Raw genomic sequence first — 57,671 nt, forward strand, 5'->3', positions numbered from 1 at the left:
CACGCCCGCGCCGTCCGCGCGTCCTGCGGCTGCGGCTCCCGCCGCGTGCCCCGCGCCCACGGCCGCGCCGTCCACGCGTCCTGCGGCTGCTCCCGCCGCGTCCCTCGCGCCCACGCCCGCGCCGTCCGCGCGTCCTGCGGCTGCCGCTTCTGCGCCCGCTGTGCCGCCCCCACCGCCGCCCCCGCATGCCATATCGCTGCATACGGAACTCGCGCTGTACACGTTGATGGCGGTGACGAACGCGGAGCGAGGGATCAAGCAAGCTGAATGGCAGCACATGAACCTCGTGCTCGGCGCGAAATTCGCGAGGTGCCAGCGTGTGCTCATGGATCCCGGCGTGCTCGCAATTGCCGGATCCATCGTTGCGTACTCCCGCGCGAAGGGCTGCGCGAACGCCGCCACGTTTGCCCTATCTCCGACATCCGACGTGCCTGCTGAACTCGTGGCGGTGGTCGTCGGCGAAGTTCTGGCCGCGTGCCAGGACGCCGCCCCGATACCGCTCCGCGCGGAAGTCGTGGTCTACACGGCCCTCGCGGTGAAGAACGCGGATCGGGGGCTCCCTCCCTCGGAATGGGAGAACATCAACCGCGGGTTCGGCGGTCGGATCGAGAGGTGCCAGCGCGTGCTGTCTCATCCGAAGGTTCGAGCGGTGGCTGACGCCATCGTTGCGCGCGGCCGTGCCAAGCGCATCGACGTGAACACGTTCGCGTATTCGCCAGCAAACGAGGCGTTCGGCGAGCTTTTGGCGGCAACCGTCGGTGGCATGCTGATCGAGTCTCGACCCAAGCCCGCGGCACCGTTGCCGCCCGCGGCGATGGTCGCCGCGCCCGTCCCCTCGCCCGTGCTGACCGAGTCTCGACCCAAGCCCGCGGCACCGTCGCCGCCCGCGGCACCGTCGCCGCCCGTCCCCGCGGTAAGGGCGCCTCGGGCCCCCGAGCCGCCCGTCCATGCGCCCGCGGCAACGGCCCCGCCGGCACACGTTCCCGAGGCGCCCATCCCCGCGCCAGCGGCACAGGGGCGCGCCGACGTGCCCTCTCGCGACGAGCTGCCCACGCCCGCACGGGCCGAGGCGCCCGTCCCCGCGCCAGCGGCATCGGCCCGCGTTGAGCGCGCGTGCCCCAGGTGCGCGCGAAGGATGCCGTTGGCGGCGCGGCCGTGGCGGAGCACCGCGGCCAGGTCGGGCATCGGGCGGGACCCAACGCCGCCGGTTCCGCCGCCTCCCGCCTCTGCCGCGCCCGTGCCGCGTGAGCCGGTGTCGCCCGCGGCTTCCGCGCCTTTCGTGGCCCTTCCGGTCACCATGCCGACGTTGATCACCGTGGCGACCTCGGGCCCTGTCTCCGGCGCGCTGCCCGTTCCGGGGGTAATGACGACCTCGACGCGTGCCGCCGCAAGCGGCGTGTCGTACACGTCGCGCTCGACACACGAGCCTTTGCCCCGAGGCCGGTCGCCGCCGCGAGCATGCGCCGAAGTCAGTTCACCTTCTCGATTTCGTCCCGCGTCAAATTGGGAACCACCTTGAATCGGCCCGGTTCGTCGGTCTCGACCACGCGGGGAGCGACGTAAGCCTGCTGATGATGCATGAAACCGGTGGGCTCTCCTTCGGTGCTGACAACGAATCCGAGCATCGACCAGCGCTTCGCGTGCGGCTCGGATTCGTACGGGATCACGACCAGCTCGCAGCTTCCGCCGAACGAACGGCTTAACTGTCGAACGATCGCCAAATCGACGTTCCGCTCGCGATAGCGTTCTTCGATCTTGACGTCCGAGATATAGAGCAGGTCGCGTCCGCCACCCGCGACGAACTTGTCCTTGTACTCGCCATTTTCGTCGAAATATACCCAATAAAGGGCTTCCAGCTCCCCGCTGTCCGCGTCGAGCGCATCGACGAGGGACACGCCGTGATTATCCGCTTGACCTACGTGGATGATCGCGACCTCCGCGCCACCGATCTCCACTTCCTTTTCTCCCTCATCGTCATCGTCACTCTCGGTAACGTCGTAAATCATGCAGTAGAACCGCGTGATGATCCCGTCATCCTCATCCGGCTCGCCGACAACCCTCATGTCCCCCACCACTCGTATTCCGATCATGGCCGGAGTCTACCCTTCGAAGCTCCCCAACAGTCAACTCGGCCGCGGGACGCATCCAGTCCGGCAAAGAATTCCGCCCCTATTGCGTTAGGACATTATACGTCCGATGGCGGAGAATCGATCTTGCGCTCGCGTCGACGGTTGTTGCAGAACGGATCGTCAGGAAGAACGCGGGCACGCGCACACCGCCGTGGGGGTAGGTAGGCATGGCCTGCGACCGCCAACGGGGTCCGTCGTATGGCCTGGTTACCCTCGATCCGCCCTCCGGGCGGGATGCTCTCGCTCGCCCTTGATTCACAGATCGCGCTGGATGTCCGGCGTTTCTCGATCGCGGAGGGAATGTCAAGCCTTTTCTCCATCACCCTGGAGGCGTTCTCCACTGACGCGGCCCTGGCCTTCGACGAGCTGGTCGGGCAGCGGGCCCGTTTCACCATCCGGCGCGGCGCGGAGGAGCGCACATGGAGCGGCATCTGCCGCGGCGCGCGGCTGATCCGCGTCGAGGAAGACGGGCTCTCCACCTACGAGATCGCGCTCGTCCCGATGCTCTGGCTCCTGACGCAGCGTGTAAACCGACGCATCTTTCAGCACCTCTCCGAGCCCGAGATCGCGGCGCGTATTCTCGACGAGTGGCAGCTCCCCCATGTGCTCCGGTTGTCGGAGACGTACAAATCGCGTGAGTACCGGACCCAATACGACGAGTCGGATCACGCATTCCTGAGCAGGCTGCTCGAGCACGCCGGCATCTCCTATTTTTTCGAGGAGAAGGACGGCGAGACGGTCGTTATCCTCTCGGACACGCCACAGCGCGCGGAGCCGCGCCCGACGCGGCTCCCATTCAAGGCGGATGTGACGATGGTGACGGGCGAGTACGCGACGCGCGCGCAGGCCGGCCGGGAGCTGCGGGCCGGCCGTCTCGCCATGCGGGACCGTGACTACCGGCTCCCCGCGGCCTATCCCCTCCAGGCACGAGCCGACGCGCGGACGCTCGGCGCAGAAACGCGCCTCGAACGCTTCCACGCCGATCCCGGCGCCTTCCTCTATCAAGCCAACCAGGGCGGGGGCACGCCGGTGGCGGACGATCGGGGCACGTATCGGAGCGACGAACGGGCCGCGAAGAGACTCGCACAGAAGCACCTCGAAGCGGAGCGCGAGGGGGCCGTGATGTTTGGCTTCGATACGAACGCGCTCGATCTCGCGCCGGGCGTCGTGGTCCACGTGGACGGCCATCCGCGCGCGGAGTTCGCGCGGGGCCTGCTCGTCGTGGGCACGCGCCTCGACGGAACGCAGGACGGCGACTGGACGCACGTGTGCGAAGTACGCAGCGTGGAGCTGCCGTACGGCCCGCCGCGCGTGACGCCGACGCCGCGCGTGCAGAGCATCGAGACGGCAACCGTGGTCGGCCCCCACGGCGAGGAGATCCATTGCGACGAGTTCGGTCGCGTTCGCGTGCATTTTCATTGGGACCGGGAGAGCACGATGGACGAGCAGAGTTCGTGCTGGATCCCGGTGAGCCAGGCATGGAGCGGCGCGGGCTATGGCGCGATCAACCTCCCCCGCGTCGACCAGGAGGTGCTCGTGGCCTTCCTCGACGGGGCCCCGGACAGGCCGATCATTGTGGGCCGCGTCCATACAGCGCTGCAAAAGGTGCCGTATTCGCTGCCAGCGAATAAGACGCAGAGCGGGTGGAGGACGGCATCCTCGCCGGGCGGGAGCGGGTATAACGAGATCCTTTTCGAGGATAAGAAGGGCGGCGAATTCATTCGTGTACATGCCGAACGCGATATGCACACGACGGTACAGCGGGACATGGTGTCGACCGTGCAGCGCGACCAGACCGAAACCGTGCGACGGGACCGCAAGGCGATCGTGACGCGTGACGCCGAGACCATCGTGGGGCGCAACGCGGCGCAGCTCGTCCAGGACAACGCGCGACAAGTGGTCGGCTTATCGAGCACGCGCGTCGTTGGGGTCAACGATGTGCTCGACGTGGGCGGCGATCAGAACGTCAGCATCTCCGGGGATCACAATGTATCCGTGGGCGGATCGAGCGAGACGACGATCGCCGGCGCACATTCCGTGCAGGTGGGAGCTACACAGATCATTCAGGCCGGAGATACGATAACGATCACGACCGGCGCGGCAAGCATCACCTTGGAGCCGTCCGGAAAGGTGACGATCTCCGGGACCGAGATCGTGCTGCAATCGACGGGGCCCGTCACGGCGAGCGGAACGACGATCGGCGTGAGCGGCGCCGAGATAGGCGTGCTCGCATCGGGGGCCGCCGAGGTAGGCGGCGCATCGCTGCACCTCGTCGGCGATCCAATCAAGTCGAATTGAGGCGAGGCAATCACCATGAAGCTCGACAACCGTACGCCTCTCGCGGCGATGGCGTTTCCGATGGTGGACCTCGCGGGCGACCCATTCGTCACGGTCATCGCAAAGGGCGTATTCGGCGTGAAGAAGGGCGAGCCATTGCGCTTGCCCCCGTCCCCGTCATGCATTCGCACCGCCTCCGTTCCCTGGGAGGCGGAGAAGCCTTCCAGCCTGCGCTACGAGGACGACCTTGCGCCGTTCAAGACATGCACCGACATCATCGTCAATGGCACGGCATACGCGCCGGGCGGCCAACGCGCTCCCGCATGGCGCGCCGGTGTGCGTGTGGGAGCCGTGCGGAAATACATGACCGTCACCGGGCCGCGCGCATGGGTGCATGCGCCGCTTCTGGGTTGGTCCCTCACCCCGATCGTCCCGGTGCACCGCGTGCCCTTGCGGTATGAACTCGCGTTCGGGGGCGATGGGTTCGAGGCGAACCCCGTGGGGGTCGGCTACTGCGATCCGCGGACGGCTGACACGTCGCAGCTCGTCGCGGCGCCGCAGCTCCTCCCGGAGGACGGGCGCCCGCCGGTGTTCGGGGAGACGTATCCGGTGGAAGGACTCGGAGCCATCGCCAGGACATGGCAGCCTCGCCGCGCACGGGCGGGAACGTTCGGGGAGGCATGGGCGACGCAGGAAGGACGCCGTCTGCCCGAGGATTTCGAGGGCACCTATTGGAACGCAGCCCATCCCGAACTATGCGCTGACACCTTCCTTCGAGGTGACGAAGAGGTGACGCTCACCGCTCTGCATCCGGAGCACGCAGAGCTGGCTTTTCGGCTGCCTTCGTTGCTTGTGGCCGCGGGCGCTGTGCATGGGTCGGGGTTTCGTCATGCTTCCCCCGCGCGGCTGGACACCGTTGTCATCGACGCGGACGAGCTGCGGGTGGAGCTTTCGTGGCGCTTCGCGTTGCCGTTGTTCAAGGGTGGAGTGGAGAGCGTGCATATCGCGATGCGTGCCGGGGCGATTGGAGGTGGCGCATGAGTGGGGAATGGGCACGCAAGTGCGGCGAGGCGATGGTCGTGTCCATCGCTCCGGATGTTTGCCTCACGCCGGTCGGCAACGCAATGGTCCCGGTACCGTACCAGATCATCGGGCGGCTCGAAAACGCCGAGGGCACGGACCCGAAGCACCTCGTCTGCGGAAAACCCGCCTTCACGATGGGAAGCCGGATTCCGCATGTGGAGGGCAATGAGGCCGGGACGGGAGGCGGGCTTATCTCGGGCGTCAATCGAGGCTACTGCCGAGCCGTGGAGCATAGCTCGACGTTCATGTCGGGCGATCATTGGCTCGTCCGCGAGGGAGACCTTTTTGCGATGAATTGCGCCGGGCCGGATGGACCCGCGAATACGTACGGCCGGCTCGTGATCACGAATGAGGTAGCGTCCGCGCCGAGCGTGAGTTTGTCGAAGAGCACGAAAACGGTCGTGGATCCGGCGACGGGCGTGGTCACGAGCGAGACGAGCGAGACACGCAAGGACCCGGAGACGGGCGCGATCACGGAGGTGCGCGAGCGGACGGTGCTCGATCCGGCGACGCAGCGCATGGAAGCGCAACGGGTCGAGATCACGACGAACCCCGACGGGTCGAAGACGTACAAGGCGAGCGCGGGGGCATTCGATCCGGCGAGCAAGCAATACGAATGGCGAACGTCCACGGGGAGTTTGCCCGAGGCGGAGGTGGACCCGGACGAGGTGTCGATCGACGGGAACGGGCGGCTCTACCTCGCCGACGACGGGGAGGGGTTCGTCCGGTCCGATGAGCTGGACCGGGCCGACGAGATCGCCGATGATGACCCGGAGGTTCTGGCGGACCCCGAGGTCAAGGCCGCGCTGGAGGAGGAGGCGGCATGCAAAGCGGAACTGGCGAAGACCAACGAGGCGATTGCGTGGGAGGGTTTCAAGGCCGGCGTGGACTTGGCCGGGATCGTGGACCCCACGCCGGTCGCGGACCTCACGGGCGCGGGGCTGGCGCTGGCCGATGGGGACTGGCTCGGAGCGGGGATCTCGGTGGTCTCGGCGGCGGTGCCGTATGTCGGGGACCTCGCGGGGAAGGGAATCAAGGCGGCGCGGGCGGCGAAGGCGCTGGCGAAGCTGGATCGGTTGCTGTTGAAGTGGCAAGCGCACCTCGCGAATGCGGCGGCCGCGGCGAGGAAGGCGAAGGAGGCGGCAAAGAAGCGGATCACGAGGAAGAGGGCAGGAGGGGTCGGGGGGCTCCGGACCGCGCCGAGGAATCCGGGGGACGGGGGATTCGCGCCTCGAAAGCAGGGGGGCGGGAAAGATGGGGGCGGTGGGGGCAATGGCGGCCCGAAGAAGCCGCGGAAGCCGCATCAGCCGGACCGGGCGAAGTGGGAGCAGAACGGCGGGACAGTCCGTGACAACCCCGATGGGTCGACGACGTTCAGGCGGAAGGACGGGGTGGAGGTGACGTATGATAAAGATGGGTTCCCGGATTTCACGCGGTACAGGCATCCCGAGGTGAACGATGTGCAGATCGAGTTCACGGGTAAGTATTCGAAGGACGAGGCTCTCGCCGACAAGGCCGCAGGTATTAACAAGAAATTCAGAGACTCCCAAGACTACACATGGCATCACCATCAAGACGGGAAGACCATGCAGTTGATTGAGCGCGAAGTGCACAAGGATTTCTTTCACACCGGCGGTATGTCCGGCGCGCGATGAGGGAGGTATTGACGATGCGAATGGATACCGAGAATCCGTACGGTGCCACATCTCGTGAGGAGATCGCCATGTTTGAGGCACGAAAAAACGTGCGGCTTCCCGTCGAATACAAAGATTTTCTGCTAAAATCGAATGGTGGGATGCCGACGCCCGACGGTTTCGAGATCCCAGGATTCCATGGACAGGCGTCCACCGTGAATGCCTTCTATGGCATTCATGATGGTCCAAAGACCAAACGGCTCGATTGGGCGTGCGAAGTGCATCGGGAACGGATACCGGCGGACCTCATCCCAATAGCCTACGACGCTTTCGGGAATGAGGTCTGCATCGGCTGGAAAGGAAAACGCCGCGGCAAAATCTACTTCTGGGACCACGAGGACGAGCTCGACGAGCAAGGCTTGAGTCGGCAGGACTACGGAAACGTATACCTCGTCGCGAACAGCTTGGGTGAATTCTTGGATAGCCTCAAGGAATTCGAGGATTGACAATGCCCGACACCCTGAGCCCTACCTCCGCCGCCGACACCCCGACCCTCTACCCGGCGTCGCCGTGGCTTACGTGGGTCCCAGCGCCCGATTATTGGAACGTCGCACCCACGATGTTCCTCCCGCCCCCAAAGCCGGCGCCTCCTGTGCCGATCCCGGAGGGCGTCATCCTCATCCCGACGGACCTGCTACCGCCGCCCGTCCTCGAACATGCTCCCCGTGCGCCGGCCGTGATCCCGCCGCCGCAGCTCCTAGGCCCTGTCGCGGACGTTGCCGCCTCCGAGCCGCCCGCGTCCGTCCCTGCCCCTGCGCCCGCGGTTGCTCCCGCCGTGGTGCCCACGCCGCTCCCGCTCGACGCCTTCCCCCTCGAACGGTGTGCCCGGCTCGACGCGGCCCTTGCGCTCGACCCCGCGGCGGGGCCGAGCATCCTCGAACAGCATCACCTCGACCACGGGACATGGCGCGCGCTGCGCCAGCACTGGCAAGGCGCGCTTCGGGCCGCGCTCCGCGTCGGCGACCCCGCCCCGCTCCGCGCGTACGACGATGCCTATGTCGGGGAGCTGGAGCGCGTTCGCGGAGCCATCACGCCGGAGCAACACGCGAGCCTGACGCGCGCCAGCGAGCGGGGCGCGCGCGCCGAAGGGCTTGCCACGCTTGGCTTGCCTGTCGCCGCCGTCCTCCACATGGAGCGTGTCCTGCTGCGCCGCCGGGCGAACTGACAGCGAGTCGCTTGCATGCAAAACGGTCCTGTGAGAGAGTTTGGAACGGCCAGATCGTGGTCATCTATGAAAAATCGGGAGTCGCTCATGCGGACGTTGATAGCTCTGGTTTCATGCCTCAGCCTTAGCGCACTCGTCGCCTGTTCTTCAGAGCGCGTCTGCGCCCCTGGTTCGACGCAGGCGTGTCTTTGTGCAGAGGGGCCCCGGGGTGTGCAGTCCTGCGCATCTGACGGTGCACGTTGGGAGCCATGTGCCTGCTCGGCAGCGGGGACCGCTCCCGCAAATGCAGGCGCCAAGGTGGCAGATGCAGTTCCGCAGCCTCAGCAGCCGGCGGTGCCAAACCCCGGAGCGGTTGTGCAAGCACCGGCGAGAGCAGAAGAACCGGTAGGCCCGCAGCCGTACACCATCACGATTATCTCCGCGGATTTGGTTCCCTCCAAACCCGATGGACGTCCCTGGGATGCGGGCGACGGTCCACCGGATCCGGTTGTCGTTGTATCGGTCAAGGGAGCGGGGACCGGCGCTGTCAGGACAACCAAAAAGCAAGACAGCATAGCACCGACTTGGCGAGAATCGGGCCAAGTGACAATAAACCGGGGCGATCACCTCTCAATATCAATCATCGATAAGGATCTCGCAGACGACGACTTCATCGCGGGTTGGGATATGGAGTTTACCCGCCCTGGTAGGCAACGCTTGACCGATCCCACTCATTCAGTGAATGAGCTGATCTTCGATATTGCGTCTGCCGACGCCAAATAGACCGAGTGGCGGAGGAGCAGGCCGCCCGAACAGCCACCGAGACTCTGGCCCCACGGTCCCCCGCCCCGCATTCTGTGGAAAATTGAGCGCGTCCGGCTGCCCCCGGAACCGAGGCCCCCATGATCCCGTGCAGATTTATCTTTTCGTTCAAGAACGGCGGCGCGTCCGCTTCACTGAACTCAATCTTCCAGGTTCACACCGTCCCCCGCGTGGGCGAAACCATCTACCTTGGAAGTGCCGGACCCTCCATCGTGAAGGAAGTGGAACACGCCATCAATCCAGCAGACGGCACTCACGAGATCAGGGTCTACTATGAAGAGTCGCGCGCGGGCAGCAGGAACGCTCAACCGCGTACGCGCACGGCGCGCAAGAAGAGCCGTCGCTCCCCGACGCGCGAGGACGCTCCCTGAACCCCGCTGGCCGGCAAATGGCGCGCTGGTTGGTCCTAATTACTGCGCTCTCCGGCACGCGGCCCTGACGCGCGCCAGCGAGCGCGGCGCGCGGGCCGAAGCGCTCGCCGCGCTTGGCCTGCCAGCCGCCGCCGTCTTGCCGTTGGAGCGTGTGCTACTGCGCCGGAGTGCGTTCATTTGAATGCGTCAAAGACCCCTGCGGGGGAGGTTCTCTCGCATTCGCTTACCCAATCGGCAAGTTCGTTGATTGCATTCTGGACTTCTTCGTGAGATAGCCCGTTTTCTTTGGCGCAGTCCCAAAGCCAGCCGAAATAACCCGGGAGCGCTCTGGGATAATTGATGTTCTCGCCGTCAAGGAGCTCGAAAAGGTGCGGGCGCCCATCTTTGTCCGATTGCCCGCTGTTCATGAAGGCAACGTGCCAGCCCTGCGGATTGCGCGTCAGGCGGAACGTGTCCCTGTAGCCCCAACGCCTAGAGAAGACATTAAAATCAAACTCATGACCCATGGTGCTATCGATGGGGTCATCGTTCGCTGAGGTGTCATTGATGAACTTGAGCAGAGCTTCCGCCGGGTGGATGTGACGATAAAACTCCACGTCCGTCGGCGGCACTCCGCGATTCTGATACATGTATTTGTTGTGTCGCGGCTCCAATCCCCGCGACTTGAGAGACATGTGCAGGGCGTGACACTGCGCCGCAAGCACGTTGAGCAGCAGCCGAACGTCAATGCGTTTATTATGCTTCTCCCAGATGTCTTTGAGCTGCGCCTCAATCTGCGTCTGAAGGGCCTGCTCTTCGGCGGTGAGCGTAATGCTGGTCATAGTATTGTTCCTCGGTTGCGTGGATGGTCGGCGTTTTTGGAGTGGGTGTTCCTACGGCGCCGTGCAAGCTAAAGATTTCGGCGGCGCTTGATCTCAGCGAAGGCGACGTTCGCTCTCGCGGTCCGCTCGTGGGCCGCAGCGCGCGCTGCTTCATCGCCACCGGCGCCGGTCACCTTATCTGGATGGTTCTCCCGCACGATCTTCCAGTGAGCTTTTTTTATTTCCTCGAACGAGCATGCCGCCGAAACCCCAAGCACCGCAAATGGATCATCCAGCGGGTTTGCAGGCGTTGTAGGACGACCCCAGCTTTCCAATATGGCGAGGTTGATGTGCAATTTGAAGGCGCGGGCAATCAGGTTGGCCTGCTCGACCCGAATGCTGTCGAGAGCTGCATTGGTCAATGCGGGCGAGCCTGCCAGTAGCCCAATGGCCCCGAGCACCAAATCGAATCCCATCGTTCCGGAATTCGGCTGCAACTCAGCCGAACGCCAAAGGCGATGCCTGCCATCAATGAATAGGTGAAAACCGAAAGGAGGTGCAAACCCAATATGCGCCTTCCCAAAACGTGTTGCCCACCATTGGGGATCAGTCAGGAACCAGTCGACGGTAAGGGCTCCAAATGCGCACCGACCGCTGACGTGCGCGTCGACGACAGGCGCGACCGCACGAATCATCGCGTCGTCATCCGTGTTCCGCACCTCAACAACGGCGTACTTGCTAGAGTTTACCAGTTTATCGAACGTTTCCTGTGTGATACGAGTGGGTACTGTCATGTTGTCCTGTACGTCCGCGCTCCACGTACCACAGGTCTACGGCTTCGACAATCGGCCGGACGAGTGCGACGGCGCCCTGGGCACCCCGCTGCGGGCGAGCGGACTCGAAGGAACCGTTGCCCTGGCACACCCGACTTGTGTAGGATGCCCGGCCGATGTCTCGGCCGGTGGTCCCGATCGCCGCCCTCTTGGGCTCTCTCCTCGCCGTGGCGCAGTCGCGGGCCGACGAGGCCACGCCCGCGTCACGCCCCGCTGTCGGGCGTCCGACGGGCCCGGACACGACACCTCCCCCTGACCCGGCGGCCGTTGATGCCGCGGTGTCCGCTCTGGTCAAACTCGCGGACGCAGCACGCAAGCAGGGCCGGTGGACGGATGCAGAGCTTGGCTATCGCGAGGCATTGAAACTCCGAAACGATGCGACGGTCGTGGGGCGGCTGGGCCTCACCCTCGTCGCCGCGGGGCAACCGGCGCGCGGAGCGCGCAACCTCATGGAAGCCATCGAGCGTGGCGGGGGGGTGGGGCCGGAGAAAGAGGAGTTTTTCAAAGTATTCAAGCGAATCCGGCCTACCGTTTGTTTGCTTTACGTGAAGGGAAACGTCAACGACGCCGTGGTATCTATCGACGGCGGGCCGTTTCACGTGGAGAACGGGACACAATTTAAGTTGTTCGTGGCCCCCGGCAAACATGTGCTCGAAGGCAAATCCGAGGAGCGCGGCGTCGCGCGAGCCGAGCGTACCTGCCCCGAAGGCGGGGAGGCGACGACGGTGCTGTTATGGCATTGGCCTGCGGGGCTGCCCCAGAAGCCGGAGCGGCTTTTCCGGCGTCGAAAGAAGGACGAGGTGATACCGGGGATCGACGATGACAGGCCCGCGGACATTCCTCGCGAGGAGGACGAGCCGCCGCCGCGGAAGCCGATCTTCGGGGGGGTGGGCGGCGAGGACCGGCCAGCGCAGAAACGCGGCTCCGTGGGCGGAGGCGTTGCGGTTGTGTCGGGCGTCGCGACGTGGGCGCCCGCGGTTGGTGTTGCGCTGCATGGCAGTATACGGCCGGTCGAAGTAGTTTCGATTGGTCTCGATGCGCGCGCTGCTTGGTTGACCTCGGGCATTGGGGGAGAACCGATCGATGGCATGACCGTCGGAGCACTGGTGAGCGTTTGCGGACATTGGCGGTGGCTCTTCGGATGTGGGGCGGGACATCTAGGCATTATCTCAGTCACGTTTGACAAGACTGCCTTCGAGGGGCGTGGTTTCACATTCTTTCGGCCAGGGCTAGGGGCACGTATTGGTGCGGCGATTCCGTTCAGCCAAGTATTGGGCTTGCAAGTCTCTGCGGATGTTATTGGGCTAAACGCGGGGGTTCGCGTGTTGGCGAATGGTAAGCAGGTTTCGGATCAGCCCCCGTTGATGATTGGCGGAAACCTTCTGGGTGTATGGGAGTTTTGATTATGAAACAACCGCTTTGGCTCGGGGCTGGGTGTTGCTCCGCGGCGGTCTTCGCTGCGTTCCTTGCGATTGAGGGGTGTACGGGCGAGCCTGGCGTTGCGGCTGACCGGTGCGCACCCGACCCGCTGTATCCGCGCGGGGTGTGCGCGGAGGACGAGGACACCGATGCCGATGCGGGCTCCGATGCCGATGCGGAGCCCCCACCAGATGCATCCGCTGAATGCCCCGGCCGATGCGTGCCGCTCCCGGAAGGAATTGACGCCCTCTTCTGGAGCCGATGGCCCGATCTCCTCATGTCCGCGTCGACAAGCGAGCCTGAGCAGGGCTGTCCCGATGAGCTGACGCTCCAATTCGTGGGCTATTCCGAACTCGTCGCGCCGCCGGCAGCGTGCGATATCTGCGAATGCGAGGAGTCCGAGGGAACGTGTACGGACCTCCCCACAGACATCCAGATCCGCGCCGGGACGTGCAATGACCCGAGCGCCGCCGCCTTGCCCTTCGGGGGGCCGCCAGGCTGGGACGGGAGCTGCACGAGCACGAACGGGATCCCGGCCGGCGCGACGTGCCCACAGGGAAGCTCGACGCTCTGCGCGCAGTCCGTGTCCGTGGGCGCGTTGCCAGGACCGACCGCCGAAGCTTGCGCGGTTACCACGCATCCGCTCCCCGCGTTCTGGAAGGATAATGGCTGGAAGCGGCGTTGGACCGCGTGCCGCGGGAACGTCGACGAGCTGCGCTGCGGAGACAGCGAAGCGTGCGCGCCGGATCGTCCGCTGCCCTTTCTACAGTGCGTATGGCGCGTTGGAAAGCACGTGCAATGCCCGACGAACTACCCGGACGGCCCGCACGTGCTGTATCCCGAGATGGCCGTCCATGATGGTCGGAAATGCACCGAGTGCGAATGCGGTCCACCGGTTGGGAGCGCATGCCTTGCCACGATACGGCTTTTCGACGACGGGGCGTGCGTCTCGCAATCATACGAGGACACGATTGCCTCTTACGGGGGGCAATGCAGTAACCTCTACCCCCCGGGGAAGGCCGTAGGCGCCAAGGCGATCACGGACCTCCACTACGTCGGGGGCTCGTGCCTCGCGAGCGGCGGCGAGCCGATCGGCGAGGCCACCCCCGACGACACGCAAGCCGTCACGTTCTGCTGCCTCCATCCCTTCGACTTCTGACCCGTCATGCTGCCTAGCGAGCCCTCCCCGAACCACTCGACGAAGAAAGTGGGGATCCATTCGCCCCCGGAGCCACTACTAGGTGGCATGAACGCATCCAGGATGACGTCGATGCTCGACGAACTCCCGAGGTTTCGCGGGAAGATCATGAAGTGGCTCGCCGGGTTCGGCGTTCCTGCCGCCGACGTAGAGGACCTCACCCAGGAGGTGCTCAGCGCAGCGGTCCGGTACGCCCACACCTACGACCCGACCAAACCGCTGACCCCGTGGCTGCGGATGATCGCGCGAAACATCGCGATCCAATACTTCAAGGCGAAGGGTGATTGGGCTTCCGTGGACGCTGTGGAGGAGCCCGCGGCGCACGGCGAGACGCCGGAACGGACCGCGTTCGACAGGGAGATGGCGCGCACGCTAGCCGAGGTCTTCGACGAGCTGACGTCCGCGGAGCGCGAGCTGCTGACACTTCGATTTCGTGACGACCGGTCGACCAGGGAGATCGCCGCCTTGCTCTCACTCCCAGAGCCCACCGTGAAATCCCGCCTCCAGCGGACGCTAGATCGCTGCTTCGACGGCTTCCGGGCTCGGGGCGTCGAGGATCGCCCCGGCTCCCTCCTCGTGCCGCTCTTCTTCGCCAGTCAGGAGGAGGAGAGGACCGGAGGAGGCGGCTCCGCGAGCGGCGCGGGCTTCATGGCATCCCCGCCTCCGGCGTCTCCTCCGGCTTCGACGCGCCCGCTGTGGCGGCGTCTGCTGACATCGCGCGCGGCTGCGTTCGTCGCGGGTGGCGTTGCCGTGTACCTCCTTCTACAGGCTCGGCAGCCGCCGGAACTCGCCGCTTGCACGATGTGGGTCCGCGCGTTCCCGGTGCCCATCCAGGGCGCCTGCACCGCGCCGGCCGGCGCCGACGAGCTGCGCGACGAGCTGCCGGTGCGCGGGGCGGTGCGCGCAGGGAAGACGCCCCCGAAGGTCGGCACCGTGGCCACCCAAGTGGCGGCGCAGGTAGGGGCATCGGAACCGTTCACGGACTTCGCGGACGTTGAAGGGGTCGATACGGGGGACATCGTTCCGGACGACCGGCACGACCCCGAACCCATGATCGACTTCGGCTCCGAGAGGTAGGACAAACTCCTACCGAAATTGGCCGGATCTTTCATCCGGTTGGTCCCGGTCCCACTAACAGAAAGCGAGACTCTGACGAACACGGCGCGGCAACGAGCGGCGCCGCGCTCGGATTTGTCCGATCGTCGCTCGAAGACGGGGCGCCTTTCGCTGGCGCGCGCCCGACTGCGTCATGTGCCGAATGGCCAGGTTCCGAAAAGGGAGCGGTGGGTTGCCTCGAAAGGCGCCCCGTCTTCGAGCGACGAGCATTTCAATTAGAAACGACCTCCAGGAGGGGGCGATGGGGAGTGGTTCTCTGGGCGAGCATCCTCCTTATCGCCCCCCTCCTGGGGGTCGTCTTCAATTCGCTTGGAGGCTCATGGATCCCGTGCGTGATATCGACGACGAGGCGGCAACGACGGTCATCGACCGTCCAGCGCTTCCGCCACCGGAGAGCGGAACCCGCGTTAGCGTGGCGTATTCAGAGCCGCCGCGAGACATCGCGGACCTGCCCTCCCTGTGGAGCCGCGCCCGTGCTTTGGCGAGCGCGGCGTGGCGCGAATTACGCGAGCGCTTCCGCAAACCGCGCCTTTCCGATCGCCTCCCGCCGCCTCCACCGCCGCGATCGGCAACGGCAACGCGAGTCTCCGCGGGCGCCGTGGGTCACGACGAGCGCGGGGAGATGGTCCTTCTCGAAATTATGCGTGCAGCCCCGGCGTACCAGCACGCCGCCGTCTACGTCGCGAATTACGCCATCGCGCTCCGCAGTCGCGGGAGCGAGGCGTACGCCGAAGGCGTCGTCCATTACGCGTTGTCGCGGATGCTGCCGGACGCCGATGGATACGTCTCCTTCGGGCGGCTTCGGGACATTCTGTGCGACGTTTCGGTTTCCGGGGCCCTCGTGCCGGGACTTCTTCGCCTGGAGAAGGCTGGCGTCGTCTGTATCGAGCGAACCGAGGAATCGCCGTCGCTGCCCCAGCGAGTTCAGCTCCGGATCCCCCTCTAAAAAAGGAATCGACGTCATGGCAACCAAGCCGCCGACCATGGAAACCGAGCTTGTACTTGCGAGCGATGGTGCGATCTACGTTTCATTCGAGGAGGAGCCGCCCGCTGGCCGACGGGTGTTCACTGGATATGCGCTGACCGCCGACGAGCGCGCGCAGCACGGTACGCAGAGTCTGCTCCGCTGGGCCTGCCTCCAGCTCCTCGCGCTCGGGAGCGACGGGTGCGTGTACATCGAAGAGGGGGCGATCGAGCCCGAAGGGCGGAAGGAGTTTAGGGGTTACGCCCTGACCCCGCAGGAAGTCGAACGCGTGGCCCAAGAGATCCACCGGACGGCGTTCAACGTGACCATAGCGATGCGGGCCAAGTGAAGGCGACCCCCGACCCCGAAAAGGACGCGGCCGATGCGGCCGTGATCGGTATCGTCGGCATCGGTGCAATTCTCGCCGCGGTGTTCCTCGCGCTGTTCACCCATGCCGGTCCCCAGCCGTACGTCTGCATCCTGATCGCCCTTCTCTTCACGCCCGTCGCGCTGCGCATCATTGATCATGAATCCGAGTGAGCTGCGAGCAGCCGTGGCTGCCCATTTCGAGCGGCATCTGGGAAGGGGACAGCTCGTGCTGAGGGGTGCACCCGGAGGCTTGTTCATCCCGAGGCACCTGCCCATCTACGGCGCCCCGCCATGCGAGGGCCGTACGCACTGGGTTCTGCGCACCATTGGCGCGAGCCTCCGCGTCCTGGAAGGGCGCAAGGGGGAGGAGCGGCGCTTCGAATTCGTGATGTCGCTGCCCGACGACTGGATCCCCAGTGAAAAATGGCCCGCCTACATGTTCCAGCGTGCATCCGCCGCGATCTTGACCCGGGGCTTAGCGCCGGAGGAGGGCGGCGTCGTCTTCAACTCGGCGGAGACCGTTCATGGTTCGCCGCACGTGTTCGCGCTTCTCGTTGCTCCCTCTCGGCAGTTTGGGCAGCACGCGGCGTTTCGGACCCTGTCCGGCACGTTGGTCGAGGTGTATGCGATGTGGCCGCTCACGTTCGATGAGTGGCAGCTCCACCAGGGACGTTGCCTCAACACAGCCACGCTCCCAGAGGTCATCGAGCACTGGCGAGACATGCTTAGGTAGAGGGAGTGATGCTGTCCAACAACAGAATGACAGTTGAACTGCGGCCGTATGGGAAGATCTGGGACGTCTTTTATGAAGGCCAGCGCATCGGTCACGTCCGACCCCGCGCGAAGGACGGATTGCTCTTCGTCTTCTGCTTTGGGCGACGGATCGGCCACGTGCGGGCCACCGAGAAGGCCCCAGGACGTTTCCCCCGCCGAAAATTTGTTGACATGTCAGGCGGTTCAGTGGTAGGGCGAACGGTCGTATGGGCAAACGCTGGGGGCACGCCGTTCGGTTGGTGGCCGTTGTAGTTGTTTTGTTGGGCGCATGCAGCACCCGGTACGAGGAACGGTATGACCCGTCGGTGTGCATATCTCAGTGCGGCTTGAATCGAGCAACTTGCCAGACCATGTGCGACAAGATCGAGAGCTGCCTTTCTGGGTGCAACTCCAGCTACGACACTTGCGTGCGTGTATGTGGCGGTCCCGGTGATGGCGGGCGGTAGGCAAAACTTGCTCTAACCCAGGCGGGGAGCCCTGTGGCGAGAATTGGATTTGGCGAGCTGATGATCGTTTTCCTGCTCCTCGGAGCAGGTGGTCTGGTCATCTTCTTGTTTGGCTATTCGGTGGGAAAAAACGCGGGGTTCAGACAAGGATTACGCGAAGCGGAGCGGTTTCGCGGCGGCGGTGACAAGTGATGAAGCCATTTCCGCAGGGGAGGTCCGCGAATCGTGGCGTATGACCACCACGAGCCTGGCTGGTTCATCCCCCAGGTTAACGATGCTGCCTTTGCCAAGAGCGCCAAGGCTTCGGTGATTGAACATATCAGGAGGAACTTCGGAAACGATGCCCGTGAGACGGGGCTCTCCTCCATTCAATGGACACACGAGGGGCAAGTCTACGAGGCGAAACTCGGAGAGCACCTCAAGTTCAAGGGCGTCGACGTTGGCCAGACGTGGGCCGTCATGAGGGCTGGGAGCCTGTTTCTTCTCATTACGACCTGGCGCGGTGCGGTGCGTGAGGGGCCTATCCTAATCGGCCATCAGGACTTGGGTACAGCAAAAGCGTCTGCTGGACGGCGAGGACGGCGACGCCCATAGTTGACCGGGGCCCCCGCTGTGTAGAGAGGCAGGAGCTTTCCGACAACGCAGCAGCGTCGTGTTCAAACGTGGCGGAAGGCAGTTATCAGGCGGGGTGCTGGGAGCTACGTCGGGGGCTCGTGCGTCGTGCGCCCTTCGAGTTCCTTCCGAAGCTTCCGGCGCTCGCCCTTCGGCAGCTTGCGGGCCAGATCCGCGATCCGATCCAACTCGTCGTCTTCCGGGAAGGTGATGACGCAAAACGGGGACACGCCGAGCGCGGCTGCGATGCGTTCGACGGTCTCGATGGTGATCGCCGCGAGGCCCTGCTCGATGCTCGACAGGTGGCCTTTCGACAGGGCGCCAGCTTCGGCGAGATCCTGCAAGGACATGCCGCGCTCGGTTCGCAGTTCGTGGATGCGAGCGCCAACTTTCAGGCAGAGCGGCTTGGGTTCGGTTCGTCGGGGCACAGTTCCTCCTACTCGCGCGTGAGTGGGTCCAAAGTCCCTACCACGGAGCGAGCGCTAAGACAAACCCCACGGACAAACGCCCCCGAGCCCCCCCGGGTGCGAGTTGGGGGGGGCCCGCGGGCGGTGGATGATCACTGTCGCGTCATTGCCCGGAGAAGCTTGGCGACGGCGGCGTGAGCCGCCAGCGCGGCGGCTATGTCGCCACCGGCGTCGGCGGCCATGTCGTCACCGGCGTCCGGCATGATGGCGAGGAGCCTGCCGGCAGCCTCATGCGCGACCACCGCGGCGTCGAGGTCGCCTGCCGCTGCCGCCGTGACCTCGCCCTGGACGAGGACGGCGAGAAGGGTCCTGCGTGGGTCGGCTCCGGGGGAGCCCCAAAGGGCGGCCACGGGGTCCGAAGTGGCACCAACGCGTGTCAACGGGGTCGATCCGTCGCCAGCAGGACGCGGATCCAGCGGGTTGCGCCGGGTCAGGGGTGCTAGAACTGTCCTCGGGGGATGAATCGACCGGGCTTTGCCCGGGCGAGAGGGGGACGCGAGGCGTACCCCTCGGGACAAAACGACGAGGAGGGTGCTCAGCCCCGGCCCTCGCCGAAGTCCTCGGTCGTCCATTCCAGCGCGCCGCGCTCGTTTCGCGCGCGGCGCGCGGCTTCGAGCTTGCGCAGCTCGACGCGGCGGATCTTGCCCGAGATGGTCTTGGGCAGCTCGGTGAACTCGATCCGCCGCACGCGCTTGTACGGGGCGAGCCGCTCGCGCGCGAACTGCAAGATGGCCTGCGCGGTGCCCTGCGTGGGCGCGATGCCGGGCGCGAGCACCACGAAGGCCTTGGGCACGCTCGTGCGCACGGGGTCGGGGCTCGGCACCACCGCGGCTTCCGCCACGGCCGGGTGCTCGAGGAGCGCGCTCTCCAGCTCGAACGGGCTGATGCGGTAGTCGGAGCTCTTGAACACGTCGTCGCCGCGGCCGACGAAGGTGTAGAGCCCCGCCGCGTCCCGCACGGCTTCGTCACCCGTGCGGTAGTATCCGCCTGCGGTGACGTCTGCGGTGCGCGCCTCGTCGTCGAGATAACCCGCCATGAGCCCCATCGGCCGCGGGTCGAGCGCGAGCGCGATCTCGCCCTCGGCGCCGGCGCGGCCCTCGGCGTCGAGCAAGGCGACGGTATAACCGGGCAGCGGCCGGCCCATCGTTCCGGGCACGACGGTCATTCCGGGCGTATTGCCGATCTGCGCCGTCGTCTCCGTCTGCCCGTAGCCGTCGCGCACCGTGAGGTTCCACGCGCGCCGTACGGCGTCGATGATCTCGGGGTTGAGCGGCTCGCCGGCGCTCACGGCCTCGCGCAGCACCACGGCGTGCGCCGCGAGGTTTTCGAGGATGAGCATCCGCCACACGGTCGGCGGCGCGCATAACGTGTCCACCTTGCACCGCGCGAGCAGGTCGAGCGTGGCGGTGGGCACGAAGCGCTTGTACGCGTGGACGAGCACCGTGGCGCCGGCGTTCCACGGCGCGAATACGCTCGACCATGCGTGCTTGGCCCAGCCGGGCGAGCTGATGTTGAGGTGCGTGTCCCCCTCGCGCAGCCCCACCCAGTACATCGTGGACAGGTGCCCGACGGGATAACTCTGGTGGGTGTGCAGCACGAGCTTGGGTTTCGCCGTGGTGCCCGAGGTGAAATAAAGCAGCAGCGGGTCGGTCGCGCCCGTGGGCGTGGCGCTCGTCGGCAAGGTGGCGGGCGCGGCGTAGGCGTCGTCGTAACGCGTCCAGCCCTCGACGGGCTCGCCCACGGCGATGCGCACCACGCGCGGGTCGACGGCGCCGAAGCGATCCGCGACGGCCGACTCGGCGATCACGCAGCGCACGTCACCACGCGTGAGCCGGTCGGCCACGTCCTCCGCGGTGAGCTGTGTCGTGGCCGGGATGATCACCGCGCCGATCTTCGCGGCGCCGAGCAGCACCTCCCACAGCGGCAGCACGTTGGGGAGCATGACCAGGACACGCGCGCCGCGTTCGACGCCGAGCCCGTGGAGGAAATGCGCCACGCGCGTGGAGCGCTCGGACAGCTCGGCGAACGTGGCGGTCGTCTCGGCGCCCGACGCGTCGACGATCCAGAGCGCGCGGCGGGTGTTGCCGCGGGCGTACACGTCGAACCAGTCGATGGCCCAGTTGAAGTGCTCGAGCGCGGGCCAGGAGAAGCCCGCGCATGCGCGGTCGTGGTCGTCGCGTGTGGCGAGCAGGTGGTCGCGGGCGCGGAGGAAGAGGTCCGTGGCGGTCATGGGGGCGGCTGTGGAGTATACGACCCACATAACGCGCGCCCAAGGAGGAAGGGATGCCCCTGCGGCCTGCGCGCGCGGGGGTCGGACCACGCGGCTCGCCCGTGGCCATTGCGTGACGACCGGGGCATCCAGCGGACCCGCGCTAGCGAGTACAATCAACAGGGTCGCTCACGCCATACTTGGCGTAGTTTTTCCTAGCTTCCTCCAAACTCACGACGTTGGCACCACCTCCGCGGTCTGGCGATGACTCTTGACTTGGGTCGTCTTCCCAGTCGCAGTTGTCACAGATGTCGTAATGGCCTCGCTCCGGCAGCGTGCGCTTACCGCAACACGGACAGGCATGGAGAGAAGCGTCAACAGCCATCTTGTTTCACCTGTTTCAGAGATCAGCCCCATCGAAGTGCCTCAGATGCGCGGTAAGACTCCTCAGCGCGGAAGCGAAACAAACGGCAGGTGGCTCCCCATCGTGTCCGAAGACCTGCCAAACGATCGATTCTTCTCCCCGATCCCGAGTTCACCGAAGATCCCCGCTCCCCAGCATTTCACCCGCCCTGCATCGGCTCCTCCGAAGAGGGCGCACGTATGCGAGGCTCCCACGGCGATCTCCTCGACGGGGCTGTTCGTCCCGAGATCGACGAACGGGAGCGCATCGCCGAGGGATTCGCTCTTGCAACGATCGAGGTCGTCCCCCACGCCGAGCGCCCCCAGTTGATTGATCCCCCAGCACTTCACCCGCGGCGCGGCGCTCTCCCCCTCGACGATCGCGCAGAACCTGCTCCCGGAGGTCGCCATCGAGACGGCGCGGAGTCCTTTCCCCAGCGAAATCGGCGCGGATACGACGGGGCAATGGCGGTGGCCGATCGCGCCTCCGTCGAGGAAGTCCCAGCAGCGCAGAGAGCCGTCCTCACCCCGCGCGCACGAGCCGCCGGCGCCGCCGACGAGGGCCAGGGTGCGGCCGGGGAGCGGCACGAGCAGCTCCGTGCCGACGTGGGTGTTCGGTGCATCCAAGACGTCCTTTCCCACGACGCCGATCGAACGGACGTGCCCGTCCTCGAATGCGACGCTGAGCGAGAGGTTCCCCGCCGCCATCGCGAAGGGCCTCGCCTTCGTGCCGAAATCGACGGCTTGCACCGGGACGAAGCGCTCCTTGCCGCCCGGGATCTCCCCGAAACAACGCACCTCCCGCGCGGCCCCGTCCTCGACGAGCGCGCAGGTGTACTTGATCCCCGCCGCGAGGGAGAGGATGGTCCCTTCGCCCATATCGATTTTGGGCCAGGCATCCCCGAGCTCCCCCGGAGAATCGCCGCGGTTGTCGGCGAGCCCGAGGGCGTGCGCATACCCCCAGCAGGCGAGCCGCGCGTTTCGTTCGCCGGGAAGAGGGGCCAGCGCCGCGCAGGCGTGCCGCGCTCCCACGCCGAGGACCGTTGCCGTTTCACGTGCGCCCTTGCGACGACCGAAATCGATGGGCGCCGCGCGGGAGAGAGCCCCGGGCACGTCCCCCAGATCGAGCTTGTTGCCTTGCCCTGGAACGCCATCCTCTCCGCGCCCCCAGCAGAACACCTCGCCCTCGCGGAGCAAGCAGGTGATGTGATCCCCGGCGACGAGGCGGGATCGGGCGACGGCAAACCCAGGCCGCGGGGGGCTCGGCGTCGCAGAAGGCAAAGCGCTCGGCGACGAAAGGGCCGCGGCTGTTTGGGTGTTCGCGGGCGGAGCCGTCGGAGCGGGCGTGCCACAAGACGAGGCCACGAGAGACAGAAACAAGAAGACGACATCCCGGCGGCATGCCTGGCGTCCGGCGGAGAGAACGTTCTGGCGCACGCCCGTTGCTACCTCAGCGCCAAACCGTTCGTCAACGGGACGCCCTCTCTGCCCTCCGGGGGAGAGTCCACGTAGGGCGAGAGTCCATGTAGAGAGCGCCCTCCCTCGTGACGACCGGATCGTCCCACATGCCCGCGTGATCGAGTGGCCACCCCCGCGCCTCGCCCGCGGCTACGTCGACGCAAAAGGAGCGCAACCGCCTGCACGATCGTCCCTGCATCGACGCGAAGGCGCCCGGACACGGGCGCAGCGTGGGATGCATCGGCGCAACGGCGGCTGGGACGCCGTGATCCGCGCGCTTGCGTCGATGCAAATCCCGTCAGGCCCCCGTCACGGCGGCGCGTGCACGCGCACAAGTGCTCCTGTGCCGCCGGCTCGACGTCTCTTGCGCACGTGCAAGGCACGCCGCGCAGATCGTTTGGAGCGCGTTGCACGCGTGCACCCGCACCGAGCAACCGGCATCCGCCGATTTGCGTGCGTGCAAGGCACGCCGCGCACTTTCGCCGGAGGCTGCCGCCTCCGCCCTCACGCGGCTGCCCGGCGGGACGGTGGACGGTGACCCAACCATCCCGCGGGCATCCAGCCGCGTTCAGGCGAGAACCCGGAGCGCGCGGCGGTAATACACCGTCCGACGCGCGAGCCCACGGTAACCGCCGTTGATGCGGTACGTGATTTTCTTGAAGTTGCCCCGGTCCGCGAGGGCATTCAGCTTGCGGGTCTTCCAGAACCAGCCTGCCACGCGGAAGCCCACGTCGATACGAGCGGCGAGCTTCGGCCTCTTTTGCAAGTCGATCCCCAGGGCCTTGCCCGCGGCGCGGTAGTTGCTGCGCCCCGTGATCTGGATCGGGCCCCGGCCCTTGTAACGTCGACCGTCCCCGGGGTGGGTGTTGCCGAGATCCTTGCGTCCCTCGTAGGCAGCCCCGGACGCGAGCTCCTCGAAGTACACGAGCTCGCCGCTCTCGTGCGCGAGCTGCGCGAGGAACGCCGCCATTCGCTTCTTCGTATCGATGGCGAACTCCTTCCTGGCCTTGTTGAGGTGCGGCAAGCATTTCCGCGCGCGCGCCGCCGAGAGGTTCGGCATGATGGCGCGGAGCTCGGCCAGGGTGACGCCGCCCCGCGTCGGGCCCTTCTTCCCGGGCGCGGGCTTGGCCGGGCCCATCTTGGCGCCGAGCTTCACGAATGCGGCGCGCGTCTTCGGCCCATAGGTGCCCGTGCTCGGCACGCCGTGCTTGGCCTGGAACTTCTTCAGCGCCGCCTCCGTCTTCGGGCCGAACCTTCCCGCGCCCGTGTTCATTTCGGCCTGCGTCATGTGGCCGAGCTTCACGAGCGCGGCTTGCAGGGCCTTCACGGCCGCGCCTTTCGCGCCGCGTTTCAGGTTCGCCGCCGGCAACGTCCTTCCGGCGAGCGGGCCTCCAGGCCTCGCCACGCCCGCCTCGGTGGCGTTCGCCGGGATCTCGGCCTGCGGCGCGAGGACGAGCGTCACCGGGGACGCCGGCTCGTGCGTGATCCTCTTGATCGTCGTCGCATCGCCCAAGCGCGCCCTCAGGAAGTGAAGCCCGGGATGGGCCATGGGCAACGAGAAGGAGCCGTCCTGTGCGGAGGTCGTAGCAATCGCGAGCGCCCCACGGCGGGCGATCGTCACGGTGGCGCCGGCGAGCGGGCGGTTGTTCTCGTCGACCACTTTGCCCGTGATTTCCTTGCCAGGTATTGCCGGCGAGAAAGCACGCGCGCTCTCCACCAGGAGGTCCGCCGCCGGAGCCAAGAGACCACGACGTCGGGCGCGCCGTCCGAGCGTCGCCTCCTCGGCCCAGCGCCGCAGGCTCGCGAGCACGGCCGTCGTGATGCGCAGGCCCGAGTTCCACGGGATACCGGCGCGAGGGCCGCTCGTGTGAATCGCGACCACGGCGCGCTCGCCGTTCGGGCGTGTCAACCAAACCGGAGCCCCGCTCTGCCCGCCGAAGGTGTCGATGTCGTACTGGACGATGCGGCCCCCGACGTCCTTCAGCGCGCGCGCGTGATAATACAACCGGGTGGCGGCATCGGGCTCCTGCGGATATCCCGCGATGTTGACCAGGGCCCCCTCGAGCTCCGCGGGGGGCAGGGCCTCGGGCATGAAAAAGCCCTCGTTCATCTGGACCGGCTCGTCGAGCAGGATCGCGGCGTAATCGTATTCCGGCGACCGGTCTTCGAGCCACCCGGACACCAGGCGAAAGCGCTTCGCCACGACGGAGCCGAAGGGCTGCCGGGTGCCGTCGAGCGCCGGAATCACCTCGATCGAGGTCGCCCACCCGCCCATCGTCTGGCAATCGTAGACGCAATGCCCCGCCGTGACGACGGTACGGGCATTGATGAGCCATCCGGTGCCGACGTACCGCTCGCCATTGGCGCCCGTGATCCGGAGCGCGCAGATCGCTCGGTAAGGAGCGGCCTCGGTCCGCGGGACCCGGACCCGATCATCCGGGCCGAACACGACGAACGCGGCGCTCCTGGCCACACGCATGCGTGAAGCCTCCATCGCCTCCCGCGGAGCGTCGAGCGACCGCGTGAGCGGCGGCGCGCTCGCCTTGAGGTGTGAGGGCAGGAGAACCCTGTCGGATGGCTCCGGGGCCGCGGCGCCGGGGGCCCTCGGCCGCTCGTACCCCGGCACGTATTCGAGGAGGCTCGCGGGTCTCGTGATGGCGGCCGCCTCGGTCGTGCTCGCGCACGAGGCGGGCTCCTGCTCGCTCGCGTGGGATTCGTAGCCGCCGGTCACGCGGCCTGCCTCGTTCGACAATGCTCCCCTGTCGTTCATGACCCTCTCCCCTTCCTGCATCGCCATGCTCTCTTCGCCCCGGGCCGGCGCGGCGCAGGGACCCGAAAGGACGGGGGCTCCGCGCGAGCGCCGGACCAATGCCGCCTCCGTGGAGGCCGGCCTCCGCCGGCGCGCAGGCCCGCGCGGCGGGCTCGCGTCATTGATATGGCCGCAGGAGACGGCCACGGTCGGCTCGTCCCCGTCGAACGTGATGGTGCTGAGCCCATTGACGTCGGTCCGCGCCCACCTCCCGTGCTGCTCCGCGACCATGGTTTTCATGAGCTCGAGCGTCGCCGGGTGCGGGTGCCGCATGCTGGTCTCGCCGGCGCAGACGCCGAGCAGCCGCGGATGGCCCATGCTCTCGAGGAGCTCGGCGTTGATCCCGTTGTGGCTCCCGTGGTGCGAAAGCTTGACGAAATCGTAGGGAGCGTGCTCCCCGATGGCCTTCGTGAGCGCGCGCATCCCGGCGAGGACCGTCCGATCGTTCGTCTGTGGATCCGCGAGCTGCATGTCCCCCGTGAGAAGGAGCTTTTTCCCGCTGTATTCGAGGAGCAACACCGAGCTCTGGAGGTTCACGAAATTCGAGACCCGCGCCGTCCCGGCCGCCTCCGTCCCCTCGGGCGCCTCGCGCTCGGCCGCGAAGGCGGCGGCATACCTCCGATAGACGGAGAGCTCGCGCGCCTCCGCCGATTCCTCGCTCGCGCCCGGCACGGCGGCGGCTTCGAGCGCCCTTTGCATCTCGATGCGAAGCGCCTCGAGGTTTTTCGCCATGCCCTCGGCGCAGGCGGTCACGTGCCGCCGGGTCGGGCCGAGGATCTTCAAGGTGACGCCGCCCTCCGCGAGCGCCGCCACGAGCGGCCGCAGCGCAGGGTCGTCGCTCCCCTTGAAAGGGAGGACCCGCGTCCCGTTCCGGGAGAGCGTCTCCAGCATCTCGCGGTATTCGGCTTCGAGGCTCTGCGCGGACTCGATGAACGCGCTCTCCTCGGCCGCCGACTCGCCCTCCAGGGGCTCCTCGCGCAGCGCCTCCGCAATACGCCGCGCTGCCGGCGACGCCTCGGTCGTGGTCTCTCGGCCGGTCTTCCCCCAGGCGAGGTCCGGATCGGGCACGAGCGCCCATTCGGCGACGATGTGCCCGTCGCGCACGAGCCGCGGCAGGCACCCGATGTGGTCCTGATGTGCGTGCGAAATGAGGAGGAGGGTCACCACGGACGCGCCCCCCCGCGTGGGCAGGAGCGGCCGGAGCTGCTCCTGGATCGCGAGGTGCCCGCCTTTGCGGCGGGCATTGCCCGGGTGCGCCCCGTCGATCAGCACGGAGGTCGTGCCGAACCGGCAGAGCACGGCGTCGCCGTACTGCTCGGTGCCGACGTCGAGCAATGTGACCGTGAACGGATTGCGCGCGCCTCTTTGCATGGCCGACCCTCCCTCCGTAGTCGCCTCGGGGCTACCGAGCCCCGCGCTTCTGGATCCGCTTCGCCAGCGCCACCGCCTTCGCGCGGGGCAAGATCACCTCGAAGTGCATCTCGTCCTTGCGGCGGCGGTAGTTGCCTCCCCAGCGAAGGCCGTATTTCTTGCAAAGCGCGTTGATCGTCTTGCGCTGGGCCGCGCTGAACGTGCCCTTGCGCCCGAGCGGGTGCTTCGGGGCGTTCAGATCGATGGCGATGCCGGCCGCGTGGAACGAGGGCCGCTTCGAGCCGCGGATGTTGCGATTCGCGTGCCCCCAGCACCAGCCCTTGCGGAGCCGCTCCACCTTCTGGTGGAATTCCTTGGCGAAGCCGATGAGCAGCGGGGCGATGATCGCGCGGACCGGCAAGGATACCTTCGTGCCCGGGACGCGGTACGTCTTGACGCCGATACGTTTCGCGGGCCCCACGCTGAATCCATTGATGGATCGCGCCTTCCCCCGCGCGGCTTCGAAGCTCGACTTGCTCGCCGCGGCGCTCGTCTCCACGCCCTCCCAGACGTCTTCGTCGTCCTCGTGGGCATGACTGTCCCAGTCCTCGGGCGGCGACGTGCCCTCGGAGGGATCGACCTCCTCCAGCACGACGGGCTCGTCTTCGATCCTTTCGTCCACGTACTCGGCGACGAATCGTTCTGCACTCCGAAGAGCGGACGGTCCCTTTTGACCTCTCACGGCCATATGGCACCCCCTTTCCCCATTCTCGAATGTTGTGTCCGGGCATCACAGCGCAATAGGTGCTCTCCGAAAATCCAGCGCGCCTTCATGGAGGCCGAGCGGCGGGGGGCAGCGCTCCTCCTCGAAAGGCGTGAGATCGATCCCGGAGCTCTCCTCGATCCACACGAGATGCGCGGCGATCGACGTGTAGATGGCCTTCCCCGCGCAGGGATCGGCCGGGCCGAGGTCCGTGCTCGGGGCCATGCGGCTCGAAACGCCGAACACGCGCCACGCGCCGCCCGGAAGCTCGAGGAAGGCCGGGCCGCCCGAATCGCCTGTGCAGGCGCCCTTTTCGCGTGTGCCGACGAGGACCTCCCGCGCCCCGGCCTGCGTCCCGTGCACGGGCACCTCGACCCACCGCTTCAGGCCGCCGCCGGGCTCGTCTTCGCCGGCGGCCCCGAATCCGACCAGGATGGCCGTGGCCCCGGGGGTGAGGTGTTCGGCAGCCTCGCACGTGGAAAGGACGGGCACGATCGGAACATCGTCCACGGCCTCGCGGAGGAGACAAAAAGCCACGTCGGCGCCTTTCCTCCGTTCATGATCCGGGTGTCCCACGCAGCGGTCGACAGGCACCACGCGAACGGCGTGATCACGCGCCTCCCCGAAGGCAAACGAGCCGGGCCCGCCGCGGGCGAGGCAATGCGCTGCCGTGGTCACGAGCCGCGGATGCACGAGCGTGCCGTCGCATCGCCCCGACGAGACCGCCGTCGGCCATTCTCCCGGCGCCGCGACCTGCCCGCCGACGATGGCCGTAGGGGCTTCACGCGCCCCGTCCTCGGGGCCCGGCGTGCACGCGCAGACGAAGACCAGGCACGCGGGGACGAAGCGTCGGGCCATGTCTCGTCACGTCATCGAGGATCGCCGCAGTTTCCACGCGCGCAACATTCGCTCGGGCCGGGATTGAAGCTGCTGCTCGAAAAGCAGGCGACGGCCGGGACATTGCAGAGAAGATGGCACTGGGTCCAGGGCCGGAGCCAGCTCCCGGCCCCGCACTCGTGCTTCTTGTAACACGCGTCGTGGATGTCGCAGCAACGCCCCTTCGGACCGCAGCTCGTAGGCCCGCGGATCGCCGAGGGCAAATCACAACCCCAGTTGTCGTAGTAATAATGGATCGCGCGGGACACCTGGGCCTGGATGAGGGCGGCCCCGACGATCGCGCGGTCGACCGTCGGCAGCTCGGCGTCCATTTGCGCCGACGCGGTCAGCGGCTGCGCCGACATGTCCCCGTCCGTTCCCGTCGGGAACGACGTGTACGTGACCAGGGTCCTCTGCGGTCCGACCGCCTGGAAATCGGCTCGGAGCTGCAACACCCCGGTCTGGCTGCGGATGTCGACGCGCACCTGGGTCGCATCCATCTGGGTGCCTTGCGCCACGCTGTCCTCGTCGAGCGTGACGTTCACCGTTTGTCGGGATTCCCCTGGATTCGAGCTCTTTTCACACCCCGCCGCGATGGCTCCGAGCGTGATGAGCATGGCGGCCCCTGTCCTCGCGTACTTCATTCCTCGTCGGGTCATCGCCCTTCCTCCTCGCGTCCGAGCGACTTCGGTTGCGATGGAAACCTAATGGTCCACCCCGCGAGGCCCAAGAGGGCGCCTTGCCGCGTGAGCCGAGCGAGGAGCACATGGCGATCTTGAAGAAGGCGCTCGCCGCTCTGCGCAGACAGCTCGGCGCGCATCCCGACGTGGAGGCCCTCGCATTACGAATCGAAGGAGCGCGGGCCCGACGGCAGCGATTCTCGGTGCCGCGGAGCATCCTCCCCGGTGTTCTGGACGTCGGCAGCCCGATGGTGCTCGACTCGAACGGCCCTGAAGGGTAGCACCGCGCCGGCGAGGGACGGTCAGCGCGGGCCGCCCAGCTCCTTGACGAAGAACCGGTGCACGTCGTCCTTGTAATACTGAAACGCCTTCCCCTCGGGGCTGTGGGGCTGTCCCGGCATGATGAGCAATTCGAAGGGCTTGCCTTCGCGGATGAGGGCCTCGGCCATGCGCATCGTCGTGGAGACCGTCGCGTTCACGTCGCTCGTGCCATGCATCATCTTGAGGGCCCCCCGAAGGTTTCGCGCGAGCGACACGTTGGACCCCGCCTCGTAGCCGGCTCGATTTTCGCTCATGAGCCCCAGGTTCGGCTCCATGATGACCGCCTCCTCCTCCAGGGCCCCGGGCGCCCCCGCATAACCCGCCTTGAACAGCTCCGGGGCGGTCAGCATACCGCGGAGCGCGAAGTAGCCGCCCCAGGAGTGGCCGTAGATCCCGACGCGGCTCATATCCATGTAAGGCCGCGTGGCGGCAGCCTGCCGCAGCGCGGCCACGTGATCGGGGATCTCGGTCTGACCCACGCGCCCATAGTTGGCGTCTTGAAACGCCTTGCTTCGCCCCGGCGTGCCGCGCGCGTCGAGCACCATGGCGACGAACCCCATCTGCGAAAGCGAATTCGCCCACCGCGACTCCTCGGTCCCCACGAAGCTCCAGGGCACGACCGACATCCACGGACCGGCATAGATGACGTCGAGGACCGGGTAATGCTTCTTCGGATCGAAGTCCCACGGCTTGTACAGCACGCCATGGAGCTCCGTCGCGCCATCGGCCGCCAGGACCGTGAGGGGCTCCGGCGGCGAGAGATGCAATTCCGCGAGCGCGCTCGTGTCCGCCTCGGCGTAGCGGAACGGAGCGCCGCCCTCGGTCGAACCCACGTCCCACACCCGCGGCTTTACGCGCGTGGAATGCCCATCGGTGTAATAACGCCCCGACGGCGCGAGGGTGATCCGGTGGATGCCGAGGTCCGGCGAGAGCCGCTTCAGGTCGCCCCCGGCGAGGCTCGCGCGATAGAGCAATCGGTCATAAGGCGCGGCGCGCTCGGCAGAGGCCAAGAGGAAGATCGCATCTGCCTTCGGAGCGACGCCGAGCACGCGGTGCACGGGAAAGGGGCCGCTCGTGACCTGGCGCTCGAGCGTCCCCGCGTAATCGTAGAGATAGACGTGCCGAAAGCCGTCGCGCTCGGACATCCACAAGAAGCGCTTGTTGTCGTCGAGCGGCGTGACCTGCAGCGACCACCCGTTCTCCGCAAAGTCGAGCGCCCCCACGAAGCTCTCCGGTCGGTCCTCGCGCAGCACGAGGCGGGTCTTGCCGGCCCCAGGCTCCACTGCGGAGAGCTCCAGCCGCTTGCCATCACGGGACAGATGGAGCACGAGCGCTTCGCTGCCATCGGGACGAAAGCCCGCAAACCAATCGTAGGTCTCCCCGGGCGCGGGCGGAACGAGCGTCACGCGGCGGGTCGCAGGCTCGACCACGTAGAGCTCCGAGCGCCGGAGCGGGGTCCCGACCTTGGAATAGGGCACCATCGTCACGCGCTCGATGCCCGTCGCGTAGGCGTAATCGACGATTGGTGTCTTGTGGACGCCGCGCGTGTCCTGGCGCCAGACCACGAGGAACCGACCGTCGGGAGACCACGCCCGCTCGGGGATCTGCCATTCGTAATTCTCTTCCCCGCTCCGCTCCAGCAGCGTGCCGCCCTCGCTGTCGACCACGGCGAACCCCGATCCGCGCTGGACTGCGGCCGTGCGGCCCTCGGGAGACACGTGATGGCTCGCAGACAGCATCCACGCGGCGCGATCGGTCGGGGCGAGGGCCACGACGCGGCGATCGGAGAGCCCGAGCGCAAACGACCGGCCCTGAAGCTGGAAGACAATCCGGCGCGAATCGGGCGCGAGGCCGGGGGCGAGGACGAAGTCGAGGTTCTCCGGGAGCTCGATCTTCTGGCCAACGAGCGCCGAGAGCTCCGCCTGCAAAACGTCGCTCGAAAGGACGGGGACCCTCGTCCGCTGCTGCGCGTCGACGAGGACCCACGTCCCGCGATGCGGACCGACCGCGGACCAGTACACGAATTGATCACGATCGGGGAGCCACCGCGGCGCGACGAGGGTGTCTCGAATGCGCTCGATGAAGCGGTAATACTTCTCGGCGACCTCGAGGCGCGCTTGCAAGGGATCGCCCTGGGCAGGGGCCGTCGTCGGAGGCCGCGTCGCCGTCGTCGGAGGCTGGCAGCCAAGCCACGCGGACATGAACACGAGCACGACACGTCGTCTCATGGCATCACACTCCAGGGGGAGGTAGGCGATCCGTCGAGCAGCTTCGCCAGGATGGAGAGGCCCCGCTCGAGCTCGTTGCATGATTTCGCCGCGGCGAGCGATACCCGAAGGGCATTGGGCGCGCTGCCCGCGCGGGCCGCGAACAGGTGCGCCGGCCCCAGCAATACGTTCTGCGCGGCGGCCTGCTCGATCACCTCCATCGCCCGCCGGTGCTCCGGGATCCTCATCCAGAGGAAATACGCGGTGGGATGTGCGCGATAGGGAGTCCCCTTCAAGATCGCCGCTGCGATCGTCTGGCGGGCGGCGGCCTCCCTGCGCCGCGCGTCGCGGATGGCGGCTGCCGTGCCGTCGTTGATCCATTGCGTCGCGATCTCGGCCAGCAAGGGCGAACCTGACCACACCGTCGCTGCGGCGGCGTTTTCGAGGAGGTGTCGCGCCTCGGTCGGTGAACGAAGGAAGCCGACACGGAGGGCAGGCACCGTCGCCTTCGACAGGCTCCCGATGTAATACGTCGCCTCCGGGGCGAGCGCGGCGAGCGGCGGCGGCGCGTCGGGGACGAGCGGAGCGAGCGCGCCGTTTTCAAGGATGGTGACCCCGTACTCGCGGCAAATCGCCACGATCGCCCGACGCCGCTCGATCGGCATGATCGACGTGGTCGGGTTGTGGTTCGTCGGCGTGCAATAAAGCACCTTGGCCCGGCTCGATCGGCAGGCCTGCGCGAGCGCCTCGGGGACGAGCCCCGCCTCGTCGATCTCGACCGGATGGGTCGGCAGCCGGAGCCACTGCGCGGCGCTGAGCGCGCCGGGATAGGTGAGCTCCTCGACCAGCACACCGGTCGTCGTCGCGAGCGTCGACAACAAGATCGCCGTGGCGTGCTGCGCGCCGCTGCAAACGGTGATCTCCTCGGGGGACGCGACGACGCCGGTCGTCCCGAGCCAGCGCGCGCCCGCGGCCCGCTGCGCCGCGGTCCCCCCATGCGACTGGTAGCCGCTGAGCGCGCCGAGGTCCGCGCGCGAGCTCAGGTTCGCGAGCGCGGCCGTGAGCGCGCAGTGCCCGAGATCGCCGGACAGGATCGGCGCGGCGGTCGGGCCGAGGTCGATGCGACTCCGGTCGAGCATGGGCGAGTACGCGTCGCCATCCATGAGCCCGTTCACGAACGTGCCGCTGCCGACCTGGCTACGAACGAGCCCGCGGCGCTCCGCTTCCGCGTACGCGCGGGTGATGGTCCCCAGCGACGCCCCGACCGCGTTCGCGAGGTCGCGGTGCGTCGGAAGTCGGTCGCCTCCGCGCAGCTTGCCGGCGCTGATGTCGGCCGCGAGCGCGTCGACGATCGCCGCGTAGAGCGGCGCGCTGGAGCGCCTCAGGCGTGGTTTCCAGGTATGACTGCGCATCTCGTATGTACCAGGATACGCCAAGAAGTGTACTAGTACAATCTTCTCGATGCAGGACCGTGCGGCCCGCGGGGCGATCACGCCCGGATCAGGGAGCGCTCGAGAAGATCGCGGTGCACTCCGGGACGCGCGCCCAAGCGTGCTCGCGGATCTGGGCCACGAGCGCAGAACCGAAGAACTCGCCGCAGATGTGCGCCGCAGCCTCGACGTCGGGGAACACGTAGTCGGTGCGCACCCAGCGGCGCGAAAGCCCGTGCGCCTGCTCCAGGTGCGCGAAGTACTCGTCCAGGCCTGGATGGACGCGTGGCGTCTCGTGGCCGGTGCCGAGCGTCTCGATGACCATCAGCGCGCCGCCGGGACGCACCACACGGCGCATCTCCGACAGCGCCGTGTCCACCTCCTCGCGCCAGCCCTCCGGCATCCAGTGACGGAAATGTCCGAACACCCACCCGGCCATCGCGACATCGACGCTCACGTCGGGCAACGGCAACGAGCGCACATCCGCGTGATGGATGGTGAACGGCACGCCGGCCTGCGACAGATGCCTGCGCGCGATCTCCAGCATGGGCGCCGCGCGATCGACCAGGTGCAAGCGCGACGCGCGCGCGGAGGCGATGCGCGAGAGCCGCCCGGTCCCCGCGCCGACGTCGAGCGCCACGGCCCCCTCCGGCAGCCATTCACGCACCACGCGCGCGAGCACCTCGTCCGCGTCCTCCGCGTTGATCAGCGCGTCGTACGCGTCCGCCTTCTCCTGGTACACGCGCGCCTGCGCATCACTCACGGGGTCGCTCATCGGCGCGACCTTATTGCACGCGCGCGCGAAAGGGAAGGCGGGGGGGACCTGCCCGACGCGCCGCGTCCTCTGCCTCGCGCTGGGGCGGCGCGGAGCCGCGAAAAATCAGGTATTGCCCCACGTAGTACGTCGCAAGAATCCAGACCCGCCCGAGGGGCACGGGGTAGACCCAGCGATTCACGCCGATGAGCGCGTCCGATACCACGAAGAAGAGCGCGCCGGCACAGAGGACGCGCGAAGCGTGGTCCTTCGGCTCGACGAAGGCGCGCCCGATCGCCCGGCCGAGCATGGACGAGATGACGATCGCATACGCCGTGATCGGCGCGTGCAAGGCCTCCGGCGCGCGGCCGGATCCGACGAGGACCCACCACATGAACCCGCCGAAGACGAGGGCCGGGAGCATCGGAAGCCCGGCGCCTGTCGCGCGCTTCGGCAACCCCATCCCGGCGAGATAAAAGAGGTGCGCGACGAGGAACGCCCCGAGCCCGGCCACGAAGACACTATCGATCAGGGCGTCCGCGAGGAGCGACACGAAAAGCCCGAGCCCGACGAGCCCCGCGAGCCGCCCCCGCCGGTCGCGCAGGCGAGCGGCGCAAAGCAAAGCCAGGGGAACGAGCTTCACGAGGCGCACCACGATCGAGCCCGGCGCGAGCGCGGCGAGCAGACACGCAGCCACCACGCTTGCGAAGAACGCCGCGACAAAGAGCGCCTCGCGGCGCCGGAACGAAGCCCAATCCATGGCGCGCGAGCCTACCACCCCGCCGCGGCTCGACGCGGGTGCTCATCTCCACAACGCGCAGCGCTACGCGATTTCGCTGGCCGCCTCCGCCTCCGCCTCCACCGGATCCTCCGCCTCCGCCTCCACCGGATCCTCCGCGAGCTCCGGCACCAGAAACAGCCCGGAAAGCGGCGGCAGCGTCAGCACGATCGACTGCTCGAACCCGTGCGAAGGCACGTCCTCGCAGGCCACGCTCCCCAGGTTCCCCACCCCGCTCCCGCCGTACACCGGCGCGTCCGTGTTCAGCACCTCGAGGTACCGGCACCGCCGCGGCACCCCGACCCGGTACCCAAATCGCGGCAGCGGCGTGAAATTGCCGACGAACACCACGAAGATCCCCTTCTCGATCCGCTTCGGGCAGGGCTCCTCCGAGCCGTCCGGTTGCCGCGGGAATCGCACGAACGAGGCCACGCTTTGGCTCGCGTCGTTCGCGTCGATCCACGTGAATCCCGCCGGGCTCTCGTCGAGCTCCCAGAGCGCCTCGTACTTGCGGTACACGCCGTTCAGATCCCGCACGAGCCGCGACAGACCGGCGTGATCCTCCGCGCCGACGAGCTCCCAGTCGAGCGCGCGATCGTGGTTCCACTCCCGCCATTGCCCGAGCTCGCCGCCCATGAAGACGAGCTTCTTCCCCGGGTGCGCCCACATCCACGCGTAGAGCGCCCGCAGGTTCGCGTGTTGCTGCCAGCGATCGCCCGGCATCTTCGAGAGCAGCGCGCGCTTCAAATGCACGACCTCGTCGTGCGAGAGCGGAAGGAGGAACCGCTCCGAGAACGCGTACATCAGGCCAAACGTGATCTTCGTGTGGTGGAAGGCGCGGAAGAGCGGGTCGAGCGCGAAGTAATCGAGCGTGTCGTGCATCCACCCCATGTTCCACTTGAAGTCGAAGCCGAGGCCCCCCCCGGACGTCGGGCGCGTGACGCCCGGCCACGTCGTCGACTCCTCCGCGCAGAGCACGGCCCCCGGGAAATCCTTGTGCACGGCGTCCGAGAGCTCGCGCAAGAACCGCACGGCGTCGAGGTTCTCCCGGCCGCCGAACTCGTTCGGCTCCCACTCGGTCGGGAACATCGCGGCGTAATCGAGGTAGAGCATCGAGGCGACCGCGTCGACGCGCAGCCCATCGACGTGGAATTCGTCGAGCCAAAAGAGCGCGCTCGCGATCAGGAAATTGCGCACCTCTTTTTTGCCGTAATCGAAGACGAACGTGCGCCACTCGCGGTGCTCGCCCCGCCGCGGGTCCGCGTGCTCGTAGAGCGGCTCGCCGTCGAAGCGGCCGAGCGCAAACGCATCCTTGGGGAAATGCGCGGGCGGCCAGTCGAGCAAGACGCCGAGCCCCCGCGCGTGGCAGCGATCGATGAAATACCGGAGATCGTCCGGATCCCCGAAGCGCGAGGTCGCCGCGAAATACCCCGTCACCTGGTAGCCCCACGAGCCGTCGAACGGATGCTCCATCACGGGCAAGAGCTCCACGTGCGTGAAGCCGAGCGAGACCACGTACTCCACGAGCTCGTCCGCGAGCTCGCGGTACGAGAGCCACGCCCCGGGCCCGTCCCCCTTCCCGGGCGCGGGCTTGCGCCGCCACGAGCCGAGGTGGACCTCGTAAATGCTCATCGGCCGCACGTGCGGATCCGCCTCGCGCCGCGCCGCGAGCCAGGCGCCGTCCGTGAACACGTACGACCCCTGCGTGACCTTCGACGCGTGGCTCGGCCGAAGCTCCCCCGCGAACGCCACGGGATCACTCTTCATGAGCACGAGCCCGCTCGCCGTCTTGATCTCGTACTTGTACGTCGCGCCCGCGCGCACGTCGGGCACGAAGATCTCCCAGACGCCGGCCTCCGTGCGCCGCATCGCGTGGCGCTTGCCGTCCCAGCGATTGAACTCCCCGACGACGCTCACCCGCCGCGCCGAAGGCGCCCACACGGCGAACGCCGTCCCGGAGACGCCGCGCACCTCCCCCACGTGCGCCCCGAGCCGCCGGGGCCATTCGCGCGCGGCCCCCTCCCCCGCCGGATCGAAGTCGCCCTCCACGAGCGACGCCGGAAACGCATACGCGTCCCGCCCGACCGTCGTCCCGCGCGACGAGCGCACCTCGAGCCGATACGAAAACGGCCCCTCCACGCCCTCGAACACGGCCTGGAAGATGCCGCCCGGGTGCACGCGCGCCATCGCGCGGGGCGGGACGTTCGGGTCGTCGGGCCGCACGACGATCACGAGCGCCTCTGGCCGGAACGCCCGCACGACGATCCGCCCGTCCTCGCGATGAAGCCCGAGCGAGCGGTGCGGATCGGTGGCGTCCGCCGCCGCGATGCGATCGAAATCGGTCACGCCCATCGATTCACCGACGCCCGGACCGCTGCGCGACGAGCCGCCGGATGGCCTCTAGGTTCAGCGGCTTGACCTCGTGCGCGTCGAAGCCCGCCACCTGCGAGAGCCGCCGATCCTCGTCCTGCCCGTAGCCCGTCATCGCCACGATCAGCGTCCCCGTGAGCCCTTGTTCGCGCATCACCCTGCACGCTTCGTACCCGTTTTGCCCGGGCAAGCCAATATCGAGCAGCACCACCTCCGGCTGCTCGCGCAAGGCGATCTCCACCGCCGCGACCCCGTCGTGGGCCTTCAGCACCTCGTGGCCGTCGAACTCGAGCAGCATCGCCATGCTCTCGGCCGCGTCCACGTTGTCGTCCACCACGAGCACCCGCGCGCCCGACATCGCATGCTCCGGCAGGATCACCCCCTCCACGACGTCCACCTTCGGCTCGTCGGGCAGGGTCAAGAGCCGCACCACGAACTCGCTCCCCGTCCCCCGCCCCTCGCTGTAGGCCCGCACAGAGCCGCCGTGCATGTGGACGAGCGTGCGGACCAGGGAGAGCCCGATGCCGAGCCCGCCCTCCGACCGATCGAGGTTCCGGTCCACCTGGTAAAACAGGTCGAAGAGGTGCGGGAGCGCCGCCGGATCGATGCCGCGGCCCGTGTCGCGCACCCGGATGAACAGCCATTTCGGGTCCCCCGGATCCCGCTCCACGACGAGGCGGATCGTCCCCCCCTCGTCCGTGTACTTGGCCGCGTTGTTGAGCAGGTTGCCCACCACCTGGCCGAGCCGGGTCAGATCCCCGTCCACGCGCACCGTCGAGAGCGGCAGGATCACCTGCAGATCGTGATGCCGCGCCGCGAGGATCGGCCCGCTCGTGTCGAGCGCCTGCCGCACCACCTCCGCCACGTCGATCGCCTGCGTCTGGAGCTGCACCTTGCCGAGCGTGATGCGCGAGACGTCGAGCAGATCGTCGACGAGCCGCACCATGTGCGCCACCTGCCGCTCGATCATCTCGCGCGCGGTCTGGAGCGGCGGTTCCTGCGGTCCGAGCCGCTTCAGGATCTCCACGGCGTTCAAGATGGGCGCGAGGGGGTTTCTGAGCTCGTGGGCCAGCGTGGCGAGGAACTCGTCCTTGCGCCGATCCGCCTCGCGCAGGGCCTCCTCGGCCCGCTTGCGCGCCGTCACGTCGGTGAACGTCACGACCACGCCGTCGGCCTCTCCGCCCTGGTTGCGGTACGGCAGCACGCGCCGGAGGAACGTCGCGCCGCTCGCCGCCTCGATCTCGTCCTCGATCGGCGCCTCCGCGCACCGCACCTCCTCGGCCCGGGGCAAGGGCGGCATCTCCTTCATGCGGTGCGTGAAGTGCGAAAGCGGCCGCCCCACGTCGCCGAGCGTCACGTTGTAGATGTCCGCGATCGCCGGGGTGATGCGCTGGACATGCTCGTCGTCGTCGAGGAAGAGCGTCGCGATCCGCGTGCTCGTGAGCAGGTTCTCGAGGTCGGTGTGGGCCCGCGTGAGCGCCTCGTTCGCGTGCTGCACCTCCTCCTTCGAGGTCTCGAGCTCCTCGTTCGCCGACTGGAGCTCCTCGTTCATCGAGAGCAGCTCCTCGTTGCTCGATTTGAGCTCCTCGTTGGCGACCTCGAGCTCCTGGACCGTCTTTTCGAGGTCCGCGCGTGTCGTCGAGAGCTCCTGTTCGAGCTGCTCCAGGAGGACGGCGGCGTCCTCGACGGCCTTCGTCCTCGCCTCCTCCCGCGCGACGGGCAGGCCGACGTCCTGGAAGACCACGAGGAACAGGCCCGACTGCTCGCCCATCTGCGGCATCGGCTGCACGGTGAGCATCACGCGCTGCGTGCCGCTCGGGGTCCGCACCGAGAGCCCCTCGTGCACCACCTTTCGCCGCTCCTTGATCGCGAGCGCGAGCGACGCCCGCAGGCCCACGGTGAGCCCCTCGCGGACGAGCCGGACGAGGTTATTGTGAAACGCGCCGGCCGAGATGGTCAGGTACTTTTCGAGGTTCCCCGAGGCCGAGATGATCTGCCCCTCCTCGTCGATGACGACCGATTTCGGCGCGAACTCGTCGAGCACGATCCGCTGCATGAGCAGGTAGATGTCGGTCTCGCCGGCGGAGGGCACGTTCGGCGGCCGGACCGTGGCCGGCGGCCCGTCGCGCCCGGGCAGGAGCCCCGGGACGTGCACGGCGGTCGGCAATCGCTGCGAGATCCGGTGCCGCGCGTCGATCGGCCGGAAGAGCTCGCGGTGCGCCGAGAGGCTCTCCGAGGGCCCGAGGAAGAGATACCCGCCGGGCCGGAGCGCATAATGGAAGAGCGGGATGAGCTTCTTCTGGAGGTGCGGGCCGAGGTAGATGAGCAGGTTGCGGCAGGAGATCAGATCGAGCTTCGAGAAGGGCGGATCGTTGATCAGGTTGTGCGCCGAAAAGAGGACGAGCTCCCGGATCTCCTTCGTGATGTGGTAATGCTGCCCCTTGCGGACGAAGAATCGCCGCAGCCGCTCGGGCGGCACCTCGTCGGCGATGCCGAGCGGATACGCGCCGAGCCGCGCCGTGGCGAGGGCCTGCTCGTCGATGTCCGTGGCGAAGATCTGGACCGCGGGCGCGGCAGACACCGCGCCCTGCGCCTCGCACACGAGCATGGCGATCGTGTACGCCTCTTCGCCCGTCGCGCAGCCGGGGATCCAGATGCGCAAGGCCTGATCGGGCGAACGATCCCGGATGAGCCGGGCGAGCACCTCCTTGGCGAGGACCTCGAACGCCTCCGGATCCCGAAAAAACGCGGTGACCCCGATCAAGAGGTCCTTGAAGAGCTCGTCGACCTCGGCCCGATCGGCCCGGAGCCGCTGCAGGTATCCGTGGGCCGAGTCGATCCGGAGCACCTGGAGCCGCCGGAGCGTGCGTCGGGTGAGGGTGCTCGTCTTGTAATGCTTGAAGTTGTGCCCCGTGCCCTGGAGGAGGATTTCGCAGATCGCGGGCAACGCGTCGGTGATGTCCCGCCGGAGCGTGTCCTCGTCGACCGAGGTCTTCTTCCGGTGCGCGGCGTAGGCCACGAGCTCGACGGCGAGCTCGTCGGGCGGGCGCACGCAATCGACCACGCCGGTCATCAGCGCGCTCTGGGGCATGCCGTCGTGGCGCGCGGAGGCCGGGTCCTGCACCATCGTGAAGCCGCCGCCCTCGCCCACGGCCCGGAGCCCGAGCGCCCCGTCGCTGCCGTCGCCCGAGAGGATGACGGCGACCGCGGATTCGCCGTACGCGCGGGCGAGCCCGTGGAGGAGGTGATCGATCGGCGCGTGCCGCTCCGCGGGGCTCTCGGCGGGCACGACCTGCAGGAGGTCCTCGCGGAGGGTCACGAGGGAGCGGCTCGGCACGGCGTAGACGTGATCCGGCTCGAGCGTCATGCCGTCCTCGGCCTCGACGACGGGCAGGGTCGTGGCCTTGGCCAGGAGCTCCGAGAGCAGGCTGCTGGCGGAGGGTTTGACGTGGAGCAGGACGACGATCACGAGCCCCGCGCCCTCGGGAATGCCGCGCAAGAACTCTTGCACGGCCGCGAGCCCTCCCGCAGAGGCGCCCACGCCGACGACGAGGGGCTGGTCGGGCGCGGGCGATTCGTGAGAATCGGGGGCGGAGCGCGTCACGGAGCGCGTCATGGTGGTGTGGTGTTATCCCCTGAAATCGCCATGCGAAAGCGAAAACCGGAATCCAGTGCACCGAACGTAGGTCAGCGGTGATGGACAGCCCACGTAAGGTCCGGGCCGGACGGACGATGGGCGGAGGCTCCCGACGCGGAAAGCCGGGACGATCCGAGTTCGCCCGAGGCGTCCGTCGTGCACGTTAACGTGCTGGTATTTCGAGCGGCGCAGGGAAGGATGGCGATGGGGGAGAAACGAGCAGGGCGACCGGGCCCCTGGGAGCACGAGGAGGACGGTACGGTGATCCACCTCCCGACGCCCAAGGTGCTGATCGTGGACGACACGCCCGCGAACCTGCTCGCCTTCGAGGCCGCGCTCGAGCCGCTCGGCTACGAGATCGTGAAAGCAGCGTCGGGCCGCGACGCCCTGCGATACCTCCTCACGATGGAGGTCTCGCTGGTGCTCATGGACGTGCAAATGCCGGACATGAACGGCATCGAGACCGTCAAGCTCATCAAGCAGAGCCGGCGGCACCGGTACATCCCGATTCTCTTCATCACGGCCGTGCACCGCAGCATGTCCTTCATCCTCGAAGGGTACGAGACCGGCGCCGTCGATTACGTGTTGAAGCCTTGCCAGCCGAGCATCCTCCGGTCGAAGGTGACGGTGCTCGTCGAGCTCTTCCGGCAGAAGGAAATCGTCAAGCGGCAGGCCGCGCTCCTGCGCGAGCGCGAGCGCGAGGCGATGGAGCGGCGGTGCGAGCTCCTGTACCAAGGCGTCATCGAGGCCATGCCCATCTGCGTGTGGACCACGAACGGCAAGGGATATTTCCATTATGCCAACGACGCCTGGTCCCGGTACGCGGGGCTCGGCGACCTGCGGGACGTGGGGCGGAGGCTCGTCGAAGCGCTCCACCCGGACGATCGGGGCCACGTGATCGAGGCGTGGCGGAAGGCGCTCGGGCGGCGGCTCGGGGTGACCGTGCAGGCGCGGCTGCGGCGCTCGGACGGGGCCTACCGCTGGCACCTCGGCCGCGCGGTGCCGCAGCGAGACGAGGGCCTGGTGACGGGGTGGATCCTGACGGCGACCGACATCGACGAGCAGAAGCGCGCCGAGGAGGCAGCGCACCGGGCGCGAAAGGAGGCCGAGGCCACGAACAGCGAGATCATGAAAGACGAATTCCTCGCCACGGTCTCGCACGAGCTCAACACGCCGCTCACGGCCATCGTCGGCTGGTCGAGCCTGCTCCGCACAGGCACGCTCGACGGGCCCATCGCCGAGCGCGGGCTCGCCACGATCGCGCGGAGCGCCGAGGCGGAGCGCCGGGTCGTCGAGGACATCCTCGACGCCTCGCGCATCGCGACCGGCCGGCTGCTCTTGCACCTCGCGCCGATCGACCCGACGGTGATCATCGACGAGGCCATCGACGCCCTGCGCCCACTCGCGCGCGCGAAAGGGATCACCTTCGAATGCGAGCTAAAATCGCGCGGCGACGCTTCGATGATGGCGGATCCCGATCGGCTCTGGCAGGTGACGTGGAAGCTCGTGCTCAATGCCATCAAGTTCACGCCGTCCGGCGGGCGTGTCGACGTGCGGTTCGAGCACCTCGGCAAACGATTCTTGCTGACGGTGTCGGACACGGGCGAAGGCATCACGCCGGGGCGGCTCCCGGAGGTGTTCGAGTATTTCAGCCAGGAGGACGGCTCGACGAAGCGCAAGCACGGCGGGCTCGGGCTCGGCCTCGCGATCGTGCGCAAGCTCGTGGAGATGCACGGCGGGTCGGTGAGCGCGACGAGCGCAGGCAAGGGGGCCGGGGCGACGTTCACGGTATCGCTGCCCTCGCGCGAGACGCCGGAGGGCGCCGAGCTCCTCGCCGAGGTGCCACGCGTGACGAATTACGAGCGGCGGATCCTGGAGGGAATTCGCGTGCTCCTGGTCCTCCTGGACGCCGAGGCGAAGGGCCTCGTCGCGGACGTGCTGCAAAGGCGAGGCGCGTCGGTGTTTTCGGTGGTGTCAGCGGAGGAAGCGGTAGGCTTCGTGGCGGAATCGGTGCCGGACGTGGTGGTGAGCGAGATGGGGATGCCCGGGCGGGGCGACCCGACCTTCATCGAGCGATTGCGGGCGCGGGATGGACGCGCGCTGCCAGTGATCGCGGTGCTGGAGGTAGGGGAAGCAAATCAGGCATGGGAGGCGCACTGCGCGGGGTTTCGAGGGTACGTCGCAAAGCCAATCCACCCGGCGCACCTCGTGGCAGCGATCGCGAGGCTCGGGCGGGGCGCGGGAGCAGACGGGGACGCGGCCCGATCGCCGTGAGGCGCAGCGCTGGGGCGTTGCCCCAGGCCCCAGGAGGGGGCTGTCCGCCCCCTCCACCCCGGACCAGCCAGGGGCTGGACCCAAGCTCGATGAACTGCGCTCCGCGCAGTTCATCGAACAGGCCCGGTGAAGACCAGCAACGGCGTCGCCAACCAAGACAGCCGCGCTGCGGGTTCGGCTGGCAACTCGGCTTCTTCGTCGGCCTGTTTGAAAAACTGCGCATCGCGCAGTTTTTCAACCCTGGGTCCAGCGCCTCGCTGGTCCGGGGTCGAGGGGGCGGACAGCCCCCCGCGGGGTCCGGGGCAGCGCCCCGGGCGGCGCTTCCCCGAGGTGAGGGAGCGAGGCTACGGCTTGCAGGAAAACCCGTGGAGGAGCAGGGAGAGGAAAACCAGCATCACGCGCATCACCCGAATGCTCGCCGAGACCCGGTCGAAACGTGAGGAAGATCCGACGGGCGGGGGTTCTCCGGGGAGCGCGAGGGGTGTCGGCATCGAGACGGACCCTAGCCCGAGGGTCCTGCCGGCACACATGAACGATTCGTAATGTTTCGTGTTCGGCCCCTTCTGCTAGTCCTTCAGGCGGCATGAAGGTTCTCATCGTCGAGGACGACACGCGGGTCGCGAAGTTCGTCGCCCGTGTCCTCACGGAGGAGGGCTACGTGGCTGACGTCTGCGCGAACGGCGCCGACGCCACGCAGCAAGCCCAGTCTGGGATGTACGATCTCATCCTGCTCGACTGGATGCTCCCGGACGTTGACGGCCTCTCCGTCTGCCGGACGCTCCGCCGCGCGGGCCTCGCCACGCCCATCCTCATGCTCACCGCGCGTGGCGAGCTGCGCGAGCGTGTCCTCGGGCTGGAGACGGGCGCGGACGACTACCTGGTCAAGCCCTTCGAAATCGAGGAGCTGCTCGCGCGCATTCGGGCGCTCGTGCGGCGCTCGTCGGCGTTCTCCAAGCTCGCCTGCGGCGACCTGGAGGTCGATCGGATGAACCGCCGCGCGCTCCTCCGCGGCGCCGCGCTTGATCTGACGGGCCGTGAATACACGCTCCTCCTGCACCTTGCCCTCCGCGTCGATCGCGTGGCGCCCAAGTCGGAGCTGCTCGCGCACGTCTGGGAGATGAAGTTCGACCCTGGGACGAACATCGTCGAGGTCCACGTGAGCCGCCTCCGGGACAAGCTCGGCGAGCACGCCTGGATGATCGAGACCGTGCGCGGCGTCGGCTACCGGCTGCGCGCCGAGAGGGCCCCGTGAGCTTCCAGAGGCGCTTCGTCGGCGCCGTCTCCGTGCTGACGATGGGGACGCTGGGCGGCGCGTTGATGGCCATCTCCATCGCCGTCAACGCCTCCCAGCAGCGCCAGCTCGACGAGGCGCTGCGCGCCGAAGCCACCGAGGAAGCGCGCGAAGCCTCGGCCCTCGGCGGCGACGAGCTTGCCATCAGCGACCGTCCTGGGCCCGCCGCGAACGACGTCGGGCCCCTGACGAAGTACGGCGCCATCTTCAACCCCGAGGGCCGTGTCCTCGCCGCGACCCCGACCTTCCACGGCTCGCCGCCGCCGCTGGAGACCCTCGGGCCCGGCACGATGGAGTGCTTCAACCTGTGGTTCCGCGGAGAGCACCTGCGCGGCGTGCTCGTGCCCATCCCCGCCCACGCCGGCGCGCGCCTCTTGCTTGCAGCCCCCCGCGCCGATCTCGACGGAGACGCCTCCTTCCTGGCCCGCGCGATGCTCACGGTGTTCTTCGTGGCCGTCGGCTGGTCCGCGCTGCTGGCGACCTGGATCGTGCGTCGCCTGACGCGCGAACACGAGGCCATCACGCTCGTCGTACGGCGCGTGGCCGCCGGCGATCTGTCCGCGCGCGTCGCGACCCGCACGGGCGACGCGGAGATCGCGCAGCTCGGCCGGGACATCAACGAGATGATCGAGCGTCTCGACGTGCTCGTCGCCTCGCAGCAAAGGTTCATCGCGCAAGCAGCCCACGAGATGCGCTCGCCGCTGACGACGCTCTACGGCGAACTCTCGCACGCCCTCCGCAAACCCCGCGACGCCGACACCTACCGGCGAGCCATCGAGGAGGCCCTCGAAGCCGCCCGCCGGCTGAAGCTGATGACCGACGATCTGCTCGCCCTCGCGCGCCTGGGCGCCGACGTAGGCGAGCCGTCGGAGCCAGTCGACGTGCTCGAACGAGCCCGCGCCGCCGCCGAAGCCGTCGCCTGGGAAGCCCGCGAGCGAGACACACGCATCGATGTCCAAGGAGCCCCCGCGACCGTGCTCGGGCATTCCCGAAACCTGGAGCGGCTCCTCCGAAACCTGATCGAGAATGCCGTGCGGCACTCCCCCAAAGGAGGGCGCGTCGAAGTCGTCGTCGAGCCCCGCGGCGACACCATCGAGGCCGCCGTGAGCGACGAAGGCCCCGGCATCCCCGAAGCCGAACGCGTGCGCGTCTTCGAGCCCTTCTATCGAGGCGTACGCGAGCGAGCCGACGACATGCCCGGCGCCGGCCTCGGCCTCCCCATCGCACGCCAAATCGCACGCGCCCACGGAGGCGACGTGCTCTTCGACGCGACGCGGTCGAAAGGGAGCCGATTCGTCGTACGATTTCCAGCCGCTCGGGAGGGCGACGCCGAACGCGAGCCACGGGAGGGGGAACGGGCCGCGTGAAGCGCGGAGCCGGGGCGTTGCCCCAGACCCCACCGGGGTTGTCCACCCCTGGACCCGGACCAGCGCAAGCGCTGGACTCGGGGTACTGATCAAACTTGATCAGCCTGGCCGTCCCGCCGAAAGCGCGTGGTGGTCACGCGGCCCCAGGGCGCCACCCGCTACACCCCCGGCGTGGGCTGGGACAGGGGAGGCTCCGCGCGAGCCGCCACCGCCCCGGGGACGCAGCTCGACCTGTTCGCGTGGCGGCCGAAGGAACGGCAATTGCCGCTTTTCCCCGTCGTAGGAGGTCTCGGGTTGCTCTCTCGGGTTGGAGGCCACATGGACTCCGTGTTGACGACAAGTTGACGACGAGTGGGGGTTGAACCGCCATCAGGTCGGTTGTATACCTGCGCAACATCCTGACAAGATGTTCAGTAGGTTGGCCTCTTAGCCCAACTGGGGTGGTGTGCCGTGGATCAGGACAAGCAGGCACAAGAACGACTGATCGAGGCGGCGGTCGCCTTGCTGGAAGGCGCCCCTGGACGCCGGATGCAGATCACCAACCTGAACAAGGCACTCTTCTACCTTGATCTGGTCGCCCTGCGTGACACTGGGAAAACCATCACGGACAACGTGTATTTGGCGATGGACAACGGTCCCGTCATGCACGGATACCGAGAGAAGCTTGTCGGAGCGCTGGAGAAGCTCGCGCTTGCCCACCAAGATGACGAAGGGCTCGGCAAACCAGTTGTCCTGACGGGACAACTGGAATCGTACCACTTTCTCGACGATCACTGGCGCAAGAAGGCCGAACAGGTCGCGTCCATCGTCGCTGGCGTTTCAGCCGCAAAGATTTCGCAGTCGTCGCACAGCAATCTTGGCTGGAAGATCGCGGACGCGCGGCGGACCAAGGGCGGAAAAAAGACTGCGCCCCCGCCCATCAACATGTTCATCGCGATGCAATCGATCTGCGGTAAGGATCCGTGGCTCACGGAACCCGCCGACGATGCGTTCAATGCCGCGTTGGAGGCCGATGGGAGCGACGGGGAGCCGTGGTGAAACAAGCCGCACCCCAGCCCCAGCCTCAAGTTAGGCAGAACCTGACGCGAACTGACATCACATGGCGCGTTCTGCCGCTGGCAAAGCCAGCGTTGGATGATGCGCGCCGGCTATTTGGTGATGATGGGTACGAGGAGCAGAAGGCCTCTCTCCAAGATATTTTGTGTTCGTACTTCAATGCGGACAACGCATGTACTGCCCAGATGTCGAACATTTCGCCACTTGGCGCGCGCGGTGAAGCAAAAGTATTCAAGGCGCGCTGGGGCCTTCCAGGTGGTGGAAAAAGCGGAGGTTTGCGCCTCGCGCTGAAAGTCTACTGCAAGGAACGGCGCGTGGAGATCGCCGGCGCTTGGGTAAGGCGTGACGAGCCGCAAGATGCGGACTTCGACCGTGCGTTCAACAATTGAACGTGGAGTGGCTGTGCGCGAGGTAATGGCGACGGGGACGACCCAAGGCCCCGTCGCTTTGTAGCGCTTCCGCTTCCTGGTCTTCCACGTGGGGCGTGGAGCGTGCTTCGGAAAGCCGATTCCGTCAAATGACGACACTTTGGCTCAAATGACCGGACTACCGGACCCAGGACGATGAACTGCGCCATGCGCAGTTCATCGAACGGCCGCTGACAAGACCGGTGACGATCCTGGAGGCCAAGGCCGCGGCGGAGACGAGTCCCGGGGGGAGAGCACGAGCGCTGCGCGGGGCCCGTCCTCGATCGGTGAGCTTTGCGCGGTTGCCGCTGGGCATCTCGACAGGCGACATCGGTTTTCGTCCTCGTTTGTTCGGCGCCGCAACAAGCACACGTCCCCGCCGTCGGACCTCGGTCACGAAGCGGAACGAGGTCCCTCGGCACGACAGGGTCAGCGTCGCGCGACCAGACACGTGGCAGGGCGTGTTCCCAGGGGAAGGTCGAGCCCAGAGACGAGGATCGGGGGCGGCCGAGGGTCCTTGTCGAGCCGCCGATCACGTGCTGTCCGCCCCTCCATGGACCTGGTCGCGGGGACGGACCGGTCAGCGCGGAGACCCACGTCGGAGGTTGGGCCGTGTCCCTCGGGAGGTCACGCGTCGAAGACCTCTGTCGCGCCGCCGAACACACGCCGTCAATGGCAGAGGGCACGTGTTCGGCCCCATTCCAGGCATCCTCCCCCCTCGCCGCCACGTGGCTGAGCAGGGTCCTTGGGGGGGCTCGACGGTGACGCTTCGAAGAACGGCGCAGGACAGGTGCCCCCATTTCAGGCGCGCTCCGCACGCGGATCGCAGATACTCGGGTGTGATGTCCCCTGTGACCTCCTCCAAAACCAACACCACGCGGTACCTCGTCGCCCTCGCCGTGATCCCCCTGGCCCTGTCCACCGCGTGTGGATCCGAGCTCCCCACGTCGGAGGCCATGCCCGAGGAGATCACACCGACGCATCTCCCCGCCGTCCGGAAGGACGAAAGCAACTCGCTCCTGCCGACCTACGACGCGGTCCTGCACGCGGCCGACGGAAACCAGCATGCGTGGTTTGGCGCCGACGTGGCGCTCGACGGGGAGACAGCGCTGATCGCGGCGTCCGGGGGCGCATACGTCTTCGTCCGGGAGGAGCTCGGCTGGACCGAGCAAGCCCATTTCATATCGGATGACCCGGAAGAGTCCGGCTTCGGCGCCGGGATCGCGATCCAGGGAGACACCGCGCTCGTCGGCGCCGCCATCTGGTACGTCGATCAGCCCGAAAAAAGGAACGCCACCCATGTGTTCGTGCGAGACGGCGTGACGTGGACCCAAACGACGACGCTTCGCGCCAGCGACGGGACGAACGCGGACTACTTCGGCGCCGCAGTGTCGTTGTCGGGAAAGACGGCGCTCATCGGCGCGCCGGAGGCGCGGATCGGCGCGACCGAGGGGGCGGGCGCGGCCTACGTCTTCGTCGAAGAGGGCGGCACATGGAAGGAGCAGGCCAAGCTCGTTGCGAGCGACAGCGCGCTCTCCGGGTGGTTCGGCACTTCGGTGGCGCTCGACGGAGATACGGCCCTCGTCGGGGCCTGGGCCGAGGCGCCCAAAGGCGCGGCCTATGTCTTCGAGCGCGAGGGGGCGACGTGGACCCAGACGGCCAAGCTCGTGCCGAGGGACGGGGAGCAATGGATGGGTTTTGGTGTCGATGTGGCGCTCGACGGCGACCGGGCGCTCATCGCCGCCGGAAACACCGTGCCCGGGGCGGGCCCGGGCTCGGCGTACATCTTCGAGCGGAGCGGCGGGACCTGGGTGGAAAAGGCCCAACTGCTCCCGAAGACGCCTTGGCCTCCGCATGCGCATGTCGAGTCGGTGGCGCTCGACGGAGACACGGCGATCGTCGCGTTGAAAGGCTTGCTCGGCGAGACCAAGGTCGGGGAAGGCGCGGCCCGTGTCTTTCAGCAGATCGGCGATGCTTGGGTCGAGAAGGCGCGGCTCGAGCCCCAGATCCCGGCGCCGGGCAGTTGGTTTGGCTCTTCATGCGCGCTCTCGGGGAACGTGGCCCTCATCGGGGCGCAACTGCAGACGATCGACGCCATCGAGGAGAAAGGCGCGGTGCATGCCTTCGAGCTCGTGACCGAGACGGGCGACGCCTGCGCCACCGGGGACGATTGCCCGAGCGGCGTTTGCGTGGACGGCATTTGTTGCGGCGCGGAGGGCTGCCCCGAGGTCGACGGGACGGGAGGATCCGGGGGACAGGGCGCGGACATGGCGACCGCCGAAGCGGGCTGCCAGTGCGGAATCGACAACACGAGCGCCTCCTCGACGCTGCACCACGTCGCAGGCCTGCTCTTGCTCGGGCTCCTGGGGTTGCGCCGGAAGCGCTGATCCCCCCCGGGCCGCGGCCTTGCTGGGGCTTTGCCCCAGGCCCCAGCAGGGGCTCTCCGCCCCTGCACCCGGACCAGCCAGGGGCTGGACCCAAGCTCGATGAACTGCGCGATGCGCAGTTCATCGAACAGGCCCGGTCAAGACCAGCAGCGACACTGCCAACCGAGACAGCCGCGCTGCGGGTTCGGCTGGCGAACTGGGTTCTTCGTCGGCCTGTTTGAAAACCTGCGCGCTGCGCAGTTTTTCAACCCTGGGTCCAGCGCCTCGCTGGTCCGGGGTCGAGGGGGCGGACAGCCCCCCGCGGGGTCCGGGGCGGCGCCCCGGCGCGGCCCGAGCCCCATGCGGCGCTCAGGGCGCCACGCCGGCCGCTTGCCACACGGCCACCTCGGCGATCTTGGCGTCGACGGCCAGGTCCACGAACCGGAGCTTTGCGTCACGCGCGGAGGTGTAGGCATCCACGAGCTCCAGCACCGCGAGGCGCCCGTCGCTGTAGGCGGCTTCGATTTCGCCGACCATGGCCGCGCTGGAAGCCAGCGCCGATTCTCGATATTTTTCCAGCGCGACGCGGCGCCGGCTCGCGGCGGCGTGCTCGGCGCGGACACGCTGGTCGACTTCGAGCGTGAGGCCGTCCGCGGCGCTCGACCATGCTTGGGCGCGCATGCGCGCGGCGGGGATCCTGCCTTGGCCGCGGTCCAGCGACGGAATCGGGACCGTCACGCCCACGAGGACATCGTATTGCCGCTCGTTGTTCGGGCCGATCCCTTGGCCGACGCCGAGGCCGCCGTAGACCGCGATCCCTGGGAACACCGAGCGCTGGGCGATATCGACCTCCGCCGCTGCGGCGCGCGCGCGGAGCTGCATGGCGTTGACCTCGGCGTTGTGGTTTTTCGCGGCGTCCAGGAAGCTGCTCAGCGACGGCAGGGACGACGATTCGTAGAGATCCATCTTCGGGGCCCCCAGGAGCGCCGAGGCGCCTGGACCAACGGCGACGTCGAAGGCGCCTCGCTCGGTCGCGATCTGCGCTTCGGCCTCCTCGACGGCCGCGCGCGCGTCTGCGACGGCAATGGCCATGCGGGATGCATGATAGCGGGGCGCGAGCCCCCCTGCGACGCGCGCCTCGACGATGCCTCGGGCGCGCTCCACCTGCACGAGGGTCCCCGCGACGACATTCCTCCGCTCGAAGGCGCCCGCGAGCGCGAGGAAGGCCCGGCGCACTTCGAGCGCGAGGCGTGTCCGCGTGGCGCCGGTGTCGGCGTGCGTGGCGTCTCGCTCGAATTCCGCAGCGCGACGCCGCGCCGTCGGCAGGCCACTCGTCTCCAGGAATTGCGTCACGCCGATCTGCCCCGCGCCGAGCAGCGGATCGTACGTGGTGTACCCGAGGGATCGCGCATATTGGATGTTGATCTGCGGATTCGTCCAGACCCCCGCGGCCACGACGTCGTGCGCCGCGGCGCGGCCCGTGGCTTGCGCGGAGACGAGCTGCGGGTGGCGATCGAGGGCCGCGAGCGCCTCGGCCAGCGAGAACCCTGCGGCCGCGGGCGCCTCGCTTGTCGTCGCCACAGCGTCGACGCCGGCCTGCGCGGGCTCCGCCAGGGCCAGGAGGACGAGGCAGGCCCCGGGGACGAGCCCGCGCCGCATGGCAAGCTTCAAGAATCGCATGGGACAACCTCCACCGGCGCCGCGCGGCGTCGGCCTGCATAGGCGACGGGCAAAACGAAGAGAATGGCGGGGATCCCGGCGAGGAGCCCGGCGATGATGGCGATGGCGAAGGGCCTTTGGGTCTCGCTCCCCATCGCATGGGAGAGCGCCGCGGGCAGCAGGCCGAGGAGCGCGAGCGACGTGGTGAGGACGACGGGCCGGAATGCGGTCTCGGCGCCCTCCAGCATCGCGCCGTGGGGGTTCGTCTCCGCGATCTCGTCGATGCGCGAGCATATCAAGACCCCGGCGAGCACGAGTTGCCCGAGGAGCGCAATGCACCCGACGGCGCTGCTCACCGAGAAATTCTCCCCCATGAGCCTTAGCCCCGCGACAGCGCCGACCAGCGCGAGCGGCAGGAACGCGAGGATCATCAACGTCGGCCGAAAGCGCCGGAAGTTCGCGTACAGGATCGCGAGGATCGCGAGCACCGCGAGCGGCAAGGCGATCCCCAGCCTTCGCATCGCGCGCCGCTGGTTCTGGAACTCGCCGCCCCAGCTTATGTACGTCCCCTCCGGCAGCGCGCCCAGCGTGGCCACCGCGCGCTGCCCGTCCTCCACGACGCTCCCGAGATCCCGCCCGCGCACGTTGAATTTCACGGCGACGAAGCGCGAGAAGTCTTCCCGCCATACCGCGGAGCGCCCCGTCCCGAGCTCGATCGTGGCGACCTCGCCGAGCGTCGCGCGGGTCTCCGCGTCTCCCACGATCAGACGTCCGAGCGCGCTCGGATCGGCGCGGACCGCGTCGGGCAGCCGCAGCGCGACGCCATGACGCCGCTCCCCCTCCCATACCTCCGTCGCCACCGCGCCCCCCAGCGCGACCGCGATCGTGCTCTGCACATCGTCGATCGCGAGCCCCCGCCGCGCGATGGCGTCGCGGTGGATGTCGATCCGGAGCTGCGGGTTGTCGCCGGCCATGTAGATCGCGAGATCGGTCACGCCTTGCACCTGGCCGAGCTTCTCGCGGATCTTCTCGGCGAGCTCGGTCGAGCCTTTCAGATCCTCGCCGTGCACCTTGACGACCACCTGGCCAATGATGCCGGAGATGGTCTCGAACACGCGGTCCGTGATCGGCTGCGAGAAGTTGTATTGCACGCCCGGGATCGCGCGGAGGCTCTGGCGTAGCTCGGCCTCCAGCGTGCGCCGGGTCGAGCCGGGGCGCCATTCGGCCTCGGGGCGCAAGGGCACGAAAAACTCGGCGTTGTTCGGGCCCTCGGCCTGCGTGGCGGCCTCGGGCCGGCCGATGTGGGAGAGCACGTCCACCACCTCGGGCACGCGGAGGACCTTCTCGCGGATCCGCCGGACCTGGCTGCGTGTCTCGTCGAGGGAGATGGTCGAGGGGAACGTGGACGTGATATAAAAACCGCCCTCGTTCAGCTCCGGGAGGAACTCCGTGCCGATCCCGCTCGCATACACGGCGCCCCCGATCGCGGCCGCGCCGCTCGCCGCGAGCACCACGAGGCGCATCCGCGCCGCCCGCGCGAGGAGCCGCAAGTAGCTACGCCGCAACCATTGCAGCCATCGTGCGTCCTCCGCGGCGCCGTGCTCCGGCAGTGCGATCGTCTCCAGGGCCGGCACGACGAACGCCGCGCAGGCGAGGGCGCCGAGGAGCGCGAAGGCATAGGTATACGCCATCGGCGCGAAGATCCTCCCCTCGACACGTTCGAGCGAGAAGATGGGCGCGAGCGCCGCGATGATGATCAGCATCGAAAAGATGACGGGCTTGGCGACGCTGCCCGTGGCCCGCTCGATGACGCTCCGTTTGTCCTCTCCCGGCGCCCGTGGGCCATGCATGAAATGCAGCGTCGTCTCGAGCACGATGACCGCGCCGTCGACGATGATCCCGAAATCGATGGCGCCGAGCGAGATGAGGTTCGCCGGCAGGCCCATCAACTTGAGCCCCACGAACGCGGCGAGCAGGCTGAGCGGGATCACCAGGAAAATGAGGAGCGCCCCGCGCAGCGTGCGCAGGAAGAGATAGACCACGGCGACGACGAGCAGCGCGCCCTCGGCCATGTTGCGCTTCACCGTGCCGAGCGTCGCGTCGACGAGGGAGGTCCGATCGTAAAACGCGTCAATCGTGACGCCGCGGGGGAGGACGTCCCGGTTGAGCTGCTCGATGCGCTCCTTCAAGGCTTCGAGGACCACGCTCGGGTTTTGCCCGCGCCGGAGCAGCACGATGCCCTCGACCACCTCGTCCTCGTGCCCTCGGCCCACGGATCCGCGCCGCGGCGTCGATCCCTCGACGACCGTGGCGATGTCCTGCAGGAGCACGGGGACGCCGCCGACCTCGCGCACCACGGCGAGGCCGATGTCGGCCGGCGAGCGCAGGGCGCCGACGCCGCGCACCACGAACTCCTGCGAGCCAATGCCGACATACCCACCGCCTGCATTGGTGTTCGTCTTTTCGAGGGCCTCGTAGACCTCCTGCACCGAGATCCCCGTCGCGGCGAGCCGCGCCGGATCGATGCGTACTTGATATTGCCGCTCGAACCCGCCGAACGTCACGACCTCGGCGACGCCGGGGACCGCGCGCAGGCGCCGCTCCACGACGAAGTCCTGAAGGGCCCGAAGCTCCCGCAAGGGCTTGTCCCCGCGCAGGGTATAGCGGTAAATCTGGCCCACCGGCGTGGCCTGGGGCCCCAGGATGGTCTCGGCGGACGCCGGCAATTCCGCGTCGCGCAGCCGCTCGGCGACCAGCGTGCGCATCTCGAAGTCCGGGGTCCCTTCCTCGAACGTGAGCGTCATCAGGCACAGGCCGAACACGGAGACGGAGCGGATATCGATGAGCCGCGGGGTGCCCGCGACCACGCGCTCGAGCTCCAGCGTGACCTTCTTCTCGACCTCCTCCGCGGCCTGCCCTTGATACACCCCCACGACCTCCACCATCGGATTGGTGACGTCGGGGAACGCCTCGATCGGCAGGCTGCGAAAAGCTTGGACGCCGACGGTCGCGAACAAGGCCGCGAAGGTGACGACGAAGGGCCAGCGGCGGACGGCGAAACGAGCAATGGCTTTGAACATAAGCTTTACAGGATGAGGTCGAGCTCGCCGTCCAGGAGGACCGCATTCGTCGTGACCACGTCGTCGCCTTCGTGCAGGCCCTTCAGGATCTGCACGTCGTCGCCGAGATTCGAGCCGACCTCCACGACGCGCCGTTCGAGCACGCCCGGCTCGACCTGCACGAGCACGACGCGGTCGTCCCTGCGCAGGAGGACGGCCCCGCGCGGCACCACGAGGGTCCGCTCGGCGCCGCGCACCGTCACCTCGACACGCGCGCTCATCTCCGCGCGCAGCCGCGGCTCGTCCGTATTCGGCGCGCACGCCGCCTCGGTCGTATGCGTGCGCCGGTCGACCGCCCGGACTGCGTGCATCACCTTCCCCTCGATGCGCTGGGCGCCGAGGGCGGGGACCGTGAACGCGCAAGGCGCGCCCTCCGCGAGGAGCGGCGCGTCCCGCTCGGGAAACGCGGCCCGGACGACGAGCTTTTTGCCGTCGCCGATGAGGAACGCCGCCTCTTCGTCCTCCGGCGTGACCCGCTCGCCCGGATCGACCGAGCGCGCGAGGAGCTGACCTTCGGCCGTCGCCTTCAATTCGAACGTCTCGCCGGCGCCCGCGGCCACGCCTGCCGCGCTGAGCGAGAGCCGCGTCCCCTGCAATTCGGCCTTGGCCGTCGAATACCTCGCGCGCGCCTCGACGAGGTCCCGGCTCGACGCGGCGCCCTGGTTCACGAGCTTCTCCAGCCTCTCGACCGCGTCCTTCTCGGCGGAGATCGCAATCGAGAGCCGACCGAGCTCCGAGCGCAGCCGCGCGACTTCGCTGCTGCGGAGCGTGGCGAGGGCCTGCCCGGCCTGGATGTCGCTCCCCACGGCGACGTGGACACGCTCCACGAAGGCCGGAAAGGGGACACGCACGGCGTAGGAGGCGTTCGGCGCGAACGCCACGCGCCCGAAGCCCTGGAGCTTCGCCTGGATGTCGCTCGCGCGTGCGGGCGCGAAGTGGAACTGGGCGACGAGGTCTTCGCGAATCCGCAGGCGCCCGGATTCGAGGGCCTCGTAGGGAGGTTTCACCGTCGCGGGAGAAGGGGGAGCCCCCTTGCCGCAAGAAGTCAACAAGAGCGCGAAGGCGCACGCGATGGCGGAACGTTGCATCGCCTGGACCTATACCCCGACGAAGGACGCGCGCCGTTACGAGCAACTATACGTTTTTGTAATGGTTACGGGCCACGTTAAATCTCCGTAACGATGTCGGCTCCGCTTCCTTCCTGCGCCATGACGTCGGCTCGTCCCCGGCGTCGGGACGCTGGCCCCCACAGACACCGCAGAGTTCCGGTGGGGTAGCATCGCGGTCCGCTTCCATCTTTTCGAGAAAAATCCGCGATTCGCCCGCGCAAGAACGACGATCCACGGCTCCTTTTCGCCCCTGCGATGCGGAGAATGGGCGATGATGCGCCATGACTTCTTCCAAGCTTTGCTTCGCGTCGACCCTGGCGATGCTCGCGGCATCTTTCGTGGTGGCATGCTCGGACACGCCCGAAACCACCGGATCCGGCGGACAAGGCGCCGCCGGCGGGATGGGCGGGGGCGGCGCGGGAGGGAGCGGCGCCGCCGGCGGGGGCGGCCCGGTCATCCCCGCGGAGCACCCGCGGATCTACCTGAACGAGGCGAACCACGCGCGGCTCGGCGCCGCGCTCGCAGCCGCCGAGCCAGCCGCCGTGCGTTTCCGCGACATGGTGGACGGCCACCTGCAGAACGGCAATGTCTACGCGTTCGAGGCGCACTTTGCGGCGCTCCTCGGCGTCCTCACCGGCGAGGCGGCCTATTGCACCTACGCGGTCGACGAAATCGAGGCGCGCGTCACCGCGGAAGAGGCGCTGATCGCCTCCGGCGAGCGCGCCGAGGTGGCCCACGACAGTTATCTCTACATCGGCGAGACCATCGGTGATCTCGCGCTGGTCCACGACTGGTGCTTCGATTCCACCACGCCCGAGCAGCGCGCCCGCTGGCTCACGTATGCCAACCAGGCGGTCTGGAACGTATGGCACCCGGAGGAGGCGAGCTGGGGAGGCGTCTCCTATCCGTGGAGCGGTTGGTCGATCGAGAACCCCTCGAACAACTATTATTACTCCTTCCTGCGCGCGACGATGCTCCTCGGCCTGACGTCTCTCGGCGAGCACGACAGCGCGCAGACGTGGCTCGATACGTTCCGCGTGGCGAAGATCCAGGACGAGCTCGTGCCCACGTTCACGAGTGATCTCCAGGGCGGCGGCTCGCGCGAGGGCACCGGGTACGGCGTGGCGATGAAGAACCTCTTCCGGCTCTACGATCTGTGGGAATCGAGCACGGGCGAGCGGATCTGGGATCTCACGGGCCACACGCGCGCGTCGCTCCCGAGCTTGATCCATTCCACCGTGCCCACCCTCGATCGGATCGCGCCGATCGGCGACCACGCGCGCGACAGCACGGCGGCCCTCTTCGATTACCACCGATCGTACGTGCTGACCCTCTCCCACCTGCTCGGCCCGGACGATCCGCTCACGGACGTGGCGCAGACCTGGCTCGAGAGCTGCTCGGTGCCGCAGATGGAGCAGCGGTTCATGTACATCGACGACTTCCTGTATGCCGCGCCGGCGCACGCGAAGCGCCCCCTCGCGGATTTGCACCCGACGTACCACGCCGCCGGCACGGGGAGCGTCTTCTTCCGGAACGGCTGGGACACGAAGGCGACGTGGGGCGCCTTCATGGCCGGCCCGTTCACGGAGAGCCACGCGCACCGCGATCAGGGCTCGCTGCTGATCTACCAGGGCGAATGGTTGGCGTACGATCAGAACATCCTGTCCCATTCGGGGATCTACCAGAACGAAGAGGCGCACAACCTCGTGCGCGTCGAGCAAAACGGCGCGACGGTCACGATGCAGAATGGCGCGGCGAACCTCGTGGCCCTGCACGATACGCCGCACTTCCTTTATCTGCGCGCGGACATCACGCCCGTCTACGCGGGGAAAGGGGCCGTGGGCCGCGTGGATCGAGAGGTGCTTTTCTTGAAGGGGCCGGGCGCGTTCCTGGTGATGGATCGCGTGGACACGAACGGCGGCGCCCAGGCCGTCTGGCAGCTCAATGCGCCCATCTCACCGACGTCGCTCGGCCCAGGGTGGGCGGTGAGCGGCGCGCAAGGCTCGCTCGAAGTGAGGCCGCTCTTCCCCGCGCTCCCCAGCGGCGAGGTGCTCGCCTGGCCGGCGCTCGAATCGGAAATGAGCGGCGGCTACCGGCTCGACGTCCGCGACCCTGCCGCGGGCGGACAGGCGCGCTTTTTGATGCTGCTCGCCCCGGGCGGCGCCGTTGCGAGCGCGACGCCGACGTCGAGCGCAGGGACGATCGGCGCGAACGTGGCCTTCGACGATGGGACGAGCGTCGAGGTGGCCTTCGGCGAGGATCAGGCGGGCGGTACGTTGAAGCTCACTACGGGTGGAAGCGCCGTGTTCGACGGCCCTCTCCCGGAGGCCGTCGGCACGCTGCCGCTCCTGGCGAACGGGAATTGAGCTGCGCGGCGTCGCGCCGGGGCGCTGCCCCGGACCCCGCGGGGGCTATCCGCCCCTCGACCCGGACCAGGCACGGCCTGGACCAAAAGTGGAAG

Annotated in this window: 47 protein-coding genes and 1 pseudogene; 24 read left to right on the forward strand and 24 right to left on the reverse strand. The window is 67.8% G+C overall.

Going from position 1 to position 57,671, the window contains the following annotated elements:
• From E8A74_RS54325 to E8A74_RS41660, 3 genes are all read right to left on the reverse strand, one after another.
• Nucleotides 1-360: hypothetical protein (locus E8A74_RS54325; RefSeq protein WP_211365573.1), on the reverse strand; the 360-nt coding region annotated here is incomplete at its 3' end.
• A 270-nt stretch (nucleotides 361-630) separates the two neighbouring features.
• Nucleotides 631-1,407 carry a hypothetical protein gene (locus tag E8A74_RS55725; RefSeq protein WP_136934697.1) on the reverse strand — a complete coding sequence of 259 codons (777 nt, stop codon included), beginning with the start codon at nucleotides 1,405-1,407 and terminating at the stop codon, nucleotides 631-633.
• Between the two features lie 62 nt (nucleotides 1,408-1,469).
• Nucleotides 1,470-2,090: a hypothetical protein gene (locus E8A74_RS41660; protein WP_136934698.1), complete on the reverse strand. Its 621-nt coding sequence runs from the start codon at nucleotides 2,088-2,090 to the stop codon at nucleotides 1,470-1,472.
• 273 nt (nucleotides 2,091-2,363) lie between these two features.
• On the opposite strand from E8A74_RS41660, the gene E8A74_RS41665 reads away from it, so the two are divergent.
• The 7 genes from E8A74_RS41665 (at nucleotide 2,364) to E8A74_RS41695 (ending at nucleotide 9,520) form a co-directional block, all read left to right on the forward strand.
• Nucleotides 2,364-4,427, forward strand: a complete 2,064-nt coding sequence (locus E8A74_RS41665; RefSeq protein WP_269749927.1) for a type VI secretion system Vgr family protein — start codon at nucleotides 2,364-2,366, stop codon at nucleotides 4,425-4,427.
• A 15-nt stretch (nucleotides 4,428-4,442) separates the two neighbouring features.
• Nucleotides 4,443-5,447 (forward strand): DUF2169 family type VI secretion system accessory protein, encoded by a 1,005-nt coding sequence (locus E8A74_RS41670; RefSeq protein WP_136934700.1) that lies wholly within the window; start codon nucleotides 4,443-4,445, stop codon nucleotides 5,445-5,447.
• Entirely contained in the window at nucleotides 5,444-7,144 is a 1,701-nt protein-coding gene (locus E8A74_RS41675) for a PAAR-like domain-containing protein (RefSeq protein WP_136934701.1), read from the forward strand. Before E8A74_RS41670 ends, E8A74_RS41675 begins: the two co-directional genes overlap by 4 nt.
• Nucleotides 7,145-7,164: 20 nt before the next feature.
• Nucleotides 7,165-7,629, forward strand: a complete 465-nt coding sequence (locus E8A74_RS41680; protein WP_170229771.1) for an SMI1/KNR4 family protein — start codon at nucleotides 7,165-7,167, stop codon at nucleotides 7,627-7,629.
• A gap of 2 nt (nucleotides 7,630-7,631) precedes the next feature.
• The gene (locus E8A74_RS41685) at nucleotides 7,632-8,348 is read left to right on the forward strand and encodes a hypothetical protein (RefSeq protein WP_136934703.1); all 717 of its coding nucleotides are present in this window, start codon (nucleotides 7,632-7,634) and stop codon (nucleotides 8,346-8,348) included.
• 87 nt (nucleotides 8,349-8,435) lie between these two features.
• A complete protein-coding gene (locus E8A74_RS56175) occupies nucleotides 8,436-9,110 on the forward strand; it encodes a C2 domain-containing protein (RefSeq protein ID WP_420814236.1) in 675 nt (224 codons plus the stop codon).
• Nucleotides 9,111-9,229: 119 nt separating this feature from the next.
• Nucleotides 9,230-9,520 (forward strand): hypothetical protein, encoded by a 291-nt coding sequence (locus tag E8A74_RS41695; protein WP_136934705.1) that lies wholly within the window; start codon nucleotides 9,230-9,232, stop codon nucleotides 9,518-9,520.
• Nucleotides 9,521-9,693: 173 nt separating this feature from the next.
• Here the strand turns inward: E8A74_RS41695 and E8A74_RS41700 are convergent, their stop codons facing one another.
• Nucleotides 9,694-10,341, reverse strand: coding sequence for a hypothetical protein (locus E8A74_RS41700; RefSeq protein ID WP_136934706.1), 648 nt, complete (start codon nucleotides 10,339-10,341; stop codon nucleotides 9,694-9,696).
• 68 nt (nucleotides 10,342-10,409) lie between these two features.
• Nucleotides 10,410-11,114 carry a J domain-containing protein gene (locus tag E8A74_RS41705; protein WP_136934707.1) on the reverse strand — a complete coding sequence of 235 codons (705 nt, stop codon included), beginning with the start codon at nucleotides 11,112-11,114 and terminating at the stop codon, nucleotides 10,410-10,412.
• A gap of 317 nt (nucleotides 11,115-11,431) precedes the next feature.
• Between E8A74_RS41705 and E8A74_RS41710 the strand changes: the two genes are divergently transcribed.
• The 8 genes from E8A74_RS41710 to E8A74_RS55730 all read left to right on the forward strand — a co-directional run bounded on the left by E8A74_RS41710 (nucleotide 11,432) and on the right by E8A74_RS55730 (nucleotide 17,631).
• A complete protein-coding gene (locus E8A74_RS41710) occupies nucleotides 11,432-12,556 on the forward strand; it encodes a tetratricopeptide repeat protein (RefSeq protein WP_136934708.1) in 1,125 nt (374 codons plus the stop codon).
• 353 nt (nucleotides 12,557-12,909) lie between these two features.
• Nucleotides 12,910-13,731, forward strand: a complete 822-nt coding sequence (locus E8A74_RS41715) for a hypothetical protein (RefSeq protein ID WP_136934709.1) — start codon at nucleotides 12,910-12,912, stop codon at nucleotides 13,729-13,731.
• 111 nt (nucleotides 13,732-13,842) lie between these two features.
• Complete coding sequence (locus tag E8A74_RS41720) at nucleotides 13,843-14,847, forward strand: sigma-70 family RNA polymerase sigma factor (RefSeq protein ID WP_170229773.1); 1,005 nt, start codon at nucleotides 13,843-13,845, stop codon at nucleotides 14,845-14,847.
• Between the two features lie 637 nt (nucleotides 14,848-15,484).
• On the forward strand, nucleotides 15,485-15,832 hold the full coding sequence (locus tag E8A74_RS41725; RefSeq protein ID WP_136934711.1) for a hypothetical protein: 348 nt from the start codon (nucleotides 15,485-15,487) through the stop codon (nucleotides 15,830-15,832).
• Between the two features lie 16 nt (nucleotides 15,833-15,848).
• Nucleotides 15,849-16,199: a hypothetical protein gene (locus tag E8A74_RS41730; protein ID WP_136934712.1), complete on the forward strand. Its 351-nt coding sequence runs from the start codon at nucleotides 15,849-15,851 to the stop codon at nucleotides 16,197-16,199.
• Nucleotides 16,196-16,390 (forward strand): hypothetical protein, encoded by a 195-nt coding sequence (locus E8A74_RS41735; protein WP_136934713.1) that lies wholly within the window; start codon nucleotides 16,196-16,198, stop codon nucleotides 16,388-16,390. Before E8A74_RS41730 ends, E8A74_RS41735 begins: the two co-directional genes overlap by 4 nt.
• Complete coding sequence (locus E8A74_RS41740) at nucleotides 16,377-16,952, forward strand: suppressor of fused domain protein (protein WP_136934714.1); 576 nt, start codon at nucleotides 16,377-16,379, stop codon at nucleotides 16,950-16,952. The genes E8A74_RS41735 and E8A74_RS41740 overlap by 14 nt, the downstream gene beginning before the upstream one ends.
• A 547-nt stretch (nucleotides 16,953-17,499) precedes the next feature.
• A complete protein-coding gene (locus E8A74_RS55730) occupies nucleotides 17,500-17,631 on the forward strand; it encodes a hypothetical protein (protein ID WP_269749925.1) in 132 nt (43 codons plus the stop codon).
• A gap of 506 nt (nucleotides 17,632-18,137) precedes the next feature.
• On the opposite strand, the gene E8A74_RS41745 is transcribed toward E8A74_RS55730, so the two are convergent.
• The 9 genes from E8A74_RS41745 to E8A74_RS41785 all read right to left on the reverse strand — a co-directional run bounded on the left by E8A74_RS41745 (nucleotide 18,138) and on the right by E8A74_RS41785 (nucleotide 29,044).
• On the reverse strand, nucleotides 18,138-18,479 hold the full coding sequence (locus E8A74_RS41745) for a helix-turn-helix domain-containing protein (RefSeq protein ID WP_269749926.1): 342 nt from the start codon (nucleotides 18,477-18,479) through the stop codon (nucleotides 18,138-18,140).
• Nucleotides 18,480-18,610: 131 nt separating this feature from the next.
• Nucleotides 18,611-18,868 (reverse strand): hypothetical protein, encoded by a 258-nt coding sequence (locus E8A74_RS41750; protein ID WP_136934716.1) that lies wholly within the window; start codon nucleotides 18,866-18,868, stop codon nucleotides 18,611-18,613.
• A gap of 185 nt (nucleotides 18,869-19,053) precedes the next feature.
• Nucleotides 19,054-20,748 (reverse strand): AMP-binding protein, encoded by a 1,695-nt coding sequence (locus E8A74_RS41755; RefSeq protein ID WP_136934717.1) that lies wholly within the window; start codon nucleotides 20,746-20,748, stop codon nucleotides 19,054-19,056.
• Between the two features lie 142 nt (nucleotides 20,749-20,890).
• Entirely contained in the window at nucleotides 20,891-21,112 is a 222-nt protein-coding gene (locus tag E8A74_RS56180; protein WP_136934718.1) for a CPCC family cysteine-rich protein, read from the reverse strand.
• A 62-nt stretch (nucleotides 21,113-21,174) separates the two neighbouring features.
• Nucleotides 21,175-22,566, reverse strand: a complete 1,392-nt coding sequence (locus tag E8A74_RS41765; protein WP_136934719.1) for an RCC1 domain-containing protein — start codon at nucleotides 22,564-22,566, stop codon at nucleotides 21,175-21,177.
• A 589-nt stretch (nucleotides 22,567-23,155) separates the two neighbouring features.
• Nucleotides 23,156-26,767 carry a peptidoglycan-binding protein gene (locus E8A74_RS41770; RefSeq protein WP_136934720.1) on the reverse strand — a complete coding sequence of 1,204 codons (3,612 nt, stop codon included), beginning with the start codon at nucleotides 26,765-26,767 and terminating at the stop codon, nucleotides 23,156-23,158.
• A 31-nt stretch (nucleotides 26,768-26,798) separates the two neighbouring features.
• A complete protein-coding gene (locus tag E8A74_RS41775) occupies nucleotides 26,799-27,428 on the reverse strand; it encodes a M15 family metallopeptidase (protein WP_170229774.1) in 630 nt (209 codons plus the stop codon).
• Nucleotides 27,429-27,536: 108 nt separating this feature from the next.
• The gene (locus E8A74_RS41780) at nucleotides 27,537-28,367 is read right to left on the reverse strand and encodes a S1 family peptidase (RefSeq protein WP_136934722.1); all 831 of its coding nucleotides are present in this window, start codon (nucleotides 28,365-28,367) and stop codon (nucleotides 27,537-27,539) included.
• 11 nt (nucleotides 28,368-28,378) lie between these two features.
• The gene (locus E8A74_RS41785; protein ID WP_136934723.1) at nucleotides 28,379-29,044 is read right to left on the reverse strand and encodes a hypothetical protein; all 666 of its coding nucleotides are present in this window, start codon (nucleotides 29,042-29,044) and stop codon (nucleotides 28,379-28,381) included.
• A 107-nt stretch (nucleotides 29,045-29,151) separates the two neighbouring features.
• Between E8A74_RS41785 and E8A74_RS41790 the strand changes: the two genes are divergently transcribed.
• The gene (locus E8A74_RS41790; protein ID WP_136934724.1) at nucleotides 29,152-29,346 is read left to right on the forward strand and encodes a hypothetical protein; all 195 of its coding nucleotides are present in this window, start codon (nucleotides 29,152-29,154) and stop codon (nucleotides 29,344-29,346) included.
• 21 nt (nucleotides 29,347-29,367) lie between these two features.
• On the opposite strand, the gene E8A74_RS41795 is transcribed toward E8A74_RS41790, so the two are convergent.
• From E8A74_RS41795 to E8A74_RS41820, 6 genes are all read right to left on the reverse strand, one after another.
• Nucleotides 29,368-31,614, reverse strand: coding sequence for a S9 family peptidase (locus E8A74_RS41795; RefSeq protein WP_136934725.1), 2,247 nt, complete (start codon nucleotides 31,612-31,614; stop codon nucleotides 29,368-29,370).
• Nucleotides 31,611-33,005, reverse strand: coding sequence for an aminotransferase-like domain-containing protein (locus E8A74_RS41800; RefSeq protein ID WP_170229775.1), 1,395 nt, complete (start codon nucleotides 33,003-33,005; stop codon nucleotides 31,611-31,613). The genes E8A74_RS41795 and E8A74_RS41800 overlap by 4 nt, the downstream gene beginning before the upstream one ends.
• 88 nt (nucleotides 33,006-33,093) lie before the next feature.
• Nucleotides 33,094-33,798, reverse strand: coding sequence for a class I SAM-dependent methyltransferase (locus E8A74_RS41805; RefSeq protein WP_136934727.1), 705 nt, complete (start codon nucleotides 33,796-33,798; stop codon nucleotides 33,094-33,096).
• A 10-nt stretch (nucleotides 33,799-33,808) separates the two neighbouring features.
• Entirely contained in the window at nucleotides 33,809-34,537 is a 729-nt protein-coding gene (locus E8A74_RS41810; RefSeq protein ID WP_136934728.1) for a lysoplasmalogenase, read from the reverse strand.
• 63 nt (nucleotides 34,538-34,600) lie between these two features.
• Nucleotides 34,601-36,907 carry a 1,4-alpha-glucan branching protein GlgB gene (gene glgB / locus E8A74_RS41815; RefSeq protein WP_136934729.1) on the reverse strand — a complete coding sequence of 769 codons (2,307 nt, stop codon included), beginning with the start codon at nucleotides 36,905-36,907 and terminating at the stop codon, nucleotides 34,601-34,603.
• Nucleotides 36,908-36,911: 4 nt separating this feature from the next.
• The gene (locus E8A74_RS41820; RefSeq protein WP_136934730.1) at nucleotides 36,912-40,541 is read right to left on the reverse strand and encodes a CheR family methyltransferase; all 3,630 of its coding nucleotides are present in this window, start codon (nucleotides 40,539-40,541) and stop codon (nucleotides 36,912-36,914) included.
• Nucleotides 40,542-40,766: 225 nt separating this feature from the next.
• On the opposite strand from E8A74_RS41820, the gene E8A74_RS41825 reads away from it, so the two are divergent.
• On the forward strand, nucleotides 40,767-42,836 hold the full coding sequence (locus tag E8A74_RS41825; RefSeq protein ID WP_170229776.1) for a response regulator: 2,070 nt from the start codon (nucleotides 40,767-40,769) through the stop codon (nucleotides 42,834-42,836).
• A 344-nt stretch (nucleotides 42,837-43,180) separates the two neighbouring features.
• Here E8A74_RS41825 and E8A74_RS53335 read toward each other — a convergent pair whose 3' ends face one another.
• Nucleotides 43,181-43,327, reverse strand: a complete 147-nt coding sequence (locus tag E8A74_RS53335; protein WP_170229777.1) for a hypothetical protein — start codon at nucleotides 43,325-43,327, stop codon at nucleotides 43,181-43,183.
• A gap of 92 nt (nucleotides 43,328-43,419) precedes the next feature.
• On the opposite strand from E8A74_RS53335, the gene E8A74_RS41830 reads away from it, so the two are divergent.
• From E8A74_RS41830 to E8A74_RS41850, 6 genes and pseudogenes are all read left to right on the forward strand, one after another.
• Nucleotides 43,420-44,088: a response regulator transcription factor gene (locus E8A74_RS41830; RefSeq protein WP_136934732.1), complete on the forward strand. Its 669-nt coding sequence runs from the start codon at nucleotides 43,420-43,422 to the stop codon at nucleotides 44,086-44,088.
• A complete protein-coding gene (locus E8A74_RS41835) occupies nucleotides 44,085-45,494 on the forward strand; it encodes a sensor histidine kinase (protein ID WP_136934733.1) in 1,410 nt (469 codons plus the stop codon). The genes E8A74_RS41830 and E8A74_RS41835 overlap by 4 nt, the downstream gene beginning before the upstream one ends.
• 142 nt (nucleotides 45,495-45,636) lie before the next feature.
• A pseudogene (locus E8A74_RS56305) lies at nucleotides 45,637-45,839 on the forward strand (hypothetical protein); the annotation flags it as partial.
• A gap of 105 nt (nucleotides 45,840-45,944) precedes the next feature.
• Nucleotides 45,945-46,532 (forward strand): Panacea domain-containing protein, encoded by a 588-nt coding sequence (locus E8A74_RS41840; protein ID WP_136934734.1) that lies wholly within the window; start codon nucleotides 45,945-45,947, stop codon nucleotides 46,530-46,532.
• A complete protein-coding gene (locus tag E8A74_RS41845) occupies nucleotides 46,529-46,939 on the forward strand; it encodes a hypothetical protein (RefSeq protein ID WP_136934735.1) in 411 nt (136 codons plus the stop codon). The genes E8A74_RS41840 and E8A74_RS41845 overlap by 4 nt, the downstream gene beginning before the upstream one ends.
• An 860-nt stretch (nucleotides 46,940-47,799) precedes the next feature.
• Nucleotides 47,800-49,344 carry an MYXO-CTERM sorting domain-containing protein gene (locus E8A74_RS41850; protein WP_136934736.1) on the forward strand — a complete coding sequence of 515 codons (1,545 nt, stop codon included), beginning with the start codon at nucleotides 47,800-47,802 and terminating at the stop codon, nucleotides 49,342-49,344.
• A gap of 348 nt (nucleotides 49,345-49,692) precedes the next feature.
• Here E8A74_RS41850 and E8A74_RS41855 read toward each other — a convergent pair whose 3' ends face one another.
• The 3 genes from E8A74_RS41855 to E8A74_RS41865 are packed head-to-tail and all read right to left on the reverse strand — an operon-like array spanning nucleotide 49,693 to nucleotide 55,189.
• Nucleotides 49,693-51,003, reverse strand: a complete 1,311-nt coding sequence (locus tag E8A74_RS41855; RefSeq protein ID WP_136934737.1) for a TolC family protein — start codon at nucleotides 51,001-51,003, stop codon at nucleotides 49,693-49,695.
• A complete protein-coding gene (locus E8A74_RS41860) occupies nucleotides 50,991-54,062 on the reverse strand; it encodes an efflux RND transporter permease subunit (RefSeq protein WP_136934738.1) in 3,072 nt (1,023 codons plus the stop codon). Before E8A74_RS41860 ends, E8A74_RS41855 begins: the two co-directional genes overlap by 13 nt.
• A gap of 5 nt (nucleotides 54,063-54,067) precedes the next feature.
• A complete protein-coding gene (locus E8A74_RS41865) occupies nucleotides 54,068-55,189 on the reverse strand; it encodes an efflux RND transporter periplasmic adaptor subunit (protein WP_136934739.1) in 1,122 nt (373 codons plus the stop codon).
• A 302-nt stretch (nucleotides 55,190-55,491) separates the two neighbouring features.
• On the opposite strand from E8A74_RS41865, the gene E8A74_RS54330 reads away from it, so the two are divergent.
• Nucleotides 55,492-57,576 carry a hypothetical protein gene (locus E8A74_RS54330; protein WP_211365574.1) on the forward strand — a complete coding sequence of 695 codons (2,085 nt, stop codon included), beginning with the start codon at nucleotides 55,492-55,494 and terminating at the stop codon, nucleotides 57,574-57,576.
• Nucleotides 57,577-57,671: the final 95 nt, after the last annotated feature.

Source organism: Polyangium fumosum, assembly GCF_005144585.1.
Lineage (GTDB): Bacteria > Myxococcota_A > Polyangia > Polyangiales > Polyangiaceae > Polyangium > Polyangium fumosum.

Bases quoted from the DNA above. Each gene is read 5' to 3' on its own strand.
- E8A74_RS41660 (WP_136934698.1), bottom strand. From the start codon at position 2,090: ATGATCGGAATACGAGTGGTGGGGGACATGAGGGTTGTCGGCGAGCCG.
- E8A74_RS41665 (WP_269749927.1), top strand. From the start codon at position 2,364: ATGCTCTCGCTCGCCCTTGATTCACAGATCGCGCTGGATGTCCGGCGT.
- E8A74_RS41670 (WP_136934700.1), top strand. From the start codon at position 4,443: ATGAAGCTCGACAACCGTACGCCTCTCGCGGCGATGGCGTTTCCGATG.
- E8A74_RS41675 (WP_136934701.1), top strand. From the start codon at position 5,444: ATGAGTGGGGAATGGGCACGCAAGTGCGGCGAGGCGATGGTCGTGTCC.
- E8A74_RS41680 (WP_170229771.1), top strand. From the start codon at position 7,165: ATGGATACCGAGAATCCGTACGGTGCCACATCTCGTGAGGAGATCGCC.
- E8A74_RS41685 (WP_136934703.1), top strand. From the start codon at position 7,632: ATGCCCGACACCCTGAGCCCTACCTCCGCCGCCGACACCCCGACCCTC.
- E8A74_RS56175 (WP_420814236.1), top strand. From the start codon at position 8,436: ATGCGGACGTTGATAGCTCTGGTTTCATGCCTCAGCCTTAGCGCACTC.
- E8A74_RS41695 (WP_136934705.1), top strand. From the start codon at position 9,230: ATGATCCCGTGCAGATTTATCTTTTCGTTCAAGAACGGCGGCGCGTCC.
- E8A74_RS41700 (WP_136934706.1), bottom strand. From the start codon at position 10,341: ATGACCAGCATTACGCTCACCGCCGAAGAGCAGGCCCTTCAGACGCAG.
- E8A74_RS41705 (WP_136934707.1), bottom strand. From the start codon at position 11,114: ATGACAGTACCCACTCGTATCACACAGGAAACGTTCGATAAACTGGTA.
- E8A74_RS41720 (WP_170229773.1), top strand. From the start codon at position 13,843: ATGCTCGACGAACTCCCGAGGTTTCGCGGGAAGATCATGAAGTGGCTC.
- E8A74_RS41730 (WP_136934712.1), top strand. From the start codon at position 15,849: ATGGCAACCAAGCCGCCGACCATGGAAACCGAGCTTGTACTTGCGAGC.
- E8A74_RS41740 (WP_136934714.1), top strand. From the start codon at position 16,377: ATGAATCCGAGTGAGCTGCGAGCAGCCGTGGCTGCCCATTTCGAGCGG.
- E8A74_RS55730 (WP_269749925.1), top strand. From the start codon at position 17,500: ATGATCGTTTTCCTGCTCCTCGGAGCAGGTGGTCTGGTCATCTTCTTG.
- E8A74_RS41755 (WP_136934717.1), bottom strand. From the start codon at position 20,748: ATGACCGCCACGGACCTCTTCCTCCGCGCCCGCGACCACCTGCTCGCC.
- E8A74_RS56180 (WP_136934718.1), bottom strand. From the start codon at position 21,112: ATGGCTGTTGACGCTTCTCTCCATGCCTGTCCGTGTTGCGGTAAGCGC.
- E8A74_RS41770 (WP_136934720.1), bottom strand. From the start codon at position 26,767: ATGCAAAGAGGCGCGCGCAATCCGTTCACGGTCACATTGCTCGACGTC.
- E8A74_RS41780 (WP_136934722.1), bottom strand. From the start codon at position 28,367: ATGGCCCGACGCTTCGTCCCCGCGTGCCTGGTCTTCGTCTGCGCGTGC.
- E8A74_RS41785 (WP_136934723.1), bottom strand. From the start codon at position 29,044: ATGACCCGACGAGGAATGAAGTACGCGAGGACAGGGGCCGCCATGCTC.
- E8A74_RS41790 (WP_136934724.1), top strand. From the start codon at position 29,152: ATGGCGATCTTGAAGAAGGCGCTCGCCGCTCTGCGCAGACAGCTCGGC.
- E8A74_RS41795 (WP_136934725.1), bottom strand. From the start codon at position 31,614: ATGAGACGACGTGTCGTGCTCGTGTTCATGTCCGCGTGGCTTGGCTGC.
- E8A74_RS41800 (WP_170229775.1), bottom strand. From the start codon at position 33,005: ATGCGCAGTCATACCTGGAAACCACGCCTGAGGCGCTCCAGCGCGCCG.
- E8A74_RS41805 (WP_136934727.1), bottom strand. From the start codon at position 33,798: ATGAGCGACCCCGTGAGTGATGCGCAGGCGCGCGTGTACCAGGAGAAG.
- E8A74_RS41810 (WP_136934728.1), bottom strand. From the start codon at position 34,537: ATGGATTGGGCTTCGTTCCGGCGCCGCGAGGCGCTCTTTGTCGCGGCG.
- glgB (WP_136934729.1), bottom strand. From the start codon at position 36,907: ATGGGCGTGACCGATTTCGATCGCATCGCGGCGGCGGACGCCACCGAT.
- E8A74_RS41820 (WP_136934730.1), bottom strand. From the start codon at position 40,541: ATGACGCGCTCCGTGACGCGCTCCGCCCCCGATTCTCACGAATCGCCC.
- E8A74_RS41825 (WP_170229776.1), top strand. From the start codon at position 40,767: ATGGGGGAGAAACGAGCAGGGCGACCGGGCCCCTGGGAGCACGAGGAG.
- E8A74_RS53335 (WP_170229777.1), bottom strand. From the start codon at position 43,327: ATGCCGACACCCCTCGCGCTCCCCGGAGAACCCCCGCCCGTCGGATCT.
- E8A74_RS41830 (WP_136934732.1), top strand. From the start codon at position 43,420: ATGAAGGTTCTCATCGTCGAGGACGACACGCGGGTCGCGAAGTTCGTC.
- E8A74_RS41850 (WP_136934736.1), top strand. From the start codon at position 47,800: ATGTCCCCTGTGACCTCCTCCAAAACCAACACCACGCGGTACCTCGTC.
- E8A74_RS41855 (WP_136934737.1), bottom strand. From the start codon at position 51,003: ATGCGATTCTTGAAGCTTGCCATGCGGCGCGGGCTCGTCCCCGGGGCC.
- E8A74_RS41860 (WP_136934738.1), bottom strand. From the start codon at position 54,062: ATGTTCAAAGCCATTGCTCGTTTCGCCGTCCGCCGCTGGCCCTTCGTC.
- E8A74_RS41865 (WP_136934739.1), bottom strand. From the start codon at position 55,189: ATGCAACGTTCCGCCATCGCGTGCGCCTTCGCGCTCTTGTTGACTTCT.
- E8A74_RS54330 (WP_211365574.1), top strand. From the start codon at position 55,492: ATGACTTCTTCCAAGCTTTGCTTCGCGTCGACCCTGGCGATGCTCGCG.